We start from the raw sequence: 53,791 nt of genomic DNA on the forward strand, positions 1-53,791 counted from the left end.
TGCCGCAGCGGGCTCACCGACCTGCTGACGCAGCGCGCCGGGATGCAGGTGTCCGCGACCGGCAACCCGGACCAGGTGCCGGTGCTGCTGCGCGAGCTGCAGCCGGACCTGATGGTGCTGGACCTGCGCATGCCCACCATCGACGGCTTCACGCTGCTGCGGCAGCTGCGCGCCTCGGGCCACCAGACGCCCGCCCTCATCCTCACCATGAGCGACGCCCAGGACGACCTGGCGGCGGCGCTGCGGCTCGGCGTCAAGGGCTACCTGCTCAAGGACATGGAGCCCGAGGACGTGATCGCCGCCATCGGCCGCGCCGCGCGCGGCGAACTGGTGGTGGCGCCCTCGCTCATGCTCAAGCTGGCGCAGATGCTCGAGACGGGTCGCGGCGGCCCGCCGCAGGACGTGCTGGGCTCGCTGACCGAGCGCGAGCGCCAGATCCTGGAGCACCTCGCCCGCGGCGAAAGCAACAAGACCATCGCCCGCGCCCTCGACATCAGCCACGACACCGTGAAGCTGCACGTGCGCCACATCCTCGCCAAGCTGAACCTCAGCTCGCGGGTGGAAGCCGCGGTGTTCGCGGTGGAAGCGCGCGCGGCGGCGGGCTCGGGCCCGCGCTAGCGCCCGCATCTCAGGCCGCCGCGAAGGCGCCCGCCTCGAACCAGGCCAGCTGCTCGCGCAGCCGCACCACCTCGCCGACGATGGTCAGGCAGGGCGACGCGAGGCCCGCAGCCGCCACTTCGTCGGCCAGCGTTGCCAGGGTCGCCGCGACCACGCGCTGCTCCGGCAGCGTGCCCTGCTCCACCACGGCGGCCGGCCAGTGCGGCGGCAGGCCGTGGGCGATCAGCCGCTCGCAGATGGTCGCCAGGCCCGCCAGGCCCATGTAGATCACCACCGTCTGGCGCGGCCGCGCGAGCGCGGCCCAGTCGAGCCCGGTGCTGCCGTCCTTGAGGTGGCCGGTGACGAACATGCAGGCCTGCGCGTGGTCGCGGTGCGTGAGCGGGATGCCCGCATAGGCCGCGACGCCGCAGCCGGCCGTGACGCCCGGCACCACCTCGAAGGGCACGCCGGCCTGCGCCAGCGCCTGCAGTTCCTCGCCCCCGCGGCCGAACACGAAGGGGTCGCCGCCCTTGAGGCGCACCACGCAGCCGTGCGCGCGGGCCAGTCGTGCCAGCAGCGTGTTGATGTCCTCCTGCCGTAGCGTGTGCTTCGCCCGTTCCTTGCCGACGTAGACGAGGTCGGCCCGCGGCCCGACCAGCTGCAGCACGTCGGGGCCCACGAGATGGTCGTACACCACCACGTCGGCCTGCGCGAGCAGGCGGGCGGCGCGCAGCGTCAGCAGTTCCGGGTCGCCCGGGCCGGCGCCCACCAGGTACACGGTGCCGCAGGCGGCGCGCGAGGCCGCGATCATGCTCTGGAGGTCGACGAAGGAATTCATGCGTTCACCCTTTCAATGCTCGCCCTTGGTCCGCAGCAGGCCGGCCAGGCGGTTGCCCTGCTTCTGCGGTCCGCCCATGGGGAACAACTCGTGCAGGTAGTGGTTGCTGCCGCGGCGCGCGTCCCACGCCCGCGTGAAGTGGCGGATCATCACGCGCACCTGCGCCTGCACGCCGTGCTGCTGGTAGTGCTCGCGCAGGAAGCGGATCACCTCCCAGTGCTCCGCCGTCAGGGCGAGGTTCTCCTCCTGCGCCAGTGCGCGCGCGAAGTCCTCGGACCAGTCCTGCAGGTTGCGCAGGTAGCCCTCGGCATCGGTGGGAATCTCGCGCTCGCCCACGCGCACCGTGCGCTGCGGCCGGAAGTCGGCTCGGGCGTTCATGTGCCGACCGCCTGGGCCAGGGCTTCCTGCGCGCTCGCCGCCTGCCGCCGCGCGCGGCAGGCCCGCACGTAGGCCACGAAGCGCGGCGCCCAGCCGGAGCCGGCGGCGCTGCGCAGGTGCGTGTAGGAAGCCACCAGGTTGTGCAGGCGCACGCCGTCGCGGCTGCCGTCGATGCCGTGGCCGCGCTGCACCTCCCAGGCGCAGGCGATCCCCGCCGGCAGGCCCTCCAGCCGCGAGTGGTGGAACTCGTGCCCGCGCACCTTCGCGCCGGCGCCGCCGCCGGGCCAGGGCAGGGCCGCCGTCTCGCGCAGGTGCACGTAGCCGCGCCCCACCGGCCGGGGCTGCATCACCGCCTCGGCGGGGATCACGCCGGCCATGCGCGCGCTGCGCCCCATCCACTCGATGCTGCGCGCCAGGTACATCAGGCCGCCGCACTCGGCGTAGGCCGGCAGTCCGTCCTCGATCGCCTCGCGCACGGCGCTGCGCATGGCGACGTTCGCCTCCAGCTCCGACATGCAGGTCTCGGGAAATCCGCCGCCGATGAACAGGCCGTCGGCGGCTGGCAGCCGCGTGTCGCGCAGGGTGTCGAAGGGCAGCAGCTGCGCGCCCGCGGCTTCCAGCGCGGCCAGGTCGTCGGCGTAGTAGAAGCTGAACGCGCGGTCCCGGGCGATGGCGATGCGCACGTCGCTGGCCGCGTGCGCCAGCGCCGGGGCGGGCTCGAAGCCGCCGCCGGCCGAAGCCGCGACGGCACGCAGCGCGGGCAGGTCCACCTGCGCGCCGACGATGCGGCCGATGCGCTGCACCCGCGCCTCGGCGTCGCCCAGTTCCGGGCAGGACACGAGGCCCAGGTGGCGCTCGTCCAGCGCCAGCCGCGCGTCCTCGCCGATCGCGCCCAGGACCGGGATGCCGGTGTAGTGCTCCAGCGCCGCGCGCAGCTTGCCCTCGTGGCGCGGGCCGCCGACGCGATTGAGGATCACGCCGGCGATGCGCACCTGCGGATCGAAGGCCTGGTAGCCCAGCACCAGCGGCGCGATGCCGCGCGTCATGCCGCGCGCATCCAGCACCAGCACCACCGGCAGGCCGAGCCGCCGCGCCAGTGCGGCGTTGCTGTTGCTGCCATCGAGCGCCATGCCGTCGTGCAGGCCCTTGTTGCCTTCCACCAGCGCAAGCTGTGCGCCCTGCAGGCCCTGGCGGAAGCAGCGCACCAGCGCGGCGTCGTCCATCAGGTAGGGGTCGAGGTTCAGGCACGGGCGGCCTGCCGCGCGGCCCAGCCACATCGGGTCGATGTAGTCGGGCCCCTTCTTGTACGGCTGCACGCGCGTGCCGCCCGCGGCGAGCGCCGCGCACAGGCCGACCGCCACCGTGGTCTTGCCGGAGGACTTGTGGGCGGCGGAGACGAGCAGGCGGTCCATGTCAGGCCTTCGCCGGCGCCGCGGGCGCGTCGTGGGGCTTCATGTCGAACAGGTGCATGCCGACGAGGGTGAGGAGCCAGGCCGCGCCCAGGCCGCCCGCGCCCAGCAGCGCCTCGGGCAGGCTGGGCACGTAGCGCGCCACGGCGCCGTCGCCGAAGCTGCTGCGCACCGCGTGGCCGGGGAAGATCTCGAGCGGGAAGGCCTGGCCGCCGACGATGAAGGCATAGAGCCAGGCGAAGGCGCCCAGCAGCACCAGGGCGGCCGCCGCCGTCACCCCGCGCTGCGTGCGCCAGCGCGGATGGAACAGCAGCGCCAGCGGCAGCACCGAACCGAGCAGCACATAGCCGGCCCAGAACAGAGCTGCGTAGGTCGCCCCGCCCCCGCGCCCGAGCAGCAGGAAGGCCTGGAAACCGCCGCGCCGCGCTTCGTAGCCGTGCGTGATGTGCTGCACCGCCACCAGGTACAGGCAGGCCGCGACGAAGATCGCCAGCAGGCGGGCCATGCGTTCGCGCACCGCGTCCGGCGCGGCGGCGGCACCGCGCGCCTGCAGCACGGCCTCCACCAGCAGGAACAGCGCGAGCCCCCAGGCCAGCGAGAACAGGATGAACAGCGGTGCCAGCAGCGCCGAGCGGTAGGCCTCGCGCGCCACCAGGAAGCCGAAGATCGAGCCGGTGCCGGTGGTCAGCACGAAGCGCCAGGCCAGCGCCGCGATGCCGGCCGGTTTCGACCAGCGGGCCAGGCCCGGCTGCAGCATGGTCCACAGGTACACCAGCACGATCGCGGCCAGCCCGGAATAGAGGAACACGTTCCAGGCGAACACCGAGCGGAAGTTGTAGTGCGTGGCGGCGACGAGCACGCGCTCGGGCCGGCCCAGGTCCAGCATCAGCACCATCAGCCCGCCGGCCAGCAGCGCCAGCGACAGCAGCCCGGACAGGCGCGCGCGCGCCTTGTACGGCGCCTGGCCGAACACCGAGCCCAGCGACGCCATGTTCAGCACGCCCGAGGCCGCCACGATCATGAAGATCGCGAACACGTGCGGCAGCCCCCACACCACCTCGTTGCCCATGCCCGTGACGACGTGGCCGCGGCTTTCCATGAAGTGCGCGGCGGCGAAGCCGATGCCCGTGAGCGCCGCGCCGACGGCGGCGAGCGTCCAGAAGCTGCGGGTCGAACGTGGGTCGTGCATGCTCAGATCCCCCGGTAGCGCACGGCCGGGTCGAGCGCCAGGTCCGGCCGCAGCTGCGTGGTGGTCCACTCCCGCACGCGCCGCGCGATCTCGCTGTCGGGGTCGTTCAGGTCGCCGAAGACGATGGCGTCGTGGCCCGCCTTGCGGCAGGCCTCGGCGCAGGCCGTCACCTGGTTGCCGCGGTCCAGCCGGTGCACGCACAGCGTGCAGCCCTCCACGCAGCCCTTGCCGCGCGGCACGTCCGGCTGCTGGCCGGCCACCGGCTCGTGCACGAAGGAGCGCGCCTTGTAGGGGCAGGCCATCACGCAGTAGCGGCAGCCGATGCAGGCATGGCGGTCCACCAGCACGATGCCGTCGGCGCGCTTGAACGAGGCCCCGGTGGGGCACACGTCCACGCAGGGCGGCTCGGCGCAGTGCTGGCACATCACCGGCACCGACGCCGTGCGGCCGCTGCGGACCTCCCGGATCTCGATCTTGCGCACCCACTGCGCATCGGTCGGCTTCGGGTCCTGCGGCAGCCCGTTCTCGCTGCGGCAGGCCTGCACGCAATCGTCGCAGCCGGGCGCGCATTTCGTGGTGTCCACCAGCATGCCCCAGCGCGCGCCGGGCTTCACGCCCGCCTGCGGCACCGCCGCCTGCGCGAGCTCGATCAGCCGCACGCCGGGCGCCAGCACGATGCCCGCGAGTCCGGCCGCCGCCGCGCCCAGGAAGCCGCGCCGGCTCACCGCGCGGCCCCCGCGCGCGCCTGCTGCCGCGGCTGCGCGGCGTGGCACTCGAAGCAGTCGATCTTCACCGCGGCGTAGCTGTGGCAGCTGACGCAGAAGTTCGTTTCGCCCTTGGCCACGCTGGCGGTCTGCCGGCTCGCGTGGCACTGGATGCACCCCTGCAGGCTGAAGGCGCCGGAGCGCGCGCCGGCATGCACCGTGTCGTCGCGCTGGTGCCTGAGCAGGTCCATGTGGTTGCGCCGCATGAAGGCCGGCTCGCCGACGCAGGGGCCCGCCTGCGCGCGCTCGATCACCGGCACCGGCGTGCGGCCCTGCTGCGCCGTCGCGCACGCGAGGGGCACGGCCAGCAGCAGGGCGATCGCGGCGCGGCGCACCACCGCCCTACTCCCCCAGCCCCATCTGGATGTAGCCGGTGGGGCAGACATCCTTGCAGATGTGGCAGCCGATGCACTTGGCGTAGTCGGTGTCCACGTAGCGGCCGGTGGTCGCCTTCGCCTTCGGCACCTTGAACACCGCCGTCTGCGGGCAGTAGACGACGCAGTTGTCGCACTCGAAGCACTGCCCGCAGCTCATGCAGCGCTTGGCCTCCGCCTGCGCCTGCTGCTCCAGCAGCGGCAGCACCCGCTCCTCGAAGTTGGCCAGCGCCTCCTCCTTCGACAGCGTCAGCACCTTGCGCCGGTTGCGCGGGGTGTACTGGAAATGCCCGAGGAACAGCTCGGTGTGCGGGATCACGTAGCGGTCCGAGCGGTTCTCGTAGTTGTGGATCGCGCCGGCGCTGCGGTCGGTGCCGCGCAGCGGCCCCTGGATCGTGTCGGTGGGCAGCCCCTTCTCCACCATCTTGCGCATCAGGTCGAAGCCGTGGACGTCGATCTTCGGGCGCTTGTCGATCGGCTCGCCGGCGAGCACCCGGTGGATGCCGTCGGCGGCGATGGCGCCGTGGCCGATCGCGGTGGTCAGCAGGTGCGGCCGCACGACATCGCCGCCGACGAACATGCGCTCCTGCCCCTGCACCTGGTAGTTGCGGTCGGCGGCAATGCCGCCCTTGCCGTTGTCGAGGGCTTCCAGGCCGGTGAAGTCCACGGCCTGGCCGATGGCGGAGACGATCAGGTCGGCCTCGATGTCCTCCTCGGTGCCCTCGATCGGCTTGACCTCCAGGCGGCCGCCCGCCATCTTCGCCTCGCAGCGCGCCACGCGCAGCGCCGTGGCGCGGCCGGTGCCGTCGCGCAGCACCGCCACCGGCACCAGGCCGCCGCGGATCGCGATGCCCTCGGCCAGCGCCTGCTCGATCTCGTGCCGGTTGGCCTGCATCCGGTCGACCGGGAACACCGAGGTCAGCGTCACCTCCGCCCCCTGGCGCGCGGAGATCGAGGCCGCATCGTGGGCCGCGTGGCCGGCGATCACGCGCTCCGGCAGGTCGCTCTCGTGCGCGTGCTCGATGTGCCCGAGGCGCCGCGCCACGGTGGCGACGTCGATCGAGGTGTCGCCGCCGCCGACCACCACCACCCGGCGGCCGACGTGGCGCATGCGGCCGTCGTTGAAGGCCTTGAGGAAGGCCGTCGCCGTGACGCAGTTGGGCGCGTTGCCGCCCTCGACCGCCAGCGGCCGGCCGGCCTGCGCGCCCAGGCCCAGGAACACCGCGTCGTGGTCCGCGCGCAGCTGCTCCAGCGTCACGTCGGTGCCGATGCGGCAGTTCATGCGCGTCTGCACGCCCAGGTCGAGGATGCGCTGGATCTCGGCATCGAGCACCTCGCGCGGCGTGCGGAAGCCGGGGATCCCGTAGCGCATCATCCCGCCCAGGTGCTCGCGCTCGTCGAAGATCGTCACCGCGTGGCCCTTGCGCGCCAGCTGGTAGGCGACCGACAGGCCGGCGGGGCCGCCGCCCACGACCGCCACCTTCTTGCCGGTGGAAGTGGCCGGCTTCGGAAAGGCCAGCCTGTGCTCGATCGCCCACTCGCCCAGGAAGTGCTCCACCGAGTTGATGCCGACGAAGTCCTCGAGCTCGTTGCGGTTGCAGCCCGACTCGCACGGCGCGGGGCAGACGCGGCCCATCACCGAAGGCAGCGGGTTCGCCTCGGTCAGCCGGCGCCAGGCGTATTCCTGCCAGGCCATGCCCGCCGGCGGCTTCTCGATGCCGCGCACGATGTTCAGGTAGCCGCGGATGTCCTCGCCCGAGGGGCAGCTGCCCTGGCAGGGCGGCGTGCTCTGCACGTAGGTCGGGCACTTGTGCGAGTGGTCGGCGTCGAAGATCTCCTGCTGCCAGGCACGGGGGCGGTGGTCCCCGTCCTTGAAGCGGCGGAAGGTCAGCGGCCGGGCGGGCACGTTCTCAGGGATGGCGGACATTCGGCAGTTCCTGTTCCTGCGCGGGCTGGGTGTGCTTGACGACGCGCACGATGCCCAGGGCCTTGAGGATGTACTTCTCGTAGATCGGCTCGGAGGTGCCGGTGCGCAGCTTGCGCATGAAGTACTTCTCGTAGGCGATCTTGGCCAGGTGCACCCACTTGCCCTTCTTGAACCAGTTGACGTTGCGCGGCGGGATCTGCGGCAGCGCGACGAAGGCGGCGCCGGTGTCGCCCATGTCGGCCAGGCAGATCGCGTTCCACGTCGCCTTGGTGTGCGGGGCGCGGCCTTCCAGTTCGTCGGCGATGTTGTGCACGATCGCCGTGACCATGGTCTCGATCATGTAGCCGGTCTTGGGCGCGCCGGTCGGCACCGGCGTCACCTCCACCGGCGGGATCGCCACGCACACGCCGGCCGAGAAGATGTTGCGGTACGCCTTGCTGCGCTGGTATTCGTCGATCTGCACGAAGCCGCGCGGGTTGCACAGGTTGGGCACCGAAGCCACCGCGTCGACGCCCTTGAAGGCCGGCAGCATCATGGAGAGCTTGAACGGCACCTCCAGTTCCTTGTACACGTCGCCCCGCTCGTCGAGCTGCGTGACGAACAGCTTGCCCGGCTCCACCTTGGTGGTCTTCGCGTTGGTGATCCACTTGATGTCGTGGTTGCGCATCTCGGATTCCAGCAGCGACTTGGAGTCGCCCACGCCGCCCAGCCCCAGGTGCCCGATGTAGGGCTCGCTGGTGACGAAGGTGATCGGCACCTTGTGGCGCAGCTTCCTGCGCCGCAGGTCGGTGTCGAGGATGAAGGTGAACTCGTAGGCCGGGCCGAAGCAGCTCGCGCCCGGCATGGCGCCGATCGCCACCGGGCCGGGGTTCTCCAGGAACTTCTGGTAGTCGGCCCAGAACGCCTCGGCGTGGCCGACCGCGCAGACCGAGTGCGTGTGGCCGTCGTGCGGGCCGGCGCCGGGCACTTCGGCGAAGCTCAGCTTGGGGCCGGTGGTGATGACGAGGTAGTCGTAATCGAGCACCTCGCCGCCTTCGAGCTCGAGCCGGCTGTGCTCCGCGTCGATGCGCGTGGCCGCCTTGGCGACGAAGCCCACCCCCTTGCGCGCCAGCAGCGGCGCGATCGGCTCGGTCACCTCCTCGCGCTTGCGCCAGCCGACGGCGAGCCAGGGGTTCGACGGCACGAACTGGAAGTAGTCCAGCGCGTTGACCACCGTGATGCGATGCTGCCTGGGCAGCATGTCGCGCATTTCGATCGCGCAAGGCATCCCGCCGATGCCGGCACCCAGGATGACGATGTGGGCCATGATCTTGTCCCCCTCTGCGTTGTCAGTGCGGCTCGCCGAGCCGGATCGCCTTGCCCACGAGCTGGTGCACGCCGCCGACCATGCTCATGTCGAAGCCGTAGTACGGGAGCACCTTGCTGAATTGCGCCTTGCAGATGGCGCAGATCGTGGCCATGAAGTTGACGCCGTGCGCGTCGACGACGTGCTTGAGCGCTTCCATGCGGGGCAGCGCGCCCTTGACGCGCAGCTCCATCAGGTCGTCGGTGAGGAGTCCGCCGCCGCCGCCGCAGCAGAACGTGCCCTCGTGGATGGTCTCCGGCGCCATGTCGTGGAACCGGTTGGCCACCGAGCGGATGATCTCGCGCGGGATCACGAACTGGCCGCCCGGCATGGTGCCCATGCGCGAGCCGCGCGCGACGTTGCAGGAATCGTGGAAGGTGATGATCCGGTCGTCGTTCCTCTCCTTGTCGAACTTCAGCGCCCCGCGACCCATCAGGTCGTGGGTGAATTCGCAGATGTGCTGCGGCACGGGGTAGCGCGCGTCGAGCCAGTCGAACGGGCCGATCAGCGTGTTCCAGAAGCCGTAGGCCACGCGCCAGGCGTGGCCGCATTCGCCGACGACGATGCGCCGCACGCCCAGCTCCTGCGCCGCCTCCTTCACCCGCAGCGAGATGTTGCGCATCTGCTCGTAGTTGCCGATGAACAGGCCGAAGTTGCCGGCCTCGCTGGCCTTGGAGCTGAGCGTCCAGGAGATGCCGGCGGCGTGGAACACCTTGGCGTAGCCGATCAGGCTTTCCACGTGCGGCTCGGAGAAGAAGTCGGCCGAGGGCGTGACCAGCAGCACCTCGGCACCGGCCACGTCCAGCGGGAAGCGCACGTCGACGCCGGTCTCCTCCTTCGTGTCCTCCTCCAGCCCGAGCAGCGTGTCGACCAGGGCCGGCTCGGGGATGCCCAGGTTGTTGCCGATGCGGTGGACCTTGCCGATGATCTCGTTGGCGTACTTCTGCCCGAGGCCCACCGAGTCCATGATCTCGCGCGCGGCCATGGTGATTTCGGCGGTGTCGATGCCGTAGGGGCAGAACACCGAGCAGCGCCGGCACTCGGAGCACTGGTTGTAGTAGCTCCACCACTGGTCCAGCACGTCCTTCGTCAGGTCCACCGCGCCCACCAGCTTCGGGAAGTGCTTGCCGGCGAAGGTGAAGTAGCGCCGGTACACCGCGCGCATCAGGTCCTGGCGCGCCACCGGCATGTTCTTCGGGTCGCCGGTGCCCAGGAAGTAGTGGCACTTGTCGGAGCAGGCGCCGCAGTGCACGCAGGCGTCCATGTAGACGCGCAGGCCGCGGTACTTCTCCAGCAGCTCGCCCATCCTGGCGATGGCGCGCTGCTCCCAGCCCTCGGCGAGTTCGCCCGGGAAGCCGATCGCCGACTGGATGGCCGGCGAGGCCACGTAGGGCTTGCTGTGCGCCATCGCGCCCACGGCCACCAGCGGGATCACCGGGTAGGGCTTGAGCTTGGGGGTGGCGAAAGTGGCTGCGGCCATGGCGTGCGGTCCCCGGTCAGGGACGCTGTTCCAGCCGCGCCGCCCACGGCGCCAGGTGGCGCTGCTCGCGGGCCGTGTCGGCCTGGTTGCGGGTCGGGCTGAAGAACAGCCCCGGGGCGTGCATCAGCTTGCTGATGGGAAAGATCGCCATCAGCAGCGCCACCAGCGCGAGGTGCGCCAGCAGCGGGCCGTCGGCGGGCAGCGGGTTCAGCTCGAGGCGCATGAGGCCGAGCGTGAAGGTCTTGACCGCGACGATGTCGGTGTGGCGGAAGAAGCGCAGCGACAGGCCGGTGGCGCCGATGGCCAGCAGCAGCGCGAGGTGCAGGTGGTCGGACGGCGTGGAGATGTAGCGCACGCGGTCGACCAGCCAGCGCCGCGCCCACAGGCCCGCCAGGCCGGCCACCAGCGCGAAGCCGGCATAGGCGCCCACGGACTGCACCATCGCCACGGGCGCCCACACCGGCTGCTGGAAGTAGCGCAGGTGGCGCAGCAGCACCACGAAGAGGGCCGCGTGGAAGGTCCAGCCGAAGATCCAGGTCCACTTGCTGGCGCGGAACAGGCTCTCGAAGAACACCACTTCGCGCAACAGCCGCAACGCGACGCCGCCACGCGTGGTCGGGGCCGGCGTGGTGGGGATCTTCAGCGGCACCGGCGTGCGCAGGTACGAGCGCAGCTTCAGTGCCACGCCCAGCACCAGCGTCGCCGCCGAGAGGTACAGCAGGGCCGCGTAGACGGCGGCGAGGGCGTTCATGGCCGATGGCTTCGCTGGCGCGGTGCCGGGTTCAGACGCAGCCGGTGGGCTTGGGCAGGCCCGCGATCTTGCAGGCCTGCTTGGCCGGGCCGTAGGGGAACAGCTCGTACAGGTACTTGCTGTTGCCCTTTTCCGGGCCGAGCTGCTTGCCGATCGCCTTGGTCAGCACGCGCACCGCCGGGGCGATCTGGTATTCGTTGTAGTAATCGCGCAGGAAGGTCACGACTTCCCAGTGGTTGGGCGTCATGTCGACGTTCTCCGTCTTCGCGATGATGTCGGCCAGTTGCTCGTTCCAGTCGGCGAGGTTGACCAGGTAGCCCTCCTCGTCGGTCTCGTAGGTGGTGCCGTTGATTTCGATGGCCATGCTTGCTCCTCTGTTCGTCAAAGCCAGGATTGGTGGGCGGGGTGGGCGGCGACGAGGTCGACGAAGCCGCCGTAGTCGGTCGGCTCGATGCCGGCGATGCGACGCGCCGCCATGCCGCGCGCCTCCAGGTCGGGCAGCAGGACGCGCACCTGCAGGCGCCGCAGCGCCTGGTCCAGGCCGCAGGCCATCGCGCCGGGCGCGGTCGCGGCGTACACCGCGTCCTCGATCAGCAGCAGCACGTCGCCGGGACGCGCCACGCGCAGGCAGCTTTGCAGCGAACGGGCCTGCTCCGGGGACTTGTTGACGATGTGCAGCATGGGCACCTCAGAAGGAAAGAACCACGTCCTGCGACGCCATCAGCTCGCCCAGTTCCGCGGCCGAGAGCACGGCCACCGGGACCATCAGGTCGTCCTCGTCGAGGCCACGTGCTTCGAGCGACTCGCGCTCGACGTACAGCTTGTCGATGTCGTAGTCGTCCAGCGCCCGGAAGGTGGGCGAGAAGTTCTTCAGGCCGATGCCCTTGGTGTTCTGCCCCTTGGCGAGCTGGTACACGCCGTCGTCGAGGAACACCAGGCTGCAGTCCTGGTCGAAGGTGGCGGCGATCAGCACCACCTCCAGGCTTTCCAGCGCGTAGACGGTGCCGTAGGGCGCCTTGCGGTTGACGAACATGAATTTCTTCATCGGGCCTCCCGCCGGGCCGCCCCAAGGGAGGCCTGCGCCCCCTCGGGGGGCAGCGAACAAAGTGAGCGTGGGGGCTTCATGACTAGTCTCCGAAGGTGACCAGCCGGTCGCTCTTGATGCCGGCATCCACCAGCTGCCCCAGGCCCGAGATGCGAAAGCCCGGTGCCAGCACTTCATCCTTGATCCCGCGCCGCAGCGCCGCCGCCACGCACACCACCAGGTCGACCTGGTGGTCCGCCGCCAGCTTCGACCAGCGGTTGACGATGTGGCGGTCGTCCTGCGGCGGCTCGGTGAGCTTCGAGGCGTTGTAGACGCCGTCGTGGTAGAAGAACACGCGCTTGACCTCGTGTCCGCGGGCGATCGCGGCACTGGCGAACTGCCACGCCGTGTCCGCCGCCTGGTGGGTGTACGGTCCTTCGCTGACCAGCAGGGAAAACTTCATCGCGGCCCTTCAGAAGCGGATGTGCGCCGACGCGTTGAGGTTGGCGCGGGCGCCGCGCCAGTCGTCGATCAGGTACTTGGTGAAGGGCAGGTCGCACTTCTCGAAGAAGCGCGGCCAGCCGATGCGCTCGACCCAGTCGGACAGGCGCTCCCACGGGCGCGCGTCCTCCTTGTAGGTGTAGAGGATCTTCTTCACCATGGCCGAAACCTCCGGCCAGCGCGGCGGGTTGTTCGGCAGGCCCGAGGCCACCATCTTCATGAAGGTGGGCTTGCCGCGGGCGTTGGAGTTCTTGCCGCCCACCCAGATCGCGAGCTTGGAATGCTCGGGATCGTTGATCTGCATCGGCGGGCACGGCGGATAGCAGGCGCCGCAGCAGATGCACTTCTTCTCGTCCACCTCCAGCGAGGGCTTGCCGTTGACCAGCGCCGGCCGGATCGCCGCCACCGGGCAGCGCGCCACCACCGCCGGCCGCTCGCAGACGTTGGCCACCAGGTCGTGGTTGATCTTCGGCGGCTTGGTGTGCTGCACGATGATCGCGATGTCGGCCTGCCCGCCGCAGTTGATCTCGCAGCACGAGGTGGACATGTGCACCCGGTTGGGCATCTCCTCGCGGATGAACTCGGCGTGCAGTTCGTCCATCAGCGCCTTGACGGCGCCCGAGGCGTCCGTGCCGGGGATGTCGCAGTGCAGCCAGCCCTGGGTGTGGGCGATCATCGACACCGAGTTGCCCGTGCCGCCGACCGGGAAGCCGCTGCTCGTGAGCGCCTCGACCAGGGGCGCGACCTTGGCCGGATCGCTCACCATGAACTCGATGTTCGAGCGGATGGTGAAGCGCACGTGGCCGTCCGCGTAGGTGTCGGCGATGTCGCACAGCTTGCGGATGGTGTACACGTCCATCTGGCGCTGCGTGCCGGCACGCACCGTCCACACCTCGTCGCCGCCGTTGGCCACGTGGTGCAGCACGCCGGGGCGCGGCCGGTCGTGGTACTTCCAGTTGCCGTAGTTCTTCGCCAGGGCCGGATGCAGGAAGGGCTTGTTGTCGGGGCAGCCGCTCTCGATCGGGGTGCGATGTGCCATGTCAGCCCGCCTTCTTCGCGTTGATCTTCGCCACTTCCTCGTCCCAGCCGTCGGTGCGCACGTAGGGGTTGGTGCGCGGGGCGGCCACCATGTGGGGATCGATCTCCACGCCCACGCCTTCGAGGAAGTTGACCAGGCCGATGCGCTCGATCATCTCGCCGGTGCGCTCGTGCTCCAGCGCGTTCTCGGCGAAGAAGTCGATCACCCGCTGGCCGAGGTCGACCAGGGCCTCGTAGTCTTCGTCGGTCTTCAGTGGCAGGAAGGGCACGACCACGGTGCCCATCAGGTCGCCGATCTTCAGCGTGCGCTTGCCGCCCACCAGGATGGTGGCGCCGGTGTCGGTGCCGTGCGCCAGCGCGCCGGTCATGACGTTGATGCAGTGCATGCAGCGCACGCAGTCGCCGTTGTCGATCTCCAGCGCATGCGTGTCGCTCACCTGCACGCTGGAGATCTTCGGGCCGCAGCGCACGTCCTTGACCTCCTTGAGCATGATCGCCTTGGTCGGGCAGCGGGTGACCACGTCGTTGACCAGCTCGTTCATGCCGTGCTTGTCGAACCACTTGCGCGCCAGCGCCTCGTCGGTGCGGATGTTGTCGCGCCAGGTGCCGATCACCGCCATGTCGGAGCGCTGGATCGAGTTCATGCAGTCGTTCGGGCAGCCCGAGAACTTGAACTTGAACTTGTAGGGCAGCGCCGGGCGGTGGATGTCGTCGGTGAAGGTGTTGATCACCTGCCGGTGGGCGCGCGCCTCGTCGTAGCAGCTCTGCTCGCAGCGCGCCGCGCCGACGCAGCTCATGGAGGTGCGCACGGCGGGGCCCGCGCCGCCGAGGTCGAAGCCCAGTTCGTTGAGCTCGTCGAAGGCTTCCTGCACCTTCTCGGTCTTCGCGCCCTGGAACATGATGTCGCCGGACTGGCCGTGGAAGGCGATCAGGCCGGTGCCGTGCCGCTCCCAGATGTCGCACATCTTGCGCAGCACGTCGGTGGTGTAGTGCATGCCCGGGGGCGGCTGCACGCGCAGCGTGTGCAGTTCGGCCGCGTCCGGGTAGACCGGCTTGTCGTTCTCGTCCTTCAGTTCGGTGAAGCGCGGGATCACGCCGCCGCCGTAGCCGAACACGCCCACCGTGCCGCCCTTCCAGTAGCCCTTCTTCGTGCGGTACGAAGTCTCCAGCGTGCCCAGCAGGTCGACCACATAGTCCTTGTCCTGCGCCAGGCGCTTGAGCCCGGTGACGAAACTGGGCCACGGTCCGGACTCGAGCTCGTCGAGCATCGGCGTGTCGTGCATCTTCTTGGCCATCGGCTTGTCTCCTGCGGGTGCGACCCGCTGCGGCGAATGGTCCGCGCGCCGTGGCCCCCGCGCCATCCCTCTGGTTGGCAGGCTGCCACTACCCGGATGGCGTAGCCGGGGCCCCCCGCCGCGGGTATGGACGCTGCCGCCGGGGTGCAGGCTCAATGCCGGCAGGAGCCAAGCCTTGCCATGACGCGCATCCAATCCCTCGCCAAGCTGCGCGTGCCCCTGGGCGGGCAGGAGATCGAACTGCAGCAGCTCGACTTCGAGGGCGGCGGCATGAGCCTGCTGCGCACCCGCATCCGCGAGCAAAGCCGCTTCACCGTCTTCGACGTCGATCCCGCCACCGCCCGGGCCTGGGGCGAGGCGCTGCTGGCGTGGGCCCAGGCGCAGGCGGCCGGGTGAGCGCGCGATGGACCACGACATGATCGAGCTCGCGTTCGCGCTGGAAGGCCGCGTGGTGCCCCGGGACTACCGGCTGCGGCTGTGCGAGGCGCTGCAGCGCGTGCTGCCGTGGCTGGCCGACACGGCCGGCGCCGGGGTGCACCGCCTGAAGCTCGTGGTTGGCGGGGACGGCGAACTGCTCGTGTCGCCGCGCACGCGGCTGGTGCTGCGGCTGCCCCGGGCCCGGGCCGAGGCGGCGCTGGCACTCACGGGCGCCGAACTGCAGCTGGGCGAATACCGGCTGTGCGCCGCGCAATCGCGCGCGCGCGAGCTGCTGGCCTACGGCACCCTGTACGCACCCCTGGTGGTCACGGGCGACGCCGACGAAACCAGCGTGGACGCGCGCCTGCGCAAGGAGCTGGCCGCGCTCGACGTCGCGGCCCCACCGATCTGCGGCCGCTGGCAGTCCCTCGAGGGCGGGTTGCTGGCGGGCTGCAGCGTGATGCTGGCCGGCCTCGCGCGCGAGCAGTCGCTGCGGGTGCTGCAGGCCGGCCTCGGCCCGCACCGCCTGCTCGGTTGCGGCCTGTTCGTTCCCCACCGGTCGGCCGCCGCCGTGGGCGCGCCGGCCTGACCCGCCGCAAGAAAGGAGAAAGGTGCATGGCCTACGTCGTCAACGGCGAACAACTCGAAACCGACGATCAGGGCTTCCTGCTGGAGCCCGACTACCGCGACGAGGTGGTGGACGCGATCGCCGCCGCCGAAGGGCTCGCGCTCACCGATCGCCACTGGAGCGTGGTGCGCTACCTGCGCGAGCAGTACCGCGAGCATGGCCACACGCCCAACTTCCGCAACCTGCTCAAGGGCATGGGCGAGATCCTGCCCGGCTGCGACAGCAAGTCGCTGTACGACCTGTTCCCCACCGGCCCGGCCAAGCAGGGGGCCAAGGTCGCGGGCCTGCCGCAGCCCCTCGGCAAGGGCGGCTACTGAGGCCTTGCCATGACGCTCCCCACGCCCGCCACGCCCCGCCTGAAGACGCAGTGGTTCCGCCACGGCGACAGCCGCGGCCCGCAGCAGCAGGCGGGCGCGGCGGCCTTCATCGTCTGGCGCATCGCCCGGCACACGCTGGACCGCACGCGCCATGCCGGCTACGAGGTCGAGACCGGTGCGCCCTACTTCGCCTTCCTGCGCGAGGTGCTCGCGTTCCTGGCGGCGATCGCGGACCGCATCGCGCACGCGCGGCTGCCGGCGCCGCAGCGCGCGGAATTCACCGTCGCGATGGTGCACCACCTCGCGCGCATCCTGCAGGACAGCCAGGACGACCTGCTCGGCCCGGCCACCGAAGGCACGCCCTCGCACGGCGAGCGCCTCATCGACCTGGTCAACGAACTGGCCGGCCACTACGCCGAGTTCGGTGCCGACCCCCAGGGGCGGGACGAGGTCGCGGGCTTCGCGCCCGACTTTGCCTTCCTGCGCTACCTGGGCCACCGGCTCGAGGCGACGGTGCCGCCGCACGACCGGCGCTGGATCCGCGAGCAGGTGATCGCGTGCGAGGCGCCCGAGTCGGTGGCGATGCTGCAGCGTTCGCTGCGCGAGCTGTTCGCGCCGCCGCCGCGGCGCGCGCGGCGCGAAGCGCTCAGCGGCGACTGAGGCCATGGACGCCGTCCTGTCCCGCCCCCGCAGCTCCTTCGACCTCGCCGACGACGCGGCCTACCGCCACTGGCGCGACGCGAAGCTCGCGCGCCGGCCGCGCCGCATCGAGGAACTGGTCGTTCCGGTGGCCGACCCCGGCGACCTCACCAGCGGCGAGCGCGCGGCGCTGCTGCGCGCGATCGGCCGCGCCGGCTTCGCCTTCTACCGCCTGCTGCTGCGCACCGACGACGGCGCCCTGCCCCGGCGGCTGGGCGCGCAGCTCGGGCTGCACCGCCTGGACGCCAACTGGCTGGCGGGCGAGGACGGGATCTCCCGCATCGCCGTGCGCGCCGCCAGCGACGGCCCCGGCGGCTTCATCCCGTACACCGACCGCGCGATCGGCTGGCACACCGACGGCTACTACCATCCCGAACAGCGCCGCATCCGCGGCATGGTGCTGCACTGCGTGCGGCCGGCCCGCTCCGGCGGCGAGAACCGGCTGCTCGACCCCGAGCTGGCCTACATCGCGCTGCGCGAGCGCTCGCCGCGGCTGGTGCAGGCCCTCATGCAGCCCGACGCGATGACGATCCCGCAGCGCACCGACGAGGCCGGGATCGCCCGCGCCGCCCAATCCGGCCCCGTGTTCTCGCTCGACGAGGATGGCTGCCTGCACATGCGCTACACGGCGCGCACGCGCTCGATCGCGTGGAAGGACGACGCCGCCACGCGCGAGGCGGTGGCGCAGCTGCAGCAACTGCTGGCGGACTCGCCCTGGATCTGGCGCGTGCGCCTGCAGGCGGGGATGGGGATGGTGGGCCACAACGTGCTGCACGACCGCAGCGCCTTCGTCGACGACCCGGCGCGGCCGCGCCTGGTGCTGCGCGCGCGTTTCCTCGATCGCGCCGGGGAGGCCCCGTGGCCCAATGGGTGAGCATCTGGCGCGCGGCGCAGCTGGCCGGCGTTCCGCGCGCGGCGCTGCAGCAGCGCGTGCGCGCCGGCGAGATCGAGGAGAACGAAGGCCTCGTGTCGACGGCGTCGCTGCTGGCCTTCTATCCGCAGCTGCAACTGGAAGGGGCCGGCCTGGCGGAGCGGGTCGCCCGCATCCGCGAGGAGTCCTTCGGCCGGCGGGTGCGCGAGCGCCTGCTGCCCAGCCAGGAGGTGCTGGCGCAGCGGGTGTTCCAGCAAGGCCAGGAACTGGCGGACGTGCAGCGCCACCTGCAGCGCTATCACGCGCTGCTGGTGTCGCTGCGCGAAACCATCCGGCAGCAGCAGCGCGAGGCGGGCGGCGATGACCCGCGCCTCGTCCTGCTCGAACGCGAGCTGGCCAGCGGGCTGGCGCGCGTGCTCGCCACCGAACCCGTGGATGCACTGCATGTGATGGACGACGTGCTCAAGGTGATGTCGGCGCAGGTCACCGTGCGCCCGAGCGGCCACCAGTTCACGGTGGAGGGGCGCTACAGCCTGCTGCAGGCGGGCCTGCGCGCGGGCCTGCACCTGAACTACGGCTGCGGCAACGGCAGCTGCGGCATGTGCAAGGTGCGCGTCACGGCCGGCGAGGTGGCGCGTTGCGCCCCCAGCGACTATCCGCTGTCCGAGGCGGAGAAGGCGCAGGGCTACGTGCTGGCCTGCGCGCACACCGCCGCCAGCAGCGAGCTGACGATCGAGACGCTGGAGGCGGCCGGGCCGGCGGACATCCCGCAGCAGCAGATCACCGTGACCGTGCGCGCCCTGCGGCCGCTGGCGCCCGACACGCTGCTGCTGCACGTGCAGACGCCGCGCAGCCGGCGCCTGCGCTTCCTGGCCGGCCAGTCGCTCACCCTGGCGCTGGCCGAGGGCGAGGGCGAGGGCGCGCAGTCCCGCTACCCGATCGCCAGCTGCCCGTGCGACGACCGCAACCTGCAGTTCTTCATCCGGCGCGACGCCGAGGACCCGGTGGCGACGCGCCTCTTCGGTGGCGCCGTGCGCCCCGGCGAGGCCCTCACGGTGTGGGGGCCGCACGGCGACTTCACGCTGCGCGAGGCCGCGCAGCCGCTGGTGTTCGTGGCCTGCGACGAGGGCTTCGCGCCGGTCAGGAGCCTGATCGAGCACGCGCTGTCGCTGGACGCCGCGCCCTCGCTGACGCTCTTCTGGCTGGCCACGCGCAGCGATGGCCACTTCCTCGCGAACCAGTGCCGCGCGTGGTCGGAGGCGCTCGACCCGTTCGAGTACAGCCTGTTCAGCGACGCCGATGCGGCGGCCGGCGCGCGGCAGGTGGTGCGCGCGATGCAGGCCGACCTGTTCCACCTCGATTGCGCGTTCTACGTGGCCGGGCCGGCGGCCTTCGTCGACACCGTGGCCGGACAGCTGGCGGACGCCGGCGTGCCGCTGGCGCAGATCCACGGCGAGGCCCTGGCATGAGCAGCAGCGGCCGGCCCGATCCGCACCCGCAGGAGGACAGCGGTTGCAGCGGCGGCGAGTCCTTCGCGCTGCGCGTGCTGGGCGAGGACATGCTGCCGGAGTTCCGCGAGGGCGACATCATCGTCGTCGAGCCCGACGGCGCGCTGAAGGACGGCTGCTTCGTGCTGGCGTGCCCGGACGGCGCGTGGATGCTGCGCCAGCTGGTGCGGCGCGACGGCGGCTGGCTGCTGCGCGTGCTGAATCCGCCGGCCTGCAGCACCGCCCCGGAACTCGCGATCGCGGACCTGTCGACGGTGCGCGGGCTGGTGATCCAGAAGGCGGTGCCGGGGCGCCGCCGCCTGACCAGGAGCTATCTCTGAGCCGGGTCCGGCTCAGGTCGCGGCGGTGGCCCCCAGCTCGGGCGAGCGTTCCTCCCGCCACGCCAGCACCTTGAGCGTGGCCACGCCGCCCACGACGATGCCGGCCACCGCGATGAAGGAGCCGATGGCCAGCGTGGACACGCCCGACAGGCCCTGGCCGATGGTGCAGCCGGCGGCCGTGACGCCGCCGGCTCCCATCAGCACTCCCCCCACCAGTTGTTGCCGCAGGTCCGCCAGCGATGCGAAGCCTTCCCACCGGAACGTCCCGGTGGCGAGCGCATGCACGGCGGAGCCCGCGATCGTGCCCAGCACCGCGGCGATGCCGAAGCTCAGGTGCAGCGACTTGTCGGTCCACAGCAGCAGCAGTTCCAGCGAATAGGCGAGCGGGCCGACGAAGCTGAGCGACTCGAGGGTGCGGCTGTTGGTGGCGAAGTACACGGTTTCCAGCGTCTCGGGGTTCTCGCCGAAGCCCAGGAAGCCGGTGACGTACCAGCCCGCCGCCACCACGGCGCCCATGACCACGGCCCCCGCCACCTGGCGTGAGTTGCCGCGAAAGCGCTGGTCCTTGAACGCGAACGCGAACAGGCCCGCGGCCACCGCCGCGACCGTCAGCGGCACCGCCAGCCCGGGCGCCAGTCCGGTGGCCCGGGCGACCGCCGTGGCCAGGCTGCCGTCGCTCCAGCCGAGGGCGGCGAGGTCGATGCGCACCGGGTCGAGCCAGCTCGCGCGCCACTGCGCGAACAGGCCCTTGAGCGTCATGTAGGAGGCGATCGCCAGGAACACCAGCACCACCAGCGAGCGCACGCTGCCGCCGCCCAGGCGCACCAGGTTGCGGTTGGCGCAGCCGCCGGCGATCGTCATGCCGACGCCGAACAGCACCCCGCCCACCAGCAGCGACAGCCAGGGCAGCATGGGCCGCTGCTGCACCGACTTGGCGAGATCGACATAACCCAGGAAGGACAGCAGCGCGGTGCCCAGGACGGCGACGGCCGCCGCCAGCATCCAGGTGCGCATGCGCGTCCACGAGCCCATGTTCACGATGTCCGACAGCGCGCCCATGGTGCAGAAGTTGGTTCGTGCGGCCGCCAGGCCGAACACGAAGGCCAGCAGGAAGCCGCCGGTGACGACCAGCAGTGCGGGGGTGGCGCCCATCTCAGATGAAAAGGCAGACGTCGGTATCGCCGGCGAACTTCAGGAAAGTCGCGGCGCCGCCGTATTCGATGCCGTCGATGAACTGGTCGCGCGAGAACTCGAACAGGTCCACCGTCATCTGGCAGGCGATGAAGCCGACCTCGGTCTCGATGCAGGCCGAGCGCAGCTCCTCCAGGGAGGCCACCCCCTTCTTCTTGATCTTGGACTTCATCATGCTGGTGGCCATCGCCTCCATCCCGGGCAGCATGGAGACCATCACGGGCATGGGCACCGGCATGGGCATGGCGGGGTTGGCGAGCGGGCTGATCGCGATGTCGCTCAGATCCTTGCGCAGCAGCTGCAGCCCGTAGAAGGTGAAGAACACCTTGACCTCCCAGCCGAGGGACGCCGCGGTGGACGCCAGGATCAGCGGCGGGTAGGCCATGTCCAGGGCCCCCTTGGTGGCGATGATCGCCATCTTCTTGGCCATGGTTCAGCCCTTGCGAAGGAAGAACACGTACCGGCTGTTCTCCTGTCCCGAGGAGAGCAGCGGGTTGCCCGTCTCCTCGGCGAAGGCGGCCATGTCGCAGACCGAGCCCGGGTCGGTGGCGATCACGCGCAGCACCTGGCCGGCGCTCATCGCGGAGAGCGCCTTCTTCGTCTTGACGATGGGCATCGGGCAGCTCAGGCCGGATGCGTCGAATTCCTTGTCGAAATGCATGCACGTCTCCTCGCGGGCCCGTGCCGGTGCCAACGCCGGCGGGCCACTGGGGACGTATGAGACGGCAACGGCCGCGGGGCGTCCATTACCGTGAAGGGGGGTGGGGCATAGCCCATGCGGGTAGTGCGGCCTGCGGGGGCCGGCGCCGGATCGGGGCGCCGGCCCCCGGCGCCCTCAGCACCCGGCCGTCTTGCGGAACGACTTGCTGGCGTTGCCGCCCTCCTTCTTCTCGAAGCGCGAGCGGATCTCGTCGCCCTCGACGATGCGCTTGTCCTTGAACTTGTCGAGCGTGAGTTCGTCGCTGATGTCGATCTTCACCTCCTCGCCCGAGCGCACGTCCTTCAGCGTCGCGACGGCGGACTGGCCGTCGGGCGCGAGCACGATGCGCGTCACCGGGCCCACCACCGTCACGTCCTGCGCCATGGCCCCCTGCCACGCGCAGGCGAGCACCACCAGAACCGCGGAATAGAGTTTCCTGCCCATGATGCCGACTCCTTTCAGAACTTGACCTCGAACGTGCCGTAGATGTCCCACGCCTTCTTCAGCGGCGTGAGCGCGCTGAACTGGCCGTTGACGTCGGAGATGCGCACCGGCGCGCCCACCCAGTTGTTGCTGCCCGTGTACTTGAAGTCGTAGTACTGGGCGCCGAGCTTGAAGAAGGCCTTGGAGCCGAACGACGACACGGCCTTGCCGCCGAACTCCTGGATCACGTAGAGCTCGTACACGTTGCCGCGCGCGCCCGCCTTGGCGGTCCACACGTCGTCGGCCGCGGGCGCGAAGGTGATCCAGTTCTTCGAGCCGCGGTTGTATTCGAAGCCGATCTTGGTGCGCGAGGGCAGGTCGTAGCGCAGGCCCACCGCGATCGCGGTGCCCGTCTTGCTCGTCGGTGCCTCCGGCGCGAAGAAGCCGCCCGAGAGCAGGCCCTGGAAGCCGAACTGCGACGACACGTTGTTGCTCGGATGGGTCACGCTCACGGCCGCGTCGGCGAACAGGTTCAGGTTGCCCGGGCCGACATTCTTGAGCGTGCTCATCGCGCCCAGGCCGAACCAGTCGATGTCGCCCAGGTCCGCCCGCGGCGCCGTCTCGCCGAAGAAGGTTCCGCTCATCTTCGGGGCGTCGAAGATGTGGAAGCCGCGGTTCCACTGCGTCCACACGCGCAGCTTGTCGGTGTCGATCGGCACCACCGAGAAGCCGAACATGTCGGTGTCCTGCAGCGAGTTGGCGGGCGTGTGCCGGAAACCGCTCTCGAAGCCGCGGCCGTAGCAGATCTTGCCGTAGGCGCCGGGGAAGCCGTCGACGTCGGGCGCGTAGCCGAGCGTCATGCCGTCGAACGCGTAGTCCACCAGCAGGGAGGGCGTGCCGCCGTTGCCGGGGCGCGGCTCGTTGAGCTTCAGGTTGCTCGGCGCGCCGTTGGTGGACGGCCGCCGGCCGACCGAGAACCAGATGTCGCGGCCCGTGATGTTGCTCCAGGTGGCGTACGCGCGGTCCACCGCCACCGTGCCGCTGGAGGGCACGTGGCCCACCGTGCCGTCGAACACGCCGACGCGGTCGGCGAAGAAGGGCGCGGCGCCGCTGTTGGTGACGGCGTCGTCGTCCTGCGCGCCGAAGGTCTTGTACATGGCCAGGCGCGTGGTGACGCTCACGTCCTGCGTCGCCTTGGCGTGCAGGTCCAGCCGCAGCCGGTTGGTGTAGAGGGTGTCGTTGCGCGGCTTGTACGCCGCCACCGGCACGGCGAAGTTGCCCAGGCCCTGAGCCATGGCGCCGTTCGCGCCGAGGAAGGCCAGCGCGTCGGAGTAGGTCCGCACGGCGTTCATGCCCTGGGCGAACTGCATGAGGCCCGTCAGCGCGCCGCCGGTGGCCGGGTTCGGGTTGGCGAAGAATTCCGCCTGCAGCCGGTTCTGCGCGTTGGCGAAGGTCGCGGCCGCGTCGGTGAAGGGCCGGGTCTCGCCGCGCAGGCTGTCCACGCGGAAGCGGTAGTCGCCGCCGATGGTCAGCCACCGGTCCAGCGCTCGCTCCTGCGCCTTCCGGGCCGCGGCCCGGGTGTCGGCCTCGCTGCGCGCCGCCTTGTCCTCGTTGGCGCGCACCTGCGACTTCAGTTGCTCGATCTCGCGCGACAGCGCCTCGATCCTCCTCAGCACGTCCTCGTCGGCTGCTGCCGCCGCGAGCGGTGCCAGCAGCACCACCACCGCGGCCATGACACCGGACAGCTTTCTCCGTCTCATCTCGTTCTCCTTGTTTGCGAACACGCGGGTCCCCGCCGGCGCCGGCGCGCATGCGCGGCGCTCGCTCCTCCTCCTCGGTGCGGTGCGCGCCCGTCGTGCGGGCGCGCTCCCCGTGTTGCTGCTACTCGGGATCGACGCCCGGCACGTCCTTCATGCGGCCGTTCTTCGCGTGGCAGTCGTCGCAGCCCAGGGCCTTGGCCTTCGGTGCGACCATGTGCGTGATCGGCCACATGCTGACGGTGTCGACGAAGGCGACCTGGCCGGAGAAGGGCTGCTTGACCGCGGCCATGCCGGTGGCCACCGCCTTGGTCCAGTCGAGGTTCTTCCAGTACGCCGTGTCGTCGTTGCCGGCCAGGTGGGTGATCGCCAGCGTCCGGTTCACCGGGTCCCACGCCTGCTTCGCACGGAAGACCTTGATCGGCCAGATCTTCGACTTGCCGTCCTTGGCCGAGCCTTCGAACCAGTTGATCGCCACGGGCCCCTTGCCCGGGTCGATGCGCTCGCCGGGCGTCTGGTGCCGGATCGTGCCGTTGAACCACGCGTAGGCGGGAACGACGTTCTCCTCGAAGACGAAGCTGCCCTTGATGGTGCTGTACGACTCGTAGCCGTTGGCGTCGCGCTTGATCATCGGCTTGCCGTCGGGGCCGCGCTGGCCGGCGGTGGACCAGTCCCACACCATCTTGGTGGGGATGCCGCCGCGCGCGAACGCCGGGATGTGGCAGGTCTGGCAGGCCATGAACTTGTCGTGCCGGTTGATGTCCTTGTCTGCGTGCGGGGCGCTGCTGTGGCAGGTGTCGCAGCCGAAGGTGACGTTCATGGGGCCGTAGCGCGTGCCCGGCACTTCGTGGTTGAGCGTGCGGTGGCAGGTGGTGCAGCGGAAGTTCAGGCCCTTGGCGTCCATGTGGACGTCGAGCGCCGCGTCCGGCGCGTCGAGCGACGAATCGATGTCGCCGTGCTTGACGCCGTCGCCGCCGCCGCCGAAGAAGTGGCAGCTGCCGCAGCTGGTGCGGCTGGTCCGCCCCACCGACTGCGCGATGCGCCTGAGGTCGAGGCCCTTGACGATCTTGCCGGACCCGGGCGGCACCTCCATGTCCTTCGCGAAGACGTTGCCCGCCAGGCCGGAAGCCTTCGTGTACTTCCCGGTCGTGTCGTGGCAGGCGAGGCAGTCGACCTTCTCCTCCGAGTTGAAGTCGAACGAGGCGTCCTTCATCCCGTAGCCGATGTGGCAGGAGGCGCAACCGGACAGGTTGGTCGCCGTGGAGGTGCAGAAGTTGTTGACGACGTGGCGCTTGCCGAGCACCTGGCCCGCCGGGTTGACGTACTCCCATTTCCAGTGCTGGGTCTGGTGGATCTGCCTGGCCGCGCCCTTGTGGCACGCGAGGCAGGCCTTGGTGACTTCCGGCCCGGTCTGGAAGTCCTGCTGCAGCGCCTTGAAGCGCGAATGCATGCCGGCCGGTTTGCCGCCCGGGGCGGCCGGTGCGGCGCCATGGACGGCGGCCGCTGCAAGAAAGGCAGCCACGAAGCAGGCTGCAAGGTAGCGAGGTGACATTGCGGACCCCTTTCGACCCCCAACGTAGGCGCGAGCCCGGTCGGAATCCTTGACGCGCATCATATTCATAGCCATATAGTTATTGAAGCAAGGCCACCATGTCAGAATTCGGACAGGCAGGAAGCAGCATGAAGAACCTGGATGACGACGCGCTCGCGCTGGTGGCGCAGTATTTCGCCGCGCTGGCGGTGCCGATGCGGCTGAAGATCCTGAATCACCTGCGCGAGGGCGAGCGCAACGTGGGCGAGCTCACCGCCGCCACGGGGTGCACGCAGGCCAACGTGTCCAAGCACCTCGCGGTGCTGGCGCACAGCGGCCTGGTGGCGAAGACGCAGCGCGGCACCAGCGCCTACTACCGCTTCGCCAACGACAGCGTGTACCGCCTGTGCGACCTGGTGTGCGACCAGCTCGATCGCCACTTCGCGCAGGAGGCGGAGCGCCGCCGCGCCTTCGCGGGCCGCGCGCGCCGCCGCGCGTGAACGGCGCGCCGCCGCTCAGGCCATGCGCTCGACGCGCCAGGCCTGGTACTTCACGCCCGCGGTGGCGCCCGCCAGCATCGCCGGCAGGGCCACGAGGCTGGTGAGGCTCAGCGTCGAAAGCCCCGTCACGCCCTGGCCGATGCTGCAGCCCATCGCCATCACGCCGCCGATGCCCATGAGCGTCGCGCCGACGAGGTGGTGCCCCAGGTCGGCGGTGTCGGCGAAGCCCTCCCAGCGGAACGTGCCGCTGGCCAGCGCCACCGCGGCGGAGCCGAGGATCACGCCCGGCACGGAGACGATGCCGACGGTGGTGCGCTTGGAGGCATCGCTGAAGAACAGCACCCAGTCCAGCAGGTAGGCCGCGGGCGCGGCGAAGCTGAAAGCCTCCGCGCGGGTGGAGTTCGTCGCCAGCCAGCTTTCCTGCAGCGTCTCGGGGTGCTCGCCCAGGTGCCCCAGGTGGCCGGTGACGCCCCACATCGCGAGCACGAGCAGCCCGACCCCCAGCCCCGCCGCGAGGCTGCGCCCAGTGCGCGCTTCCTGCGAGGAGAGTGCCCACAGCAGCAGCGGCGCGCCGACGGCAAGGGCCGCCGCCACGGCCGCCGTTGCCGGCGCCATCCCGCTCGCACGCGCCAGCACGCTCGCGAGATCGGCATTGGTGACCAGGTCGGCCGCCACGCGGTCCACGGTGGCGACGCGCCAGACCGCCGTCAATCCCTTCAGCGTGGCGAAGGCGGCGACGCCGGTGACGAGCGCGACCACCAGCGACTTGAGGTTGCCCGCGCCCAGCCGCACCAGGTTGCGGCTGATGCAGCCCGACGCGAGCACCATGCCCAGGCCGAAGACCGCCCCGCCGACCAGCGCGGAGAGCCACAGCCAGCGCGGCGTCGCGTAGAGCGTCTGCGCCGGCGTCAGCACCCCGCTGGCGGAGAGGGCTGCGAAGCCCAGCGTGGCCACCGCCGCCGCGAGCATCCACTGCCGCATGCGCGTCCAGCGGCCGAGGATCACGGCGTCGCTCACCGCGCCCATGGTGCAGAAACCCGTGGCCTGCACGAGCGCGCCGAGCGCGGCGGACAGCAGGAAGGCGGCGCCCAGCACCTGCCACGTGAGCGTCGCCAGCGCGCCTTCGGTCATGCCCCGCTGATCACCGGCACGTTCACCTGCCGCGCCGCGACCTTGCCGCCGCGTGCCTTCAGCCAGCCCTCGACCAGTTCCCACACGGGCTTGTTGCCCGCCCGCGCGGCCTCCTCGGCCACCGGCGCCCAGCCCGCTACCTTGTAGGTGCGCGAGGCCTCGAGCGGCTTGCCGCCCAGGCGCATGTCGGTGATGCGCTTGCCCGCCGGCGCGGACGGGTCGATCGCGTAGCGCAGCCCGCCCACGCGCACCATGTCGCCGCCCTGCTGGTAATACGGATCGGGGTTGAACAGGTTGTCGGCGACATCCTCCAGCACCGTCTTGATCGTCGCGCCGCTCATGGAACTCACCGTCGCGTACGAATAGGTGGTGGCGGTCATGTCCATCAGCCACTCGCGCGTGATGTCCTGCCCCGGCAGCAGCGTGGTGCCCCAGCGGAAGCCGGGCGAGAACGCGATCTCGGCGCCCTGCACGTCCATCAGCGCGTCCAGCAGCAGCTGGTCGCCCGAGCCGTTGAAGTTGCCGCGGCGGTACAGCGTGCCCTCGGTGACGGCGAGCCGTTCGCGCAGCTTGCCCTCGTAGGGCGAGCGGATGCGGCGGATCAGCGCCTCCATGGCCGGATCGGCCGGCAGCATGTTGGCGAACACCGGCAGCAGGCGGTAGCGGAAGTCCGCCACCTTGCCGCCCTTGACGTCGAAGTCCATGACGGCGAGGAACTTGCCGTTGGAGCCGGCGTTGGTCACCAGCGTCTTGCCGCCCCGGTTGGCGACCACGGAGGCCACCGGCATGCCGTCGTGCGTGTGGCCGCCGAAGATCGCGTCGACGCCCGTGATGCGGCTGGCCAGCTTCAGGTCCACGTCCATGCCGTTGTGGCTCAGGATCACCACCACCTGCGCACCCTTGGCCCGCACCTCGTCCACCTGCTTTTGCAGGTTGGCCTCCTGGATGCCGAACTCCCAGTCCGCGACCAGGTAGCGCGGGTTGGCGATCGGCGTGTAGGGGAAGGCCTGCCCGATGATGGCGCAGGGCACGCCGTTGACCTCGCGCAGCACGTAGGGCTTGAACACGGGATCGCCGAAATCGGTGGTCTTGACGTTCTGCGCCACGAATTCGATGCGGCCGGCGAACTCCTTGTCGACGATCTCCTTGACGCGGTCCATGCCGAGCGTGAATTCCCAGTGGCCCGTCATCACGTCGACGCCGAGCAGCCTGGCCGCCTCGACCATGTCCTGCCCCTTGGTCCACAGCGCGGTGGCGGAGCCCTGCCAGGTGTCGCCGCCATCGAGCAGCAGGGCACCGGGCCGGCCGGCGCGCATCTTCTTCACCAGCGTCGCGAGATGCGCGAAGCCGCCCACCTTGCCGTAACGCTGCGCCGCGGCCTCGAAGTCGAGGTAGGTGAGCGCGTGGGCCTCGGCGCTGCCGGCCGGCACCCTGGCCATGCGCAGCAGCTGCTCGCCCACCAGGTGCGGCAGCTTGCCCGCCATGCCGCCGACGCCGAGGTTCACGCTCGGCTCGCGGAAGTAGACCGGGTTGAGCTGCGCATGGCAGTCCGTGATGTGCAGGAAGGAGACATTGCCGAACCGCGGCAGCTCGTACAGGCCCTCGGCCGCGGTGGCCGCGTCCGCGCCCGACCAGCGGCCCAGGCCCATGCCCGCCACCGAAGCGGCGCCGAGGACGTTCAGGAATTCGCGCTTGGAGAGATTCATCATCGGTTCACGGGGGAGGCCGGGTCGAGCAGCAGCGCCATCACGTGGCGGATCTGCTGCTCGGTGAGGTTGCCCATGTGGCCCGAGCGCGGCATGTTGGAACAGGCGTTGTAGGCCTTGGCGTTCCAGATCTTGCCCCAGGTGTACTCCACGATGGGCCTCGCCTCGGCGCTGTTGGGGTCCTTCACGCCGCGCAGCTTGCCGTAGTGGTACAGGCTCGGGCCGATGGTGCCGAACGAGATCTCCCCGGGCGCGATCTGGTGGCAGTTGTAGCAGTTGCCGCCGTTGGGCGTCTTCGTGTCGTCGCTCCAGGTGAGGCCGCGGCCGCTCTGCGCGATCTGCTCGCCCTGCTTCCAGTCGCCGAGGAACCTGCCGTCGGCGGGCCACTTCACCGTCTTGAGGTTGGCCTCCTCGATGCGCTTGGCGACCGCGGGATCGAGCGGCTTGCCCGCCACGTCGGCGGCGGAGCAGAGCTTCTGCGTGTCGTCGGTCTCGGTGACCCGTTCGACCTTCGCGATGCCCTCGCTGCGGAAGGCGCTGCGCACCATCCGGGCGGCCAGCGCGTCGTAGTCGGGGGCGGCGGCCGGCAGCGCGCTGCAACCCACCGCCACGGCGGCGACGGCCAGCATGCCGAGGGTGATGATCTTGCTGTTCATGCCTGTGCTCCTCAGCGCTTGATGGTCGGCGCGGCGGACTTCGCCCCCTTGGCGTTCACGCCCAGGTAGGTCGAGATCGCCAGCAGCGCATCGGCGCCGAATTCCGGGTAGGGGAAGCGCTGCTGGCGCAGGCAGTCGTTCAGGCGCAGCTGCATGCCCCACATCTGTCCGTTGCTCACGCGGTAGGCCGGCCAGGCCGCGAAGCCGACGCCGTCGCCCGGGTTCCTGGTCAGGTTCGGCAGGTCCTGCAGGCGGATGCGCTTGCCGTCCTCGCCATGGCACGACGCGCACGCGAAGTCGTGCGTGCCGCCGCGCATGAAGAACAGGCGCTTGCCCGCCTCGTAGAAGCTGCGCTCCATGGGGTGTGCCTGCGGCAGGTTGAAGGCCAGGCCCTTGGACTCCGCGGCCACCCACGTCGCCAAGGCCGTCACGTTGGCCATCTCGCCCTTGCCGAACGGCGTCTTGCGGATCGCCTCGCCCTCGAAGCCCTGCAGCCGCTCCATGCAGCTCACCAGCCGCGTCTCCAGGTCCTCCACGCGGCCGGTGTCGGCGAAGTACCGCGGCAGCTCCACGAAGGCGCCCTTGACCACGCCCGGGCCCTTGCCGAGGTCGCAGGCTTCGAGCGTCGCGTTCTTCGGGCCGCGCCTGCGCTTCCACAGGTCCTCGCCCTTGGCCTCGAACAGCTCCGCGGGATTGCCGTCCGCGAGCATGGCGCGGTATTCGTCGATGGCCTGCGACGCCGACTTCTGCGCGGCGGCGCCGGTCGCGATGCCGGCCAGCGCGAACGCGGCCAGCCACTGCTTGGTGGGCATGGATGGGGTCTCCGGTTGGGCGGGCGCGTTCAGCTGATCGTCGCTTCGTCGGTGCGGGTCTCGCCGCGGTTGTCCTTCCACGTGATGCCCACCTTGTCGCCGGCCTTGGCGCCCTTGAGGGTGAACTGCAGGAAGGGGTTCTTCGCCACCGCCGGGCCCCACTCGGCGCTGAGCACCGGCTTGCCGTTGTGGGTGGCCGTCACTTCGGTGATGTGCCAGGCGGGGATCACCTTGCCCGCGCTGTCCTTGCGCTGGCCGGTCTCCATCTCGTGGCTCATGAGGACGCGGACGACGGCGTTGCCGCCGGAAGCCTGGGCACGGATGCGCATCGGGTCTGCCATGGAAGTCTCCTGTTTGCTCTGTCTGTATTCGCGAGGGGCGGATGGCGCGCTTCAGCCGCCGCAGCCGCCCAGCGTGACCTTCACTTCCTTCTTGGCGTAGAAGGCCTTGCCGTCGGCCGTGATGGCCACGGCGTACACGTCCGAGGTCTGGCCCATCTTGGCCCGCGTGGCGAAGCTGGGCTCCACCGCGTCGCTGACGTCGAACTTCGCCACCAGCGTGTTCGGGTTCTTCTCCACCATCACCAGCAGGTGCTTCACGCCGGGGAGGGTGGACGCCGCGGTCATGGGCACCACGGCGCCGTTCTCCGCGATGTCGGGCGCGGTCAGCGTCACGTCCTTGCTCTCCACCGGCGCGGATGCGCCGTAGGCCTTGAGCGTGTCGTTGACGGTCTTGGCGTCGAAGGCGTTGCGGTTGAAGCCGGCGAACGCGTATTGCGGGAACAGCCCTGTGGCACCCAGCAGGCCGGCCAGGGTCAGCGACTGCTTCAGCGCATCACGTCTCGTTGTCATCATTAGGGTCTCCATGGGTCAGGACAGGGAATGGGGCAGCCGCAGCGCGCGCATCGCTCACTGCGCGGCGCCGGCGGCGAGCCAGGCGGCGATCTTTCCGGCTTCCTCGGGGCTGATCGCCTGCGGCGGCATGGGGATCGTTCCCCAGCTGCCGCTGCCGCCCGAGCGGATCTTGCCGGCGATGTACTCGCCCTTGCCGGCATGCTTCTTCGCCACGTCGGCCCAGCTCGGGCCGACGACCTTGCGGTCGGTGGCATGGCAGGCGGTGCAGCTGTTCTTCTGCAGCAGGTCGGCCGGCATGGTGGCGACCGGCTTCACCGTCGCGGTCGCCACGTCCTTCCCGATCGACGCCGGCGCACTGCCTTCGGGGCGCGTGGTGTCGGCGCCGCGTTGCGCGCCCACCGGCCGGTTCTGTTCCGCCAGGTTGCCGTGCGCATTGCGGGCGAACACCGGCAGCATCGAGTGGACCTTGCCCTCCACCGGGCAGTCCTTCATGCAGGCGGTGGCGACCACGTCGGGGCGCGCGCTGCCGCGGATCTCCGGGCCCGGCCACAGCGCATGGTCGGTCGTCATGCCGTTGCGATTGGGCATGCGCTGCTGCACTTCGGCGATGTTGCGCTCGCTCAGGACGAAATCGTCCGGCACGATGCGCGCCAGGCTCAGCAGGTAGGCCGTGACGGCGTAGACCTCGTCGGCCGACAGCGACTTGGGCTGGTTCCACGGCATGGCCCGGTTGATGTAGTCCCACAGCGTGGAGACGGTCGCCACCTTCATCAGCGTCGTGCGCGCCGGGTAGTCGGTGCGCTTGAGGCTCGCCACGTGGCCGGTGCGGATGTCTTCGTCGGTGGTGCCGCCCACGAGCGGGTTGAAGACCTCGTTGGATTCGCCGAAGACGCCGTGGCAGCTCGCGCAGCGCGCCTCCCACACGTCCTGCCCCTTGGCGACGGAGCCGGATCCCCTGGGCAGGCCCTTGAAGTCGGGCCGCACGTCGATGTCCCAGGCCGCCACTTCGGCCTTCGTCGCGTCGCGGCCGATGCCGGGGAAGGAACCCGTTCCCTGCGCTTGCGCCGCCAGGGCCGCAGCGGCCAGCAGCGCGAGGAGCCAACGCTCACGAGACCTGGACATTCTTCACCTCGCCGCTTTCCTGCACCAGCCAGGACTGGATCGCGTTGTTGTGGTAGATCGAGCGCGTGCCGCGCACGCCGCGCAGCTGGCGGCTGGCGGGCTGCACGTAGCCGGTCTCGTCCATCGCGCGGCTCTGCACGATGGTGGGCTTGCCGTCCCACGCCCAGTCGATGTTGAAGCGCGTGAGGCACTTGCTCAGGACGGGCGACTCCAGCCGCGCGGTGCGCCAGTTGCGCCCGCCGTCCACCGACACGTCCACGCGCTTGATCTTCCCGCGGCCGGACCAGGCCAGCCCGCTGATGTTGTAGAAGCCCTTGTCCAGCAGCACCTGCCCGCCGGAGGGCGTGGTGACGACGCTCTTGCACTCCTGGAGGCTGGTGTACTGGCGGTGCTGGCCGTCCGGCATGAGGTCGACGTAGTGGACCGTCTCGTCCTTGGTGTTCCAGGGCTGGTCGCCGACTTCGATGCGGCGCAGGTACTTCACCCAGCTGACGCCCTGCACGCCGGGCACCACCAGCCGCAGCGGGTAGCCGTTTTCCGGGCGCAGCATCTCGCCGTTCTGGCCGTAGGCGACGAGCACCTCGCCGGACTCGATGAGGCTCATGGGGATGGTGCGCGTCATCGACGAACCGTCGGCGCCCTCGGCCAGCGCGAAGCGGCCCTTCTTCAGGTCGGCGCCGGCCATCTGCAGCAGCGTGACCAGCGGCACGCCGGTGAACTCGCTGCACGAGAGCATGCCGTGCGTGTACTGCACGGTCGGTACCGCGACGTTGCCCCACTCCATGCCGGTGTTGGCGCCGCACTCGATGAAGTGGAAGCGCGACACCGAGGGCAGCCGCATGATCTCGTCGACGGTGAACACCTTGGCCGCCTTCACGAGGCCGTTGACCATCAGGCGGTGCTTCGAGGGATCGACGTCCCACCAGCCCTGGTGGTGGCGCTCGAAGTGCAGGCCGCTGGGCGTGACGATGCCGAACAGCGACTGCAGCGGCGCGAACGACACCGAGGCCTGCGCCGTCTGCGTCAGGCCCGGGCTCTGGCGCCGCTGCACGTTGCGCTCGTGCTTCGACGGCTTGCCGTAGCCGTCCGTGACCACGGGCTGGCCGAGGCCGCGCGAATGCTCCGGCAGCTCCAGGATGGCGGGGTCGCCGTCCGCCGGCGCGGTCACGGCCCGCGCCGCGGATGCGCCCGCGAGGGCCGCGCCGGCAGCCGCGGCAGTGAACGCACTGCGCAGGAAATCGCGCCGGCCCTCTTTCGCCTGCGCGAACACCTGGCGCACGCCGTCGCCGGTGATGAAGTTCTCCGGGGCCTTCAGCAGCCGCCCGGAAGTCCGGTTCTCAGTCAAGCTCGCTCCTCGTCCTGTCTGCACGCATCTAAATCGCCGAGCGCGAATATAAGCGCTTCCTGATTGTTTTGCGCCAGATCAGCGCTCGGTGTTTTTCCGATCAGGGCAAACCCTGCGCTGCGGGCGCGGGGCGGAGCGTCAGCGCGCCTGGCGCTCCATGAGCAGGTAGGTGTTGTAGGCGTTCATGCGGTTGGCCGCCTTGAACAGCGGCAGGTGCTCGAAGCGCGACCAGTCGGTGCGCGCGTACGCCTCGTCGAAGGGATCCATGTCGCGCGCCGCCGCACCCATGCTCTCGCGCAGGTACGCGAGGTAGTCGCGGGTGAGCTGCAGGTCCGCGCGGGCGGAGGCCGACAGGGCGCCGTGCCCCGGCACGATCACCTGCGCATCCATGCGCAGCAGCGCGTCGAGCGCGGCGATCCAGTGCGCGCTGTCCGCCTGGCCGACGAAGGGCACGCGGCCCCGGAACACGAGGTCGCCGGCGAACAGCACGCGCTCCGCGGGCAGGTAGACGACCAGGTCCTCGGGCGTGTGGGCCGGCCCCACCGGCTGCAGCAGCAGGCGCGTGCCTCCGAGCACGAGTTCGCGCGGGCCATCGAGCCATTCATCCGGGACGACGAGATGCGTCTGCGCATCGATCCATGGCGCGAGCTCGGCCCGCGAGGCCTCGAGCCGGGCGGCCGCCGTCTGCGAGTTCAGGTACTCCAGCGCGCCCCGGTGCGCGATGATCCTGGCGCCGCGCCGGCGGAATTCCTGCAGGCCGTAGACATGGTCCGCATGGAAGTGCGTGACCACGACGTGCGTGACCGGCAGCGGCGTGATGCGCGCGATCGCTTCGAGCAGTTCGCGCGCGAGCTGCGGCGAGCCCAGCGCGTCGATCACCACCACGCCCGCGGGCGTCACGACGAAGCCCGCGTTGGAAATGAAGTTGCGGTTGGCGGGGCTGCCCAGCGCCGTCTCGCCCTGGACGAACCAGGCCGAGGGGGCAACCTGCTGCGGCACCACCGCGCGCGGCGTGCCCTGGGCGAACGCGCCGCCGAGCGCGACCGCCGCCGCGAGCGCGACGAGCGCCTTGCAGGCCCTGCGCCGGATCATCGCTGCGCCTGCCGGCGCGCGGCCGGCGCTCGCGTCAGGACTTCAGCTCGGACTCGATGGCGATCTGCGTGCAGATGGCTCGGCAGAGGGTGACGACCCGGTCGTTGACCAGCCGGTAGAAGATCTGCACCCCTTCGCGCCGCCGGCCGATCACGCCGGCACGGTACAGCGTGTTCAGGTGCTGCGACATGTTGGGCTGCGTGGTCTGGATCTCCTCCAGCAGCTGGGTCACGTTCTTCTCGCCGTGGCACAGGCAGCTGATGATCTTCAGCCGCATGGGCGCCGACATGGCGCGGAAGATCTCGGCGGCGGATTCGAACACCTCGTCCGACTCCACCGCCTCGATTGCCGCCGTTGCCTGTCTTCTCGCCATGCCGGACCCCGCTTTGCCTGATAGCTCCGAATGTTAGCAAGCATGCATGCCGCTGCATTGCCAGCCGCCTTCAGGGTTTGATGTAGGCATATCTTTCCCGCGACTGCAGCTGTCCGATCCGCACCACGCCGGAGGGGGTGAAATCCGCGTCCATGCTGAACTGGTCCTTGCGCAGGCCGCGGTTGCGCAGGGTGATCTCGCAGACCTCGAAGCGCACGCCCCGCGCCTTGAGCGCGCTGACCAGCGGTGCGTATTCGAGGTCGGGGTTGCGGCGGTCGCGGGCGCCTTCCATCAGGAAGTCGACCCCGTTGGCATGCGTGACCACCACGATCTTCGTCGCGGGCGCGACGTCGAGGTGGTTGCGGATGTTGCGCAGCGCCTTGGTCGCCTGCGCCTCGGCATCGTCGACGTGGTAGACGACGAGATCCTGCGCGAGCGCGGGCAGGGCCAGCAGCCACAAGGCTGCGCAGGCGGCGAGGAGCCGCAGGACACGGGACATGGTGCTCATTTCTCCAGGTTCGGCGGGCGCTGTGCCCGGGCAGCGAACTTAGCGCGAACCGGCGCCTTCGCGCCTCAGGGTATATCATTAGTTGCTTATCTAAGCAGCCGTGGGATTCTCCCCCGCCGCACCGCATGGACCTCCTTTCCCTCGTCGAACGCCTCGGTGAACAGCCGCTGCTCGCCAGCGGCGGCGCCGTCGTGGGGCTGCTGTTCGGCTTCTTCGCGCAGCGTTCGGGCTTCTGCCTGCGCACGGCCGTCATCGAGTTCGCGCGCGGCGAACCCGGCGAGCGGCTGGCCGTCTGGCTGCTCGCCTTCTCGGCCGCGGTGGTCTCGGTGCAGGCCCTGCTGCTCGCCGGCCTGGTGGACTTGAGCGGCACGCGGCAGCTCGCCGCGCGCGGCAGCCTCTCCGGTGCGATCGTGGGCGGCCTCCTGTTCGGCACCGGCATGATCCTGGCGCGCGGCTGCGCGAGCCGGCTCCTCGTGCTGTCCGCCACGGGCAACCTGCGCGCGCTGCTCTCCGGCCTCATCTTCGCCGTGACCGCGCAGGCGGCGCTGGGGGGCGCCCTGGCCCCGGTCCGCGAGACGATCAGCAGCTGGTGGACCGTGGACGGCGGCTCCGCGCGCGACCTGCTCGTCGTCGCGCACGCCGGCCGGCCGGCGGGGCTGGCGTTCGGCCTGCTGTGGCTGGTGGCGGCGCTCTGGTACGCGTTGCGCAGCGGGCGCGAGCGCTGGAAATGGATCGGCGGCCTCGGCGCCGGCCTGGCGGTGGCGCTCGCGTGGGTCTTCACGGCCACCGTGGCAGCCAGTTCCTTCCAGGTGCTGCCGGTGCAGGGCATCACCTTCAGCGGCCCGTCGGCGGAATGGCTGATGCGGGTCGTCTCGGCGCCCGCGCCCGCGGCCGGATTCGATTTCGGCTTGCTGCCGGGCGTGTTCGCCGGCGCCTTCCTCGGCGCGGCGCTGGGGCGCAAAATCCGGCTCGAGGGTTTCAAGGACGGCTACAGCATGCGGCGCTACATCGCCGGGGCGATCGCCATGGGCTTCGGCGCCATGCTGGCCGGCGGCTGCGCCGTCGGCGCGGGTGTCAGCGGCGGCGCCATCTTCTCGCTCACGGCGTGGGTCGCACTGGCCTCCATGTGGGTCGGCGCCGCGGCGACCGACCGCCTGCTCGATCGCGAACCCCGCATCGCCGCCCATCGCCACGGCCCCTGACCCCCCATACCCCAGACGAAAGGATTCCTCATGTACGGACAGTTCATCGACCTTCCGGGCAGCTTCGCGCCCACCCTGGACAAGGTCATCGCCGCCCTGAAGGCCGAAGGCTTCGGCATCCTGAGCGACATCGACGTGCAGAAGACACTGAAGGAAAAGATCGGCGCCGAGCTGCCGGCCTACCGCATCCTGGGCGCCTGCAACCCGCCGCTCGCGCACCGGGCCCTGCAGGCCGAACCTGAGGTGGGCCTGCTGCTGCCGTGCAACGTGGTCGTGCGCGAAGAAGGCGGCAAGATCCGCGTCGGCTTCCTCGATCCGCAGGGGATGGTGGAGCTCACCGGCAATGCGCAGTTGCGCGCCGTGGCGGACGAAGCGCAGCAGCGCCTGCAGCGGGTGCGCGAGGCGCTGCTGGCGGGCAGCTGACGCGCGCGGGCCGACCCGGTCCCTCCCCAACACCTGGATAACCGGATTCATCCGGCGGATACAAGGCGGACTCGAGGCCGCGGGAGGCCCGGCGGTATCATCGAAAGATGCTCGAGCAACGGATACAGCAGAACTTCATCGACAGCGCGGACCTGAAATACCAGTCCGCCGAAAGCCTCAGCAAGCCGGTGGCCCAGGCGGTGCAGGCGGTGCTCGCGTGCGTCACCAGCGGGGGCAAGGTGCTGGCCTGCGGCAACGGCGGCTCCGCGGCCGACGCGCAGCACTTCTCCGCCGAATTCGTGGGCCGCTACGAACGCGAACGCCCCGAACTCGCCGCGATCGCGCTGACGACGGACAGCTCCATCCTGACGGCGATCGCCAACGACTACGACTACGACCGCATCTTCGCCAAGCAGGTGCGCGCGCTCGGCCAGTCCGGCGACGTGCTGCTCGCGCTCTCCACCAGCGGCAACTCCGCCAACGTGCTCGCCGCGATCGAGGCGGCGCACGAACGCGAGATGACCGTGGTGGCGCTCACGGGCCGCGGCGGCGGCAAGATGGGCAGCGTGCTGCGCGAAACCGACGTGCACATCTGCGTGCCGCACGAGCGCACCGCGCGCATCCAGGAAGTGCACATCCTCGTGATCCACTGCATCTGCGACGGCGTGGATGCGCAGCTGCTCGGCGACCAGGACACCCCCGCATGACCCGCACCTTCCGCACCCTTCCCCTCTACGCGCTGGCCGCCGCCCTGTTCGCGGGCTCGCTGGCCGGCTGTGCCCCGCTGATCGTGGGCGCCGCCGCCGTCGGCACCGGCCTGATGGTGACGGACCGCCGCACCTCGGGCGCGCAGATCGACGACGAGGCGATCGAGCTGCGCGCCGCGCTGCGCCTGAGCGAAGCGATGGGCGACCGCGTGCACATCAACGTGACCAGCTACAACCGGCAGGTGCTGCTCACGGGCGAAACGCCCACCGAGGCCCTGAAGCAGCAGGCGGAGCAGATCGTCTCGCGCGTGGACAACGTGCGCGGCATCATCAACGAGATCGGCGTGATGTCGCCCACCACGCTGCCGCAGCGCTCGGGCGACGTGCTGATCACGGGCAAGATCCGCGCTTCGCTGGTCGACGCCTCGGACCTGCAGGCCACCGCGTTCAAGGTCGTCACCGAGCGCGCCAACGTGTACCTGATGGGCCGCGTGACGCAGCGCGAGGCGGACCGCAGCACGGCCATCGCCCGCCAGATCGGCGGCGTGCAGCGCGTGGTGCGCATCTTCGAGATCGTCACGCCGGAGGAACTGCGCGCGAGCGGGATCCAGGTGCCGCCCGAACCGCCCGCCCGCGCGAGCGTGGCGCCGGTGACCACCGTCGCGCCGGCCTCGGCCTCGAATCCGCCCTCCGCCGAAGCCGGCCCGCCGCCGTCGTCGCAAGCGCCCGCAAGCGGCGGCGCAGTGGCGACGCCGGTGCGCTGAGGTCGCCCGGGGATACCAACTTCCGGACGCAGAGAACGCAGAGAACGCAGAGGGTACGCAGAGGACGCAAAAGGACTTCCATCAGAAGAATGTCTTCTTTGCGTCCTCTGCGTACCCTTTGCGTCCTCTGCGTCCGGCTGTCCGGTGTTCTCCCCGGCGGGGGTCAGCGGATCCGCTTGATCAGGCTCGACGTATCCCAGCGGTTGCCGCCCATGGCCTGGATGTCGGCGTAGAACTGGTCCACCAGGGCCGTCACCGGCAGGCGCGCGCCGTTGCGCTTGGCCTCGTCGAGGCACAGGCCCAGGTCCTTGCGCATCCAGTCCACCGCGAAGCCGAACTCGAACTTGTCGGCGATCATCGTCTTGCCGCGGTTGTCCATCTGCCAGCTCTGGGCGGCGCCCTTGCCGATCACCTCGAGCACCTGTTCCATGTCCAGCCCCGCCTTCGTGCCGAAGGCGATCGCTTCCGACAGGCCCTGCACCAGGCCGGCGATGGAGATCTGGTTGACCATCTTGGCCAGCTGGCCCGCGCCGCTGGCGCCGAGCAGCGTGCAGGCGCGCGAGAAGGCCATGGCCACCGGCCGGGCCGCGTCGAACGCCGCCTGCTCGCCGCCGCACATCACGGTCAGCATGCCGTTCTGCGCGCCCGCCTGGCCGCCCGACACGGGCGCGTCGACGAACTGCAGGCCATGCCTGGCCGCCTCGGCGGAGAGTTCGCGCGCGACGTTGGCGGAAGCGGTGGTGTGGTCGATGAAGACGGTGCCCTTCTTCATGCCGCTGAAGGCGCCCTGCTCGCCGAGCACGACGGCGCGCAGGTCGTCGTCGTTGCCGACGCAGCAGAACACCAGCTCGCAGCCGGCCACGGCCTCGCGCGGCGTGGCCGCGGCGGTGCCGCTGAATTCCTTGCACCAGGCGTCGCGCTTGGCGGCACTGCGGTTGTAGACGGTCACGCGGTGGCCGGCCAGCGCCAGGTGCCCCGCCATCGGAAAGCCCATGACGCCAAGGCCGAGGAAGGCGACCTTGCGCGCCGGCGTGGATTCGTACGTCTTCGGGTTGGTGCTGGCCATGCGGGTCTCCGTGTTTGAAAGCGAAGGCTGATTCTAGGAGAGGCTGCGCGAAATGACCGACCGAGGGAACATCCAAGACAAGACAGCCGGACGCAGAGGGCGCAAAGGGTACGCAGAGGACGCAAAAAAGAGAATCTTCAAGGGATGTTCTTTTGCGTCCTCTGCGTACCCTTTGCGTCCTCTGCGTCCGGAAGTCCGCATTCCCGCGGCACAAAAAAAAGAGCCGGGACGAATCCCGGCTTGCCTGCATGGATGGCGGGTTGCCCCGCCATCACGCGGTGAGCATCATACGATGGCCAGGTGCTCGGTGCCGGCGGACAGGTCCTGGGACTTGGCGCGCTGGGAGTTGAGCTTGATCTGCAGCCGCAGGTCGTTCACCGAGTCGGCGTTGCGCAGCGCGTCCTCGTACGAGATCATGTTGTTCTCGTACATGTCGAACAGCGCCTGGTCGAAGGTCTGCATGCCCAGGTTGCGGCTCTTCTTCATGATCTCCTTGATCTCGGAGACCTCGCCCTTGAAGATCAGGTCGGAGATCAGCGGGGAGTTCAGCATGATCTCCACCGCCGCCGCGCGGCCCTTGCCGTCCTGCTTGGGCACCAGCCGCTGCGAGATGAAGGCCTTGAGGTTCAGCGACAGGTCCATCAGCAGCTGCGGCCGGCGCTCCTCGGGGAAGAAGTTGATCACGCGGTCCAGGGCCTGGTTGGCGCTGTTGGCGTGCAGCGTGGCCATGCACAGGTGGCCGGTTTCGGCGAAGGCGATCGCGTGCTCCATCGTCTCGCGGTCGCGGATCTCGCCCATCAGGATCACGTCGGGGGCCTGGCGCAGCGTGTTCTTCAGCGCCGCTTCCCAGCTGTCGGTATCGAGCCCCACCTCGCGCTGCGTCACCACGCAGTTCTTGTGCGGGTGCACGAATTCGACCGGGTCCTCGATCGTGATGATGTGGCCGTAGCTCTGCTCGTTGCGCCAGTCGATCATCGCCGCCAGCGTGGTCGACTTGCCCGAGCCGGTGGCGCCCACCAGGATGGTCAGGCCGCGCTTGGACATCACCACGTCCTTGAGCACCTGCGGCACGCCCAGCTTGTCGATGGTCGGCAGGATCTGCGGAATGACCCGCAGCACCATGCCCACCTTGCTTTGCTGCACGAACGCATTGACGCGGAAGCGCCCGATGCCGGGCGGCGAGATGGCGAAGTTGCACTCCTTGGTGCGCTCGAACTCCGCGGCCTGCTTGTCGTTCATGATCGAGCGGGCCAGCGCCAGCGTGTGCGCGGCCGACAGCGGCTGCGGCGACACCTTGGTCACCTTGCCGTCGACCTTGATCGCGGGCGGGAATTCCGCCGTGATGAACAGGTCGCTGCCGTTGCGACCCACCATCAGCTTGAGCAGGTCGTTGATGAATTTGCTTGCCTGATCGCGTTCCATGACGCCGTCCTTCGCTTAGCCGGGGAAGTTCTCGGGGATCTTGGCCTTCGAGCGGGCCTCGGCCGGGGTGATCATGTTGCGCTTGACCAGGTCCGCGAGGTTCTGGTCCAGCGTCTGCATGCCCACGCTGTTGCCGGTCTGGATGGCGGAGTACATCTGCGCCACCTTGGCCTCGCGAATGAGGTTGCGGATGGCGGAGGTACCGATCATGATCTCGTGCGCCGCGACGCGGCCGGAGCCGTCCTTGGTCTTGCACAGGGTCTGCGAGATCACGGCCTGCAGCGACTCCGACAGCATCGCGCGCACCATCTCCTTTTCGTCGGCGGGGAACACGTCGATGATCCGGTCGATGGTCTTGGCGGCGCTCGAGGTGTGCAGCGTGCCGAACACGAGGTGGCCCGTTTCGGCGGCGGTCATCGCCAGCCGGATGGTTTCCAGGTCGCGCATTTCGCCGACCAGGATGCAGTCCGGGTCCTCGCGCAGTGCCGAACGCAGCGCGGCGGCGAAGGACAGCGTCATCGGCCCCACCTCGCGCTGGTTCACCAGGCACTTCTTGGACTCGTGCACGAATTCGATCGGGTCTTCCACCGTCAGGATGTGGCCGTATTCGGTTTCGTTCAGGTAGTTGACCATCGCCGCCAGCGTGGTCGACTTGCCCGAACCCGTGGGGCCGGTCACCAGCACCATGCCGCGCGGCTTGAGCGCCAGGTCGCCGAAGATCTTGGGGGCGTTGAGCTGCTCCAGCGTGAGGATCTTGGACGGAATCGTCCGGAACACGGCGGCGGAGCCGCGGTTCTGGTTGAAGGCGTTGACGCGGAAGCGCGCCAGCCCCTCGATCTCGAACGAGAAGTCGCACTCGAGGAATTCCTCGTAGGCCTTGCGCTGCGTGTCGTTCATGATGTCGTAGACCATCGCATGGACCTGCTTGTGGTCCATCGGGTCGACGTTGATGCGGCGCACGTCGCCGTGCACGCGGATCATGGGGGGCAGGCCGGACGACAGGTGCAGGTCCGATGCCTTGTTCTTCACGCTGAACGCGAGCAGCTGGGTAATATCCACGAGTCCCTCGTACTTCCTCTTCGGAATGGCCCACGCCCACGGGCGAATCCGCGCGGTTGGGCCGGCCCATTATGACCACGATTGCAGCCAACCTCCAGACCGTGCAGGAGCGGATCGCGCACGCCTGCACAGCCGCCGGACGCGACGTGACCGAAGTCACGCTCCTCGCCGTCTCCAAGACGTTCGGACCCGACGCCGTGCGCGAGGCGCATGCCGCCGGCGCGCGTGCGTTCGGCGAGAACTACATCCAGGAAGCGGTGGAAAAGCAGGCGCTGCTGGCGGACCTGGACCTCGAGTGGCACTGCATCGGCCCGATCCAGAGCAACAAGACCCGGCTGGTCGCGACGCACTTCGCCTGGGCCCAGACCGTGGACCGCCTGAAGATCGCGCAGCGGCTGGCGGAGCAGCGGCCGCCGGAGCTGCCGCCGCTGGACGTGTGCATCCAGGTGAACCTCGATGGCGGGGCGAACAAGTCGGGGGTGGCGCCCGGGGAGGCGCTGCCGCTGGGGCGGGCGATCCTGGAGTTGCCGCGCCTGCGCCTGCGCGGCCTCATGAGCATCCCGGAGCCGGTGGAGGGCTTCGCCGCGCAGGTCGCGGTGCACGCCCGCGCGCGCGGCCTGTTCGAGGAGTTGCGGGCGGCGGGCCTGCCGCTGGACACGCTGTCGATGGGGATGACCGACGACCTGGAAGCCGCGATCCACGCCGGCAGCACGATGGTGCGGGTGGGGACGGCGATCTTCGGGCGCAGGGACTACGGTCGCAACTGACGGTCGGCGAAAACGTTCGTACTATCGCCAAGTCCCGCAGGGCCGCCGGGCGGCCTGCGGGGAATCGCCGCGTTCAACCCTTGAGCAGGTTGCGCGAAACGCGCTCCTTCACCGGGTCGCCGAGCAGTTCGGTCGCGCTCGGGAGATGGCCGTCGTAGGCACCCAGCACGTCGCGCAGGGCCTGCAGGGTGCGCTTGAGCTGGTCGGCGTCCTCGCCGCGCCGCGTCAGGTCGGCACGCACGTCCTCCAGCGCACGGAACAGCAGCGCGCGGGTGTTGCCGCGGATCACGAGGTTGCCGTCGGACTGCCAGATGGCCTTGTGCAGGTATTTCATTCGAGGAATCTCCCTGGTCTAGGACTCCAGAATGAGGCAGGCGTGGCGGCCGGCCTGTGGGCCGCGCGCATGTCCTGGCGCCGGTCGGCGCTGAAGCGCCGCGTCAGCCGCAAGCACTGCCGCAGCCGTCGAAGCAGCGGCAATGGGATGTCAGCCGACGCCTCGTCCGCTCCGGGCCGCGCCCTGGCAGGTCAGTGCGCGCCGGCCGCCGCGTCGGCCCCGCCGGTGGCTCGCTGCGGGTGGGTGAGCCACACCAGCGGCACCATCAGCAGGAACAGCAGCGCCGAGCCCCAGAAGATGTCGTTGGCGGCCATCATGAAGGCCTGCTGGTCGACCAGCCGGTTCAGCTGTGCCAGCGCCTGCTCGGGCGTGAAGCCGGACGCCGCCAGGCCCGAAAGCGCCGCCTGCGCCGCCGTGTTGTTCGGGCCCAGGGTGTCGGCGAGCTGGGCGTGGTGCAGCGTCGCGCGGCTTTCCCACAGCGTGGTCGACACCGAGGTGCCGATCGCGCCGGCCGTGATCCGCACGAAGTTGGTCAGGCCGGAGGCCGCGGGAATGCGGTCGGGCGTGAGGCCCGACAGCGTGATCGTGATCAGCGGGATGAAGAAGAACGCCATCGCCACGCCCTGCACGATGGTCGGCACCATGATCGTGCCGAAGTCCGCCTGGGTGTTGAAGCGCGAGCGCATCCACAGCACCAGCGCGAAGATCAGGAAGGCGAAGGTGGCGTAGCGGCGCGGATCGACCTTGCCGATCGTCTTGCCCACCACGGGCGAGAACACCAGCGCCAGCAGGCCCACGGGCGCCATGATCATGCCGGCGTCGGTTGCCGTATAGCCCATGAACTGCTGCAGCCACAGCGGCAGCAGCACCACGTTGCCGAAGAACAGGCCGTAGCCCAGCGACACCGCGAGCGTGCCCGCCCAGAAGTTGCGGCGCGCGAACAGGCGCAGGTCCACCACCGGGTGTTCGTCGGTCAGCTCCCAGGCCAGGAAGAACAGGAAGCCGATGACCGCGATCGCGGCCAGCGCCACGATGGTGGGCGAGGAGAACCAGTCGTACTCCTTGCCCAGGTCCAGCATCATCTGCATGCAGCCGACCCAGATCACCAGCAGCGCCAGGCCCACGGTGTCGATCGGCAGCGAGCGGCGCTCGGTCTCGCGCTTGCGGTAGATCGCCCACGAGGCCAGGGCGGCGACGATGCCCACCGGGATGTTGATGTAGAAGATCCAGGACCAGGCGATGTTGTCGGTGATCCAGCCGCCCAGCAGCGGCCCCATCACGGGCGCGACCAGCGTCGTCATCGACCACATCGCCATCGCCAGTCCGGCGAGTGCCCGCGGATAGCTGGAAAGCAGCAGCGACTGCGACAGCGGGATCATCGGCCCGGCAACGAAGCCCTGCAGCGCGCGGGCCGCGATCAGCAGCGGCATGCTGGGCGCCAGCCCGCACAGCCACGAGGCGATCACGAACAGCAGCACGCTGCCGATGAACAGGCGCACCTGGCCGAAGCGCTGCGCCAGCCAGCCGGTGAGCGGCACGCCGATCGCGTTGGCCACCGCGAAGCTGGTGATCACCCAGGTGCCCTGGTTGGGGCTCACGCCGAGGTCCCCGGCGATGGCGGGCAGCGACACGTTGGCGATCGAGGTGTCCAGCACGTTCATGAACGTGGCGGCGGACAGCGCGATCGTGCCCCAGACGCGCGCCGAGCCCTCCAGCGGCGCGGGCGGCAGGTGTTGCGCGTTGGCGCTCACGGCTTCAGCGCTTCGCGGCCGGGGCGCCGCTGGCGGTCAGGCGCCCCTGCGCGCTGTTGGCGGCGATCACGCGGCGCACTTCGGCTTCGGCGCCGTCGTCCTGCGTGTTGAACACCTGGGTCTGGGAGACGGCGCCGCCGCGCGGCGCATCGGCCAGCGTCTTGCCGTCCTGCTTCGCCACGTCCACCACCGCTTCCATCGACAGGCCCACGCGCAGCGGATGCTCCTGCAACTGCTTCGCGTCGAGCGCCACGCGCACGGGCACGCGCTGCACCACCTTGATCCAGTTGCCGGTGGCGTTCTGCGCCGGCAGCAGCGAGAAGGCCGCGCCGGTGCCCACGCCCAGGCCGGCGACGGTGCCCTTGTACTCGACCCGCTTGCCGTAGATGTCGGCGGTGAGCGTCACCGGCTGGCCGATGCGCAGCTTGCGCAACTGCACTTCCTTGAAGTTGGCGTCGACCCAGACCTGGTTCAGCGGCACGATGGACATCAGCGGCGTGCCGGCGGCCACGCGCTGGCCCAGCTGCACGGTGCGCTTGGCCACGTAGCCGTCCACCGGCGCGACCAGCACGGAGCGCTGCTGCGCCAGCCACGCTTCGCGCACCTTGGCGGCCGCGGCCTGCACCTGCGGGTGCTGCTCGACGTCGGTGCCCGAGGTCATGGCCTGGTTGCTCGCGAGCTGCTCGCGCGCGCTCACCACCGCCGCCTGCGCCGCCGTCAGCGCGCTGCGGGCGCTGTTGACCTGGGTCTGCGCATGATTGAGTTCCTCCTTCGACACGGCGCCGCTGCCCACCAGCGCCGCGCGCCGGTTGTAGTCGTCGTTGGCGCGCGCGAGTTCGGACTGCACCTTGGCCACGTCGGCCTGCCGCAGCGCGACCTGCGCCGCCAGCGAGCCGTTGGTGGAGTACAGGGTGCGCACCTGGCGCACCGTCTGGCCCAGTGCCGCCTCGGCCTGGTCCAGCGCCACCTTGGCGTCGGCAGGGTCGAACTTCACCAGCGGCTGGCCCGCCTTGACGAAGTCGGTGTCGTCGGCGTGGATCGCCATCACGGTGCCGCCGATCTGCGGCGTGATCTGCACCACGTTGCCCTGCACGTAGGCGTTGTCGGTGGTCTCGTAGTGGCTGGCCACCAGCCATTCGTAGCCGCCCCAGGCCAGGCCGGCGACGGCGACCACGGAGGCCAGGGTGAGCAGCGCCTTCTTGCGCTTCGGGTTGCCCTTCTGCAGGGGCGCGACGGTCTGTGCTTCGGTCATGGTGTTCGTTCCGGTGTTCAGTGCGCGGCGACGGCGGTGTCCTCGGTGGCGCCGCCGCCGAGGGCGCGGTACAGGGCCACGCGGGCATCGAGCACGCGCGCGGCGAGGTCCACGCCGAGGCGGCGCTGCGCGAGCACGGCCGTCTCCGCCGTGAGGACGTTCAGGAAGGTGCCCAGCCCCGCGCGATAGCGCTGCACCGCGATGTCGTAGGCGCCTTCGGCGGCGGCGAGCGCCTGGCGCTGCTCGGCCAGCTGGCGCTCGAGCGACTGCAGGCTCGCCACCGCATCGGCGGCTTCGTGGATCGCTTCCACGACGGCGCCGTTGTAGCTCTCGATGGCGGCGTCGAGGTCCGCCGTGCGGCCGCGCAGGTTGGCGCGCAGGCGGTCCTGCGCGAAGATCGGCAGGCGCACCGCCGGGCCCACGCCCCACTGGCGGCTGCCGAAATCCACCAGGTTCGACAGGCCCAGGCTGGTGAGCCCGGCGAAGGCGACCAGGTTCACGCTGGGATAGAACTGCGCCTCCGCCTCCTTCACGCCCTGCGTGGCCGCTTCGACGCGGGCGCGGGCGGCGGATACGTCCGGCCGGCGACCGAGCAGGTCCGCGGGCAGTGCCGGCACCGCGGTGACCGGGTGCAGGGCCGCGATCGCCGGCAGCTGCGCCAGCTCCGGAGGTTCGCCGCCGCCGACCAGCGCCGCCAGCGCATTGCGCGTGGTCTGGGCCTGCTCGCGCAAGGCTTCGAGCTGCTGGCGCGCCTCGGGCAGCGCGCCTTCGCTCTGGCGCAGTTCGAGGTTGGTGTCCAGGCCGGCGCCCACGCGCTGGCGCACCAGCTTGAGCTGCTCCTCGCGCTGGGCCAGCGTGCGCTGCGCCACGACGGTCTGCTCCTGCAGGCGCACCAGCTGGAAGTAGGCGCGCGCGACATTGCTGGCGAGCACCACCCGCGCGGCGGCCACGTCGGCCTGCGCGGCACGCTCCGTTCCCAGCGCGGCCTGCAGCGCCGCCTGGTTGCGGCCGAAGAAGTCGAGCTCCCAGTTCATGTTGACCTGCGCCGTGGCGTTGTCGCGCACCGAGCCGGCCAAGGGCGGGGGAAACAGGCTGTGCTCGCTGTAACGCTGGTGCGTCAGGTCCAGCTGGCCCTGGAACTGCGGCTGGTCCGCCGTGCGCGCCACCGCGCTGGCCGACTCGGCGCGGCGCAGGCGGGCCCGGGCCACGCCCAGCGTGGGGCTGTCGCGCAGCGCCTGTTCGACCAGCGCATCGAGCTGCGGATCGCCGAAGTCGCGCCACCAGGTGGAGGAGACCGGCGCCACGGGCTGCGTGGCCGCGTGCGGCACGGCCGGTTCGCGCACCTGCGCTTCGGGTGCGATGCCCTTGGTGCTCGCGCAGCCCGCCAGCACCAAGGCGGCGGCCAGCACGGCCAGCCGGCCGCGCGTGTTCGGGTTCTTCATTCGTTTCCTTCGCGGCTGCCCTGCAGCTTCGTTCCGTTGGCGAGGATGCGGTTCAGCAGCGCCTTCAGCTGCTCCCACTCCTCCACCTTCAAGCCCTTGAGAAAAGCGTTCTGCACCTTGCACAGCACCTTGGGGATGTGCCGGGCGGCCTCGCGTCCCTCGTCGGTGAGCTCGAGGTTGACCACCCGGCGGTCCTCCGAGGAGCGCACCCGCCCCAGCAGCCCCTTGGCTTCCAGCCGGTCCAGCGTGCGCGTCATGGCGCCGGCGTCGAGCTGGCATTCGCGCGCCAGCTCGGCGACCGTGGAGGCATCGCCCATGTGCAGCTTCAGCAGCGGCACCCACTGGGCGTGGGTCAGGCCTTGCGGCTCCAGCGCCTCGTCCACCTCGGCCGCCATGAGCGTCAGGATGCGCTTCATCAGGTAGGCCGCGCTCTCGTCCGGGCGGTAGGCCTCGGGCGTGTAGAACACGGGATCGGCAGGGGAAGGATCGGTCCGGGTGGCCATGGGACCCGGAATATACTTGCCTAGGCAAACATTGTCAAGGCTGTGATTGCCCAGACAAGCGACCGCCGGGATGCAGGCTCAGCCCGGGGTGTAGCCGTCGCGCAGTTGCCGCTTGAGGACCTTGCCGATGTCGCTGCGCGGCAGCTCGGCCACGTAGCGCAGGTCCGCCAGGCGCTGGATCTTGCCGACCCGGCCGTTGACCCAGGCGCGCAGTTCGTCCGCGCCGATGGCGCCCTCGTTCGGCACGACGAAGGCCACGGGCGTTTCGCCCCAGGCTTCCGACGGCACGCCGACCACCGCGGCCTCGTGCACGGCCGGGTGCCCGCGCAACACCAGTTCGAGGTCGCTCGGGTACACGTTGAAGCCGCCGCTGATGATCATGTCCTTGCGCCGGTCCATCAGCACGAGGAAGCCGTCCTCGTCGAAGCGGCCCACGTCGCCGGTGCGGATGAAGCGGTTGCCGGCGGCGTCGTGCCATTCGGCCTCGCGCGTCTTCCCGGGCTGGTTCTGGTAGCCGGCCATCATGGCGCCCGAGCGCCCCACCACCTCGCCCACCTCGCCGCGCGCGACCTCGCGGCCTTCCTCGTCGACCAGCCGGATGTCGTGCCCTTCGGCGGGCTTGCCCACCGTGTGCAGCTTGTCCGGGAACTTGTGCGCTTCCAGGATGACGGTGCCGCCGCCTTCGGTCATGCCGTAGTACTCCACCAGGCCGCCGGGCCAGCGCGCGAGGATCTGTGCCTTCAGGTGGGCCGAGAACGGCGCGCTGGTGCAGAACTTCATGCGGAAGGACGACAGGTCGTAGCCGTCGAAGCCGGGGTAGGCCATCAGCCGCTGGTACTGCACGGGCACCAGCATCGCGTGCGTCGCGCGCGCGTCCTGCGCGAGTTCCAGCCAGGCGCGGGGATCGAAGCGGCCTTCGGTCAGCACCAGTGTGCCGCCCTTGGCCAGGCACGGGAAGGCGGAGACCAGCGTGGTGTTGGAGCACAGCGAGGTGGCCACCATGGTCACGGCGTCGGGGCCGTAGCCGTAGTTCTCGCCGCGCGCCACGTGGGCCCAGCGCATCTGGTGCGGCTGCACGATGCCCTTGGGCGTGCCCGTCGTGCCGGAGGAATAGATGATGTTGAAGGCCCATTCCGGATGCACGTGCACCGGCTTCGGGTGCTCGGCGTCCAGCCACTGCTCGAGTGCGGCGTCGTCCATGCGGATGCGCGGCACGCCCGCGTCGAAGGCCGGCACGTCGGCATCGACGAAGAAGAAACGCGCGCCGCTGTCGCGCACCATGCCGGCCAGCTGTTCGGCGGTGGCGCCCGTGGGCAGCGGGGCCACGGCGAGCCCGGCGCGCAGTCCGCCCAGGAACAGCACGACGTAGGGAAGGGAGTTGGCGCCGCAGATCGCGATGCTCTCGCGCGGCTGCGCCCCGTGGCGCTGCAGCGTGGCCGCGACACGGTCGGCCGCGCGATCGAGCTCCTGCCAGGTCATGCGCTCGGAGCCCTGCCGCAGCGCGAGGTGGCCGGGCCGCGCCTGGGCGTTCTCGCGGATCAGGTTCGGAATGGCGCGAAAGGGCGGCAGTCCCGCCGGCACGGCTACGTTCGACATCTCTTTTGGGGTCTCCTTGCAGGCGCGACTGTACGGCAGCCGCGCGGCGGCTGCGTCCGACACGGCCCGGTTGCGGGTGCCGACGCCGCGCTGCCCGCGGCCACGCCAGACTGCCCTGAACCAAGAGGAGCATGCATGGCATACAGCAGCATCCTGGGCGCGGACCGCGCGCCCACCGAGCCCAGCGGCCGCGAGGCCGAACTGCTGGGCCCCAGCGACAACTCGGACAGCGGCAGCGACACCATCGGCACCAGCGAGGCGCGCGAGGACACGACCGACTCCGGCAAGACCGGCGACCGCGCCGGCGTCGCCGGGGCGGACCTGCGCGAAGGTGCGGACATCCTGCCGGACCGGGTGGTGAACCTGGCCGAGGACGAAGGCTTTTCGGACCTCGACCCCGACGGCCTGGAAATGACCGACCTGGACAATCGCGACGCACAAGGCCTCGCGGAACTGGACGAGTCGCGCATCGGCCCCGACGGCGACGACTCCGCCGAAGAAGACTGAACGCATGGCCCCGCGCCCTTCCGCGGCCACCCCTCCCGAGGCGGCCGCCGCGATGCGGCGCGTGCGCACGGTGCTGCGCGAGACCTTCGGGCTGTCGCGCCTGCGCCCCGGCCAGGCCGCGGTGATCGAGCGCGTGCTGGCCGGCCAGCCGACGCTGGCCGTCATGCCCACGGGCGCGGGCAAGTCCCTCTGCTACCAGCTGCCGGCGCTGCTGCTGCCGGGCCGCACCGTCGTCGTCTCGCCGCTGATCGCGCTGATGAAGGACCAGTGCGAATCCTTGCGTGAACTCGGCATCGCCGCGGTGCAGGTGAACAGCGGCACCGACAGCGACGAAACCAAGGCAGCGGTGGCCGCCGTGGCGGACGGCTCGGCGCGCATCGTGATGACCACGCCGGAGCGGCTGTCGGACCCGGAATTCCTCGACGTCCTGCTGGCGCACCCGGTGAGCCTGCTGGCGATCGACGAGGCGCACTGCATCTCGCAATGGGGCCACGACTTCCGTCCCGCCTTCCTCGAGATCGCCCATGCCCTGCCGCGCCTCGGCAAGCCGATCGTGCTGGCCCTCACCGCGACCGCCACCGACCAGATCGCCGAGGACATCTGCCAGCAGCTCGGGATCCCCAAGGACGGCGTGGTCAACACGAGCGCCTACCGGCCCAACCTCGACCTGCGCGTGCTGCCCGTCGCCAAGGAAGCCGACAAGCTGGCGCACGTGACGAAGCTCGTGCGCGGCACGCCGGGCAGCGGCATCGTCTACACGGCCACCGTGAAGGCCGCCCACGCGGTGCACGAGGCCCTGCTGGCGGCCGACGAATCGGTGGGCCTGTACCACGGCAAGATGGCCTCCGCGGACCGCGCCGCGACGCAGGACGCCTTCATGAACGGCACGACGCGCGTGATCGTCGCGACCAATGCTTTCGGCCTCGGCATCGACAAGGCCGACATCCGCTTCGTGCTGCACTACCAGCTGCCCGCCACGCTGGAGGCCTACTACCAGGAGGCGGGACGCGCCGGGCGCGACGGCGAGGTGGCGCGCTGCACCCTGCTGTTCCTGCGCGGGGACAAGGCGATCCAGCAGTTCTTCATGGCCGGCCGCTACCCTGGCGAGGACGATGCCGCCGCGATCATGCAGGCGCTGGCGCAGCCGCGCGAGGATGGCGAGCCCTGGACGCTGCCGCTGCTGCTGGCGCGGTTGGGCCGCCCGAAGTCCAAGGTGCAGGTGGCGCTGGGCCTGCTGCGCAAGGACAAGCTGGTGAGCCAGTCGCGCGACGGCACGCTCAAGCTGCAGGGCAGGACGGCCAGCGGCTCGCGCATGCGGGAGCTGACCGAGGGCTACGGCAGGAAGCGCGACCTGGACCGCGAGGCGCTCGAACGGATGGTCTTCTACGCGCAGACCGGCCAGTGCCGCTGGCGCATGCTGCTGGAGCACCTGGAAGGCAGTGCGCCCTTCGAGCGCTGCGGGCACTGCGACAACTGCCGGCGCATCGCCGCGCACGAAGCGGTGGTCGAGGAGCTGCTGCGCAAGGCGCCGCAGGAGGCAGAGGCTCCGGAGCCCGAAGCGAGCGGCCCCGCGGTGTTCGCGCGCGGCGACCTCGTCGAGGTGCGCCGCTACGGCCGCGGCGTGGTGGAGGAAGCGAGCGACACGCAGGTCACGGTGGTGTTCGCGGACCGCAGCAAGCGCAGCTTCCTGCCGGAGTACGTGCGCAAGGCGCGGGCGCTCAAACCGAAGCGCCCGCCGGCGGCCGACGCCGCTTCCCCCTGACTTGCTCCCTCTCCCGCTTGCGGGAGAGGGCTGGGGTGAGGGTCCGGTTCACCGCACCGCCACCGACATCCTCTTCCACTCCGCATCCTGCCATCTCTGGAACGGCCCCAGCGCCCCCGGCTCTCCCGCCTGCCGCTGCGTCGCCAGCGACGCCAGGCTCACCACTTCATAACTGCGCCGGTACTTCCCTTCCCCCCGCGCCTCCCGCGCGACCAGCACCTGCTGGCCGCCCGGCACCCAGCCGGCGAATTCCGCATAGCCCGCCCCGGGCTGCAGGCTCGCCGGCGGCAGCACGTCGATGGCCCATTGCCGCCCCTGCTGCCGCAACAGCCACAGCTCGCGCCAGCCCTCCATCGGCTGCACGGCGAGCGCCACGGCCGTGCCTTCGCGGTTCACGCTGGCCGACTGCGGCCACACCAGCGCGTACGTGCAGCGCCTGGCGAGCGGATTCGCGGCGTCGTGCTTCGCATCGACCAGCAGCACGCAGGTTTCGCCCGGCTGCCCCGGCCGAGTGAGCACCGCAGGACGCGTTCCCGCCGCCACGCCCGGCACCGCAGGCACCGCCGCCCAGCGCGACGCGTTCACCCGGATGGCGGCGTCGTGGTAGGCCGCCTGGTCGTCGTCCGTGAGTTCGCCGGGGCGCACCGACGCGAGTTCGCCCAGCGCGCGTTCCGCTGCGGCGCCGCTGCCGGTCTCGGCGAGCCGCGCCCGCTCGTACGCCAGCGTGCTCCACACCGCGGCACGGCGCAGCGCCACGCGGTGCTTCACGTGCGCCGGCAAGCCGGTGGTGTCCACGCGCTCCAGCACCTCGGCGCGCCAGGCATTCAATTCGTGCCGCTGCAGGGGCTGCAGCGCCGGGTCGATGCACTCCGGCTGCGTCAGGGCCAGCGCCGCGTTCGCCTTCTGCTGCGGCGTGGCGGGCAGCGTCAGCACCCGCCGGAACGCGTCGCCGTCGTAGCAGATGCGCATGCGGCCGTCGTGTTCGTGGCTGGCGAACTTCACGCCGTAGCGCCCCGCGACCTCCAGGTGCGCCGTGAGGGTGGCCTGCCGGCCCGCGGCCGCGCCTTCGGAGGCGCTCCGGGCGAGCCGGTCCGCCAGGGTGCCCAGGGCGTCCAGGGCCTCGGCACCGTCGGCGCCGCGCAGCGTTTCCGCCGGTGCCGCCTGCAGGTAAGCCGCGGCCACCGCGATGCCCAGCGACTCGGCGCCGGGTGCTTCGCGCAGGAAGCGCAGCACGGCGAGCAGCTCCGGCGCTTCGGCCGCCGTCAGGGCGCTGCGCCGCACCTGCGTGGCCTTCACATAGCCGCCGCGCTCGCGCGCGGGGTCCCACACCTGCAGGAAATCGAGCCGTTCGCCGCGCACTTCGAGCACCTCGCCCTGCCAGAGCTGGGCCTGCTGCGGCGCGGAGTCGCGCGGCGAGGCGCGCAGCACGGCACGGTCGGTGGTGACGATCGCGGTGTTCAGGGCGGCCGCGGCCGCGAGGGCGACCAGGGTGGCGGGCATGGCTCAGTCCTCCTCGCTCTTGGCCGCCGCGTGCTGCGGCCCCGCGTCGCGCGCCGGCTGGTTGCCCAGCAGGTTGGCGCCGATGAACCCTCCGGCCGCACCGGGCGGCGCGATGATCACCTGCACCTTGTCGGACAGCTTGTCGGCCAGCGCCTTCTGGATCAGCAAGGGGTGGCGCGACAGCAGCGTGCCTTCGCGCGCCATCTGCTCCGCGTTCGCCTGCCCGATCTTCTCCAGGCGGAAGACCTCGGCCTCCGCGAGGCGCCGGCGTGCGTCGGCCTCGCCCGCGGCCTCGATGCGGCGCGCCTGCGCGGTGCCTTCGGCGGTCTTCATGCGCGCTTCCTTTTCCGCCTCGGCCTCGAG

60 protein-coding genes (2 of these 60 running past the window's edge) are annotated in these 53,791 nt (G+C 70.5%); 16 read left to right on the plus strand and 44 right to left on the minus strand.

The window, feature by feature from the left end; all coding sequences use genetic code 11:
• Positions 1-618: the 3' portion of a response regulator gene (locus WG923_RS09010; RefSeq protein WP_340350602.1), read on the plus strand. Its footprint begins 48 nt before the window's first position; 618 of the gene's 666 nt are visible here — the last part of the coding sequence; its start codon lies beyond the left edge, outside the window; it ends in the stop codon at positions 616-618.
• Positions 619-628: 10 nt separating this feature from the next.
• Here WG923_RS09010 and cobA read toward each other — a convergent pair whose 3' ends face one another.
• From cobA to dsrA, 16 genes are all read right to left on the minus strand, one after another.
• The gene (cobA, locus tag WG923_RS09015; protein ID WP_340350603.1) at positions 629-1,435 is read right to left on the minus strand and encodes a uroporphyrinogen-III C-methyltransferase; all 807 of its coding nucleotides are present in this window, start codon (positions 1,433-1,435) and stop codon (positions 629-631) included.
• Positions 1,436-1,447: 12 nt separating this feature from the next.
• Positions 1,448-1,813: a TusE/DsrC/DsvC family sulfur relay protein gene (locus WG923_RS09020; RefSeq protein WP_340350604.1), complete on the minus strand. Its 366-nt coding sequence runs from the start codon at positions 1,811-1,813 to the stop codon at positions 1,448-1,450.
• Positions 1,810-3,225 (minus strand): cobyrinate a,c-diamide synthase, encoded by a 1,416-nt coding sequence (locus WG923_RS09025; protein WP_340350605.1) that lies wholly within the window; start codon positions 3,223-3,225, stop codon positions 1,810-1,812. The genes WG923_RS09020 and WG923_RS09025 overlap by 4 nt, the downstream gene beginning before the upstream one ends.
• 1 nt (position 3,226) lies before the next feature.
• Positions 3,227-4,411, minus strand: a complete 1,185-nt coding sequence (nrfD, locus tag WG923_RS09030) for an NrfD/PsrC family molybdoenzyme membrane anchor subunit (protein WP_340350606.1) — start codon at positions 4,409-4,411, stop codon at positions 3,227-3,229.
• A 2-nt stretch (positions 4,412-4,413) separates the two neighbouring features.
• Complete coding sequence (gene dsrO / locus WG923_RS09035; RefSeq protein WP_340350607.1) at positions 4,414-5,136, minus strand: sulfate reduction electron transfer complex DsrMKJOP subunit DsrO; 723 nt, start codon at positions 5,134-5,136, stop codon at positions 4,414-4,416.
• Positions 5,133-5,513: a hypothetical protein gene (locus WG923_RS09040; RefSeq protein WP_340350608.1), complete on the minus strand. Its 381-nt coding sequence runs from the start codon at positions 5,511-5,513 to the stop codon at positions 5,133-5,135. Before WG923_RS09040 ends, dsrO begins: the two co-directional genes overlap by 4 nt.
• A gap of 4 nt (positions 5,514-5,517) precedes the next feature.
• Positions 5,518-7,476, minus strand: a complete 1,959-nt coding sequence (locus WG923_RS09045) for an NAD(P)-binding protein (protein ID WP_340350609.1) — start codon at positions 7,474-7,476, stop codon at positions 5,518-5,520.
• The gene (locus tag WG923_RS09050; protein WP_340350610.1) at positions 7,460-8,782 is read right to left on the minus strand and encodes an NAD(P)/FAD-dependent oxidoreductase; all 1,323 of its coding nucleotides are present in this window, start codon (positions 8,780-8,782) and stop codon (positions 7,460-7,462) included. Before WG923_RS09050 ends, WG923_RS09045 begins: the two co-directional genes overlap by 17 nt.
• A gap of 22 nt (positions 8,783-8,804) precedes the next feature.
• Complete coding sequence (gene dsrK, locus WG923_RS09055) at positions 8,805-10,301, minus strand: sulfate reduction electron transfer complex DsrMKJOP subunit DsrK (RefSeq protein WP_340350611.1); 1,497 nt, start codon at positions 10,299-10,301, stop codon at positions 8,805-8,807.
• Between the two features lie 16 nt (positions 10,302-10,317).
• The gene (locus tag WG923_RS09060) at positions 10,318-11,052 is read right to left on the minus strand and encodes a respiratory nitrate reductase subunit gamma (protein WP_340350612.1); all 735 of its coding nucleotides are present in this window, start codon (positions 11,050-11,052) and stop codon (positions 10,318-10,320) included.
• Between the two features lie 31 nt (positions 11,053-11,083).
• On the minus strand, positions 11,084-11,416 hold the full coding sequence (locus WG923_RS09065; RefSeq protein ID WP_340350613.1) for a TusE/DsrC/DsvC family sulfur relay protein: 333 nt from the start codon (positions 11,414-11,416) through the stop codon (positions 11,084-11,086).
• A gap of 17 nt (positions 11,417-11,433) precedes the next feature.
• Positions 11,434-11,733: a sulfurtransferase complex subunit TusB gene (gene tusB, locus WG923_RS09070; RefSeq protein ID WP_340350614.1), complete on the minus strand. Its 300-nt coding sequence runs from the start codon at positions 11,731-11,733 to the stop codon at positions 11,434-11,436.
• 7 nt (positions 11,734-11,740) lie between these two features.
• Positions 11,741-12,097, minus strand: coding sequence for a sulfurtransferase complex subunit TusC (gene tusC / locus WG923_RS09075; protein ID WP_340350615.1), 357 nt, complete (start codon positions 12,095-12,097; stop codon positions 11,741-11,743).
• Between the two features lie 82 nt (positions 12,098-12,179).
• Complete coding sequence (tusD, locus tag WG923_RS09080) at positions 12,180-12,539, minus strand: sulfurtransferase complex subunit TusD (RefSeq protein ID WP_340350616.1); 360 nt, start codon at positions 12,537-12,539, stop codon at positions 12,180-12,182.
• Positions 12,540-12,548: 9 nt separating this feature from the next.
• Positions 12,549-13,616 carry a dissimilatory-type sulfite reductase subunit beta gene (gene dsrB / locus WG923_RS09085; protein ID WP_340350617.1) on the minus strand — a complete coding sequence of 356 codons (1,068 nt, stop codon included), beginning with the start codon at positions 13,614-13,616 and terminating at the stop codon, positions 12,549-12,551.
• 1 nt (position 13,617) lies between these two features.
• Positions 13,618-14,910 carry a dissimilatory-type sulfite reductase subunit alpha gene (gene dsrA, locus WG923_RS09090; protein ID WP_340350618.1) on the minus strand — a complete coding sequence of 431 codons (1,293 nt, stop codon included), beginning with the start codon at positions 14,908-14,910 and terminating at the stop codon, positions 13,618-13,620.
• A 180-nt stretch (positions 14,911-15,090) separates the two neighbouring features.
• Here dsrA and WG923_RS09095 point away from each other — a divergent pair, with 180 nt between their 5' ends.
• From WG923_RS09095 to WG923_RS09125, 7 genes are read left to right on the plus strand one after another with little or no spacing between them, the layout of a single operon-like run.
• Complete coding sequence (locus tag WG923_RS09095) at positions 15,091-15,306, plus strand: DUF6967 family protein (protein ID WP_340350619.1); 216 nt, start codon at positions 15,091-15,093, stop codon at positions 15,304-15,306.
• A gap of 7 nt (positions 15,307-15,313) precedes the next feature.
• Complete coding sequence (gene cas6 / locus WG923_RS09100; protein ID WP_340350620.1) at positions 15,314-15,916, plus strand: type I-MYXAN CRISPR-associated protein Cas6/Cmx6; 603 nt, start codon at positions 15,314-15,316, stop codon at positions 15,914-15,916.
• Positions 15,917-15,942: 26 nt separating this feature from the next.
• Complete coding sequence (locus WG923_RS09105) at positions 15,943-16,272, plus strand: TusE/DsrC/DsvC family sulfur relay protein (protein ID WP_340350621.1); 330 nt, start codon at positions 15,943-15,945, stop codon at positions 16,270-16,272.
• Between the two features lie 9 nt (positions 16,273-16,281).
• The gene (locus tag WG923_RS09110) at positions 16,282-16,932 is read left to right on the plus strand and encodes a hypothetical protein (protein ID WP_340350622.1); all 651 of its coding nucleotides are present in this window, start codon (positions 16,282-16,284) and stop codon (positions 16,930-16,932) included.
• Positions 16,933-16,936: 4 nt separating this feature from the next.
• On the plus strand, positions 16,937-17,845 hold the full coding sequence (locus WG923_RS09115; RefSeq protein WP_340350623.1) for a TauD/TfdA family dioxygenase: 909 nt from the start codon (positions 16,937-16,939) through the stop codon (positions 17,843-17,845).
• Positions 17,830-19,311 (plus strand): 2Fe-2S iron-sulfur cluster-binding protein, encoded by a 1,482-nt coding sequence (locus WG923_RS09120; protein WP_340350624.1) that lies wholly within the window; start codon positions 17,830-17,832, stop codon positions 19,309-19,311. The genes WG923_RS09115 and WG923_RS09120 overlap by 16 nt, the downstream gene beginning before the upstream one ends.
• Positions 19,308-19,670 (plus strand): S24 family peptidase, encoded by a 363-nt coding sequence (locus tag WG923_RS09125; RefSeq protein WP_340350625.1) that lies wholly within the window; start codon positions 19,308-19,310, stop codon positions 19,668-19,670. The genes WG923_RS09120 and WG923_RS09125 overlap by 4 nt, the downstream gene beginning before the upstream one ends.
• 12 nt (positions 19,671-19,682) lie before the next feature.
• On the opposite strand, the gene WG923_RS09130 is transcribed toward WG923_RS09125, so the two are convergent.
• The 6 genes from WG923_RS09130 to WG923_RS09155 all read right to left on the minus strand — a co-directional run bounded on the left by WG923_RS09130 (position 19,683) and on the right by WG923_RS09155 (position 25,293).
• Positions 19,683-20,822, minus strand: a complete 1,140-nt coding sequence (locus tag WG923_RS09130) for a YeeE/YedE family protein (RefSeq protein WP_340350626.1) — start codon at positions 20,820-20,822, stop codon at positions 19,683-19,685.
• Between the two features lies 1 nt (position 20,823).
• Positions 20,824-21,291: a sulfur carrier protein DsrE2 gene (gene dsrE2, locus WG923_RS09135; protein WP_340350627.1), complete on the minus strand. Its 468-nt coding sequence runs from the start codon at positions 21,289-21,291 to the stop codon at positions 20,824-20,826.
• 3 nt (positions 21,292-21,294) lie between these two features.
• Positions 21,295-21,522, minus strand: a complete 228-nt coding sequence (locus WG923_RS09140) for a sulfurtransferase TusA family protein (protein ID WP_340350628.1) — start codon at positions 21,520-21,522, stop codon at positions 21,295-21,297.
• 174 nt (positions 21,523-21,696) lie between these two features.
• The gene (locus WG923_RS09145) at positions 21,697-22,005 is read right to left on the minus strand and encodes a hypothetical protein (protein ID WP_340350629.1); all 309 of its coding nucleotides are present in this window, start codon (positions 22,003-22,005) and stop codon (positions 21,697-21,699) included.
• Between the two features lie 14 nt (positions 22,006-22,019).
• Complete coding sequence (locus WG923_RS09150) at positions 22,020-23,744, minus strand: DUF3373 domain-containing protein (protein ID WP_340350630.1); 1,725 nt, start codon at positions 23,742-23,744, stop codon at positions 22,020-22,022.
• 121 nt (positions 23,745-23,865) lie between these two features.
• Entirely contained in the window at positions 23,866-25,293 is a 1,428-nt protein-coding gene (locus tag WG923_RS09155) for a tetrathionate reductase family octaheme c-type cytochrome (RefSeq protein WP_340350631.1), read from the minus strand.
• Positions 25,294-25,421: 128 nt separating this feature from the next.
• Here WG923_RS09155 and WG923_RS09160 point away from each other — a divergent pair, with 128 nt between their 5' ends.
• The gene (locus WG923_RS09160; protein WP_340350632.1) at positions 25,422-25,772 is read left to right on the plus strand and encodes an ArsR/SmtB family transcription factor; all 351 of its coding nucleotides are present in this window, start codon (positions 25,422-25,424) and stop codon (positions 25,770-25,772) included.
• Between the two features lie 15 nt (positions 25,773-25,787).
• On the opposite strand, the gene WG923_RS09165 is transcribed toward WG923_RS09160, so the two are convergent.
• The 11 genes from WG923_RS09165 to WG923_RS09215 all read right to left on the minus strand — a co-directional run bounded on the left by WG923_RS09165 (position 25,788) and on the right by WG923_RS09215 (position 35,362).
• Complete coding sequence (locus tag WG923_RS09165; protein WP_340350633.1) at positions 25,788-26,903, minus strand: YeeE/YedE family protein; 1,116 nt, start codon at positions 26,901-26,903, stop codon at positions 25,788-25,790.
• Positions 26,900-28,609, minus strand: a complete 1,710-nt coding sequence (gene soxB, locus WG923_RS09170; protein ID WP_340350745.1) for a thiosulfohydrolase SoxB — start codon at positions 28,607-28,609, stop codon at positions 26,900-26,902. Before soxB ends, WG923_RS09165 begins: the two co-directional genes overlap by 4 nt.
• Complete coding sequence (soxX, locus tag WG923_RS09175; protein ID WP_340350634.1) at positions 28,609-29,265, minus strand: sulfur oxidation c-type cytochrome SoxX; 657 nt, start codon at positions 29,263-29,265, stop codon at positions 28,609-28,611. Before soxX ends, soxB begins: the two co-directional genes overlap by 1 nt.
• Positions 29,266-29,276: 11 nt before the next feature.
• Positions 29,277-30,077 carry a sulfur oxidation c-type cytochrome SoxA gene (gene soxA, locus WG923_RS09180; protein ID WP_340350635.1) on the minus strand — a complete coding sequence of 267 codons (801 nt, stop codon included), beginning with the start codon at positions 30,075-30,077 and terminating at the stop codon, positions 29,277-29,279.
• Between the two features lie 29 nt (positions 30,078-30,106).
• Complete coding sequence (soxZ, locus tag WG923_RS09185; protein WP_340350636.1) at positions 30,107-30,418, minus strand: thiosulfate oxidation carrier complex protein SoxZ; 312 nt, start codon at positions 30,416-30,418, stop codon at positions 30,107-30,109.
• A 51-nt stretch (positions 30,419-30,469) separates the two neighbouring features.
• Entirely contained in the window at positions 30,470-30,928 is a 459-nt protein-coding gene (soxY, locus tag WG923_RS09190) for a thiosulfate oxidation carrier protein SoxY (RefSeq protein ID WP_340350746.1), read from the minus strand.
• Between the two features lie 57 nt (positions 30,929-30,985).
• Positions 30,986-32,053 carry a c-type cytochrome gene (locus WG923_RS09195; RefSeq protein WP_340350637.1) on the minus strand — a complete coding sequence of 356 codons (1,068 nt, stop codon included), beginning with the start codon at positions 32,051-32,053 and terminating at the stop codon, positions 30,986-30,988.
• Positions 32,037-33,398: a sulfite dehydrogenase gene (gene soxC / locus WG923_RS09200; protein ID WP_340350638.1), complete on the minus strand. Its 1,362-nt coding sequence runs from the start codon at positions 33,396-33,398 to the stop codon at positions 32,037-32,039. Before soxC ends, WG923_RS09195 begins: the two co-directional genes overlap by 17 nt.
• A gap of 138 nt (positions 33,399-33,536) precedes the next feature.
• Positions 33,537-34,490 carry an MBL fold metallo-hydrolase gene (locus tag WG923_RS09205; RefSeq protein ID WP_445322911.1) on the minus strand — a complete coding sequence of 318 codons (954 nt, stop codon included), beginning with the start codon at positions 34,488-34,490 and terminating at the stop codon, positions 33,537-33,539.
• 34 nt (positions 34,491-34,524) lie between these two features.
• Complete coding sequence (locus WG923_RS09210; protein WP_340350639.1) at positions 34,525-34,863, minus strand: ArsR/SmtB family transcription factor; 339 nt, start codon at positions 34,861-34,863, stop codon at positions 34,525-34,527.
• A 70-nt stretch (positions 34,864-34,933) separates the two neighbouring features.
• On the minus strand, positions 34,934-35,362 hold the full coding sequence (locus tag WG923_RS09215) for a DsrE family protein (RefSeq protein ID WP_340350640.1): 429 nt from the start codon (positions 35,360-35,362) through the stop codon (positions 34,934-34,936).
• Positions 35,363-35,496: 134 nt separating this feature from the next.
• Between WG923_RS09215 and WG923_RS09220 the strand changes: the two genes are divergently transcribed.
• From WG923_RS09220 to WG923_RS09235, 4 genes are all read left to right on the plus strand, one after another.
• Positions 35,497-36,573, plus strand: coding sequence for a YeeE/YedE family protein (locus WG923_RS09220; RefSeq protein WP_340350641.1), 1,077 nt, complete (start codon positions 35,497-35,499; stop codon positions 36,571-36,573).
• A gap of 30 nt (positions 36,574-36,603) precedes the next feature.
• Entirely contained in the window at positions 36,604-36,996 is a 393-nt protein-coding gene (locus WG923_RS09225) for a DUF302 domain-containing protein (RefSeq protein WP_340350642.1), read from the plus strand.
• Between the two features lie 107 nt (positions 36,997-37,103).
• Positions 37,104-37,703, plus strand: coding sequence for a phosphoheptose isomerase (locus WG923_RS09230; RefSeq protein ID WP_340350643.1), 600 nt, complete (start codon positions 37,104-37,106; stop codon positions 37,701-37,703).
• Complete coding sequence (locus WG923_RS09235; protein ID WP_340350644.1) at positions 37,700-38,467, plus strand: BON domain-containing protein; 768 nt, start codon at positions 37,700-37,702, stop codon at positions 38,465-38,467. The genes WG923_RS09230 and WG923_RS09235 overlap by 4 nt, the downstream gene beginning before the upstream one ends.
• Positions 38,468-38,630: 163 nt before the next feature.
• On the opposite strand, the gene WG923_RS09240 is transcribed toward WG923_RS09235, so the two are convergent.
• The 3 genes from WG923_RS09240 to WG923_RS09250 form a co-directional block, all read right to left on the minus strand.
• Entirely contained in the window at positions 38,631-39,533 is a 903-nt protein-coding gene (locus tag WG923_RS09240) for an NAD(P)-dependent oxidoreductase (RefSeq protein ID WP_340350645.1), read from the minus strand.
• A 285-nt stretch (positions 39,534-39,818) separates the two neighbouring features.
• Positions 39,819-40,955 carry a PilT/PilU family type 4a pilus ATPase gene (locus WG923_RS09245; RefSeq protein WP_340350646.1) on the minus strand — a complete coding sequence of 379 codons (1,137 nt, stop codon included), beginning with the start codon at positions 40,953-40,955 and terminating at the stop codon, positions 39,819-39,821.
• A gap of 15 nt (positions 40,956-40,970) precedes the next feature.
• Positions 40,971-42,014, minus strand: coding sequence for a type IV pilus twitching motility protein PilT (locus WG923_RS09250; RefSeq protein WP_340350647.1), 1,044 nt, complete (start codon positions 42,012-42,014; stop codon positions 40,971-40,973).
• Positions 42,015-42,085: 71 nt separating this feature from the next.
• On the opposite strand from WG923_RS09250, the gene WG923_RS09255 reads away from it, so the two are divergent.
• Positions 42,086-42,781, plus strand: a complete 696-nt coding sequence (locus WG923_RS09255) for a YggS family pyridoxal phosphate-dependent enzyme (RefSeq protein WP_340350648.1) — start codon at positions 42,086-42,088, stop codon at positions 42,779-42,781.
• A 73-nt stretch (positions 42,782-42,854) separates the two neighbouring features.
• On the opposite strand, the gene WG923_RS09260 is transcribed toward WG923_RS09255, so the two are convergent.
• The 6 genes from WG923_RS09260 to WG923_RS09285 form a co-directional block, all read right to left on the minus strand.
• Positions 42,855-43,115: a hypothetical protein gene (locus WG923_RS09260; RefSeq protein WP_340350649.1), complete on the minus strand. Its 261-nt coding sequence runs from the start codon at positions 43,113-43,115 to the stop codon at positions 42,855-42,857.
• Between the two features lie 191 nt (positions 43,116-43,306).
• Positions 43,307-44,866, minus strand: coding sequence for a DHA2 family efflux MFS transporter permease subunit (locus WG923_RS09265; protein WP_340350650.1), 1,560 nt, complete (start codon positions 44,864-44,866; stop codon positions 43,307-43,309).
• A 4-nt stretch (positions 44,867-44,870) separates the two neighbouring features.
• Positions 44,871-46,118, minus strand: a complete 1,248-nt coding sequence (locus WG923_RS09270) for an HlyD family efflux transporter periplasmic adaptor subunit (protein WP_340350651.1) — start codon at positions 46,116-46,118, stop codon at positions 44,871-44,873.
• A 17-nt stretch (positions 46,119-46,135) separates the two neighbouring features.
• Positions 46,136-47,560, minus strand: a complete 1,425-nt coding sequence (locus WG923_RS09275) for an efflux transporter outer membrane subunit (RefSeq protein WP_340350652.1) — start codon at positions 47,558-47,560, stop codon at positions 46,136-46,138.
• The gene (locus WG923_RS09280; protein ID WP_340350653.1) at positions 47,557-48,063 is read right to left on the minus strand and encodes a MarR family winged helix-turn-helix transcriptional regulator; all 507 of its coding nucleotides are present in this window, start codon (positions 48,061-48,063) and stop codon (positions 47,557-47,559) included. The genes WG923_RS09275 and WG923_RS09280 overlap by 4 nt, the downstream gene beginning before the upstream one ends.
• Positions 48,064-48,141: 78 nt before the next feature.
• The gene (locus WG923_RS09285; RefSeq protein ID WP_340350654.1) at positions 48,142-49,659 is read right to left on the minus strand and encodes a class I adenylate-forming enzyme family protein; all 1,518 of its coding nucleotides are present in this window, start codon (positions 49,657-49,659) and stop codon (positions 48,142-48,144) included.
• A 135-nt stretch (positions 49,660-49,794) separates the two neighbouring features.
• On the opposite strand from WG923_RS09285, the gene WG923_RS09290 reads away from it, so the two are divergent.
• Together WG923_RS09290 and WG923_RS09295 are read left to right on the plus strand one after the other, a co-directional pair.
• Positions 49,795-50,166, plus strand: coding sequence for a hypothetical protein (locus tag WG923_RS09290; RefSeq protein WP_340350655.1), 372 nt, complete (start codon positions 49,795-49,797; stop codon positions 50,164-50,166).
• A gap of 4 nt (positions 50,167-50,170) precedes the next feature.
• On the plus strand, positions 50,171-51,928 hold the full coding sequence (locus tag WG923_RS09295; RefSeq protein ID WP_340350656.1) for a RecQ family ATP-dependent DNA helicase: 1,758 nt from the start codon (positions 50,171-50,173) through the stop codon (positions 51,926-51,928).
• 48 nt (positions 51,929-51,976) lie between these two features.
• Here WG923_RS09295 and WG923_RS09300 read toward each other — a convergent pair whose 3' ends face one another.
• Both WG923_RS09300 and WG923_RS09305 read right to left on the minus strand, forming a co-directional pair.
• A complete protein-coding gene (locus WG923_RS09300) occupies positions 51,977-53,428 on the minus strand; it encodes a hypothetical protein (protein ID WP_340350657.1) in 1,452 nt (483 codons plus the stop codon).
• Between the two features lie 3 nt (positions 53,429-53,431).
• On the minus strand, positions 53,432-53,791 hold the 3' portion of the coding sequence (locus tag WG923_RS09305) for an SPFH domain-containing protein (protein ID WP_340350658.1). 909 nt of this gene lie beyond the right edge of the window; 360 of the gene's 1,269 nt are visible here — the last part of the coding sequence; the start codon falls outside the window, past its right edge — the gene reads right to left on this strand; it ends in the stop codon at positions 53,432-53,434.

It is taken from the genome of Ramlibacter sp. AN1133, assembly GCF_037890035.1.
In the GTDB taxonomy this organism is placed as follows: Bacteria; Pseudomonadota; Gammaproteobacteria; order Burkholderiales; family Burkholderiaceae_C; genus Ramlibacter.

Excerpts from the sequence above, each read along its gene's own strand:
- cobA (WP_340350603.1), bottom strand. The coding sequence starts at position 1,435 with ATGAATTCCTTCGTCGACCTCCAGAGCATGATCGCGGCCTCGCGCGCC.
- WG923_RS09020 (WP_340350604.1), bottom strand. The coding sequence starts at position 1,813 with ATGAACGCCCGAGCCGACTTCCGGCCGCAGCGCACGGTGCGCGTGGGC.
- WG923_RS09025 (WP_340350605.1), bottom strand. The coding sequence starts at position 3,225 with ATGGACCGCCTGCTCGTCTCCGCCGCCCACAAGTCCTCCGGCAAGACC.
- nrfD (WP_340350606.1), bottom strand. The coding sequence starts at position 4,411 with ATGCACGACCCACGTTCGACCCGCAGCTTCTGGACGCTCGCCGCCGTC.
- WG923_RS09045 (WP_340350609.1), bottom strand. The coding sequence starts at position 7,476 with ATGTCCGCCATCCCTGAGAACGTGCCCGCCCGGCCGCTGACCTTCCGC.
- WG923_RS09050 (WP_340350610.1), bottom strand. The coding sequence starts at position 8,782 with ATGGCCCACATCGTCATCCTGGGTGCCGGCATCGGCGGGATGCCTTGC.
- dsrK (WP_340350611.1), bottom strand. The coding sequence starts at position 10,301 with ATGGCCGCAGCCACTTTCGCCACCCCCAAGCTCAAGCCCTACCCGGTG.
- WG923_RS09060 (WP_340350612.1), bottom strand. The coding sequence starts at position 11,052 with ATGAACGCCCTCGCCGCCGTCTACGCGGCCCTGCTGTACCTCTCGGCG.
- WG923_RS09065 (WP_340350613.1), bottom strand. The coding sequence starts at position 11,416 with ATGGCCATCGAAATCAACGGCACCACCTACGAGACCGACGAGGAGGGC.
- tusB (WP_340350614.1), bottom strand. The coding sequence starts at position 11,733 with ATGCTGCACATCGTCAACAAGTCCCCGGAGCAGGCCCGTTCGCTGCAA.
- tusC (WP_340350615.1), bottom strand. The coding sequence starts at position 12,097 with ATGAAGAAATTCATGTTCGTCAACCGCAAGGCGCCCTACGGCACCGTC.
- tusD (WP_340350616.1), bottom strand. The coding sequence starts at position 12,539 with ATGAAGTTTTCCCTGCTGGTCAGCGAAGGACCGTACACCCACCAGGCG.
- dsrB (WP_340350617.1), bottom strand. The coding sequence starts at position 13,616 with ATGGCACATCGCACCCCGATCGAGAGCGGCTGCCCCGACAACAAGCCC.
- dsrA (WP_340350618.1), bottom strand. The coding sequence starts at position 14,910 with ATGGCCAAGAAGATGCACGACACGCCGATGCTCGACGAGCTCGAGTCC.
- WG923_RS09095 (WP_340350619.1), top strand. The coding sequence starts at position 15,091 with ATGACGCGCATCCAATCCCTCGCCAAGCTGCGCGTGCCCCTGGGCGGG.
- cas6 (WP_340350620.1), top strand. The coding sequence starts at position 15,314 with ATGGACCACGACATGATCGAGCTCGCGTTCGCGCTGGAAGGCCGCGTG.
- WG923_RS09105 (WP_340350621.1), top strand. The coding sequence starts at position 15,943 with ATGGCCTACGTCGTCAACGGCGAACAACTCGAAACCGACGATCAGGGC.
- WG923_RS09110 (WP_340350622.1), top strand. The coding sequence starts at position 16,282 with ATGACGCTCCCCACGCCCGCCACGCCCCGCCTGAAGACGCAGTGGTTC.
- WG923_RS09115 (WP_340350623.1), top strand. The coding sequence starts at position 16,937 with ATGGACGCCGTCCTGTCCCGCCCCCGCAGCTCCTTCGACCTCGCCGAC.
- WG923_RS09125 (WP_340350625.1), top strand. The coding sequence starts at position 19,308 with ATGAGCAGCAGCGGCCGGCCCGATCCGCACCCGCAGGAGGACAGCGGT.
- WG923_RS09130 (WP_340350626.1), bottom strand. The coding sequence starts at position 20,822 with ATGGGCGCCACCCCCGCACTGCTGGTCGTCACCGGCGGCTTCCTGCTG.
- dsrE2 (WP_340350627.1), bottom strand. The coding sequence starts at position 21,291 with ATGGCCAAGAAGATGGCGATCATCGCCACCAAGGGGGCCCTGGACATG.
- WG923_RS09140 (WP_340350628.1), bottom strand. The coding sequence starts at position 21,522 with ATGCATTTCGACAAGGAATTCGACGCATCCGGCCTGAGCTGCCCGATG.
- WG923_RS09145 (WP_340350629.1), bottom strand. The coding sequence starts at position 22,005 with ATGGGCAGGAAACTCTATTCCGCGGTTCTGGTGGTGCTCGCCTGCGCG.
- WG923_RS09150 (WP_340350630.1), bottom strand. The coding sequence starts at position 23,744 with ATGAGACGGAGAAAGCTGTCCGGTGTCATGGCCGCGGTGGTGGTGCTG.
- WG923_RS09155 (WP_340350631.1), bottom strand. The coding sequence starts at position 25,293 with ATGTCACCTCGCTACCTTGCAGCCTGCTTCGTGGCTGCCTTTCTTGCA.
- WG923_RS09160 (WP_340350632.1), top strand. The coding sequence starts at position 25,422 with ATGAAGAACCTGGATGACGACGCGCTCGCGCTGGTGGCGCAGTATTTC.
- WG923_RS09165 (WP_340350633.1), bottom strand. The coding sequence starts at position 26,903 with ATGACCGAAGGCGCGCTGGCGACGCTCACGTGGCAGGTGCTGGGCGCC.
- soxB (WP_340350745.1), bottom strand. The coding sequence starts at position 28,609 with ATGAATCTCTCCAAGCGCGAATTCCTGAACGTCCTCGGCGCCGCTTCG.
- soxX (WP_340350634.1), bottom strand. The coding sequence starts at position 29,265 with ATGAACAGCAAGATCATCACCCTCGGCATGCTGGCCGTCGCCGCCGTG.
- soxA (WP_340350635.1), bottom strand. The coding sequence starts at position 30,077 with ATGCCCACCAAGCAGTGGCTGGCCGCGTTCGCGCTGGCCGGCATCGCG.
- soxZ (WP_340350636.1), bottom strand. The coding sequence starts at position 30,418 with ATGGCAGACCCGATGCGCATCCGTGCCCAGGCTTCCGGCGGCAACGCC.
- soxY (WP_340350746.1), bottom strand. The coding sequence starts at position 30,928 with ATGACAACGAGACGTGATGCGCTGAAGCAGTCGCTGACCCTGGCCGGC.
- WG923_RS09195 (WP_340350637.1), bottom strand. The coding sequence starts at position 32,053 with ATGTCCAGGTCTCGTGAGCGTTGGCTCCTCGCGCTGCTGGCCGCTGCG.
- WG923_RS09205 (WP_445322911.1), bottom strand. The coding sequence starts at position 34,490 with ATGATCCGGCGCAGGGCCTGCAAGGCGCTCGTCGCGCTCGCGGCGGCG.
- WG923_RS09210 (WP_340350639.1), bottom strand. The coding sequence starts at position 34,863 with ATGGCGAGAAGACAGGCAACGGCGGCAATCGAGGCGGTGGAGTCGGAC.
- WG923_RS09215 (WP_340350640.1), bottom strand. The coding sequence starts at position 35,362 with ATGTCCCGTGTCCTGCGGCTCCTCGCCGCCTGCGCAGCCTTGTGGCTG.
- WG923_RS09220 (WP_340350641.1), top strand. The coding sequence starts at position 35,497 with ATGGACCTCCTTTCCCTCGTCGAACGCCTCGGTGAACAGCCGCTGCTC.
- WG923_RS09225 (WP_340350642.1), top strand. The coding sequence starts at position 36,604 with ATGTACGGACAGTTCATCGACCTTCCGGGCAGCTTCGCGCCCACCCTG.
- WG923_RS09230 (WP_340350643.1), top strand. The coding sequence starts at position 37,104 with ATGCTCGAGCAACGGATACAGCAGAACTTCATCGACAGCGCGGACCTG.
- WG923_RS09235 (WP_340350644.1), top strand. The coding sequence starts at position 37,700 with ATGACCCGCACCTTCCGCACCCTTCCCCTCTACGCGCTGGCCGCCGCC.
- WG923_RS09240 (WP_340350645.1), bottom strand. The coding sequence starts at position 39,533 with ATGGCCAGCACCAACCCGAAGACGTACGAATCCACGCCGGCGCGCAAG.
- WG923_RS09245 (WP_340350646.1), bottom strand. The coding sequence starts at position 40,955 with ATGGAACGCGATCAGGCAAGCAAATTCATCAACGACCTGCTCAAGCTG.
- WG923_RS09255 (WP_340350648.1), top strand. The coding sequence starts at position 42,086 with ATGACCACGATTGCAGCCAACCTCCAGACCGTGCAGGAGCGGATCGCG.
- WG923_RS09260 (WP_340350649.1), bottom strand. The coding sequence starts at position 43,115 with ATGAAATACCTGCACAAGGCCATCTGGCAGTCCGACGGCAACCTCGTG.
- WG923_RS09270 (WP_340350651.1), bottom strand. The coding sequence starts at position 46,118 with ATGACCGAAGCACAGACCGTCGCGCCCCTGCAGAAGGGCAACCCGAAG.
- WG923_RS09275 (WP_340350652.1), bottom strand. The coding sequence starts at position 47,560 with ATGAAGAACCCGAACACGCGCGGCCGGCTGGCCGTGCTGGCCGCCGCC.
- WG923_RS09280 (WP_340350653.1), bottom strand. The coding sequence starts at position 48,063 with ATGGCCACCCGGACCGATCCTTCCCCTGCCGATCCCGTGTTCTACACG.
- WG923_RS09285 (WP_340350654.1), bottom strand. The coding sequence starts at position 49,659 with ATGTCGAACGTAGCCGTGCCGGCGGGACTGCCGCCCTTTCGCGCCATT.
- WG923_RS09290 (WP_340350655.1), top strand. The coding sequence starts at position 49,795 with ATGGCATACAGCAGCATCCTGGGCGCGGACCGCGCGCCCACCGAGCCC.
- WG923_RS09295 (WP_340350656.1), top strand. The coding sequence starts at position 50,171 with ATGGCCCCGCGCCCTTCCGCGGCCACCCCTCCCGAGGCGGCCGCCGCG.
- WG923_RS09300 (WP_340350657.1), bottom strand. The coding sequence starts at position 53,428 with ATGCCCGCCACCCTGGTCGCCCTCGCGGCCGCGGCCGCCCTGAACACC.